This is a genomic window from Bacteroidales bacterium, assembly GCA_031276035.1.
In the GTDB taxonomy this organism is placed as follows: Bacteria; Bacteroidota; Bacteroidia; order Bacteroidales; family BM520; genus RGIG7150.
In genome coordinates, this window is record JAISNV010000015.1 from 1 (window position 1) to 55,224 (window position 55,224).

Sequence of the window (55,224 nt, forward strand, 5' to 3'; positions counted from 1 at the left end):
ACAGCCCTTTTGGTCTATTAAATACTGGGTGTAACGGCCACTGCTTGTATACACCTGGCCATTCCAGTTATAAACACCACACGATATATCGTCTATCTCTATATCGTAACTGTCGTAAATACTAAGCTTTAAATACACTGTACTATCACAACCATTCGCTGCAGTAAATACCTGACTATAAACCCCTGTCACATCATACACTACACCATTCCATGTATGAGATACACAGGTTGATACATTAATCTCATGAATCGGTTGTTCTAATATTGTTAGGTTTAATGTAATTGTACTATCACAACCATATTGATTTGTAAAGGTATTCGTATATGTACCACTGGTGGTTAATAACACATCACCCCAAGGATATGAACCGCATGCACTTACGGTTCTCGTATCAAAGTATTCATCAAAAACAGTAAGATGCAATGTTAAAATACTGTCGCAACCATGTACAGATGTTAAGGGTAACGTATAAGTACCCGTCTGGTTATATAGTTGGCCATTCCACATATAAGGTCCACAAGATTGGCGAGTTTGGTCTATTTCATACTTAGGATAAATTGTAAGATGCATTGTGACTATACTATCGCACCCATCTTTATTTGTTAAGGTTTGAACATGAGCGCCGGAAGTGGTATATGTTTGTCCATTCCATATATATTGTTCGCACCCATTAGCCGTGAATGAACTTGGCGGCGAAGGAGACGATATTCTAAATGTATAGGATGTGAGAGTAGAATCCAATGTATTATAATTATTTAACCATCTCACCCACATATCTACTGTATATGTTCCAATATTAGAATAAGTATGTGTAACTTGATTACCGGTAGTGGCAGTACCATCACCCATATTCCATTTAACATCTACATAAGAATAAGCCACTTCCGCACGGAAGTTTATGGTTTGGCCAGAACAATAAACCGTATTAGGAGGTAACGTCTCTACATGTATATCATTAACATACATACTTTGATTTAAATCGAGCATACTGGCTCCTACCGAATAAGCATAACCTTTTACATAACCCAATCCATAAACATGGGCAGTAATTCCTCGATCACTAGTAAGAGTATGAGATCCGTGTGTAAGAGGCACACGAGCAAACCAATAATCTGAAGTACCATTAACAGGACTAAAATAACTACTGATATTAACTCCGTTAAGTGTGACAGATGATACATCATTTGTATTTGATATGACATTAACATAATGATCAACGATGTTCTGAATATCGTATGTCCCAAAAGTAATATTTTTAATAATCTGTTCTGTTGGAGATATCCAAACCATTGAAGGATCGCCTAAGTAATTCCATGGATCATTTGGCTCATATTGACCTGTCTTCTGATATAAACAGACCGCACAAGGATTGGACGTTTCTACAAAGCAAGAACCTTCTGTTGAAGTAATATCAAAAGAATATGTCTCGCGAGCATTTATTGTAGTAACCACAGCTCCATTCTTTTTAATTTGAGTATTATCCATTGATGCAGTTATCCTTACATAATCCCGCAAAACTATTGCCGAAGAAGTTATGGCAAAATTCTTTCCCCAGTATTTAGGAGCAACTGCCTGTTCAAAAATATGGTCATAACCATTGTCTGCTTCAACAGGAATAGTTGTTATAACATTTCCCATAAAAACAGCAATTTTTTTACCATCCTGGGCTTTAATATGTGAACCCGAAAAATCGCCGGATGTATTACTTGTTGCAGAAATAACCTGATAAACTTTACCCTTCTGAAGAGTAACAGAAAATGTAACATTTGCAGGTTTGCCATTTGCAGTAGCTACCTTAGGTGTAATTTCAACAGTAGTGTTATTTTCAGTTGCAATTATAGAAAAAACAGATTTATTACTACCCGGGCAAGATATAACATCATTATAAGTTGGAACATAATTCTGAACTATATATTCATCTTCTAATGTTTCAAGAGGTAATACAAATGATGCATCAAAAGAATTTGTTGCTTCATTAGCGGCATATACCGAAATAGTATCTGTTGCCGAAATAAATAGCCCTGTATTCATTATCACTTCAGACAACTCGTTATAAGCCTGAGTAGCAGGTATATCTACAGAAGTCAAACCACCGGCAGTTACATTAAAGTTAACACTATAAGTCGTATTCGGATTCGTAATTGTTCCTGAACAATTCTTCTTTGAGGAAATTTTTAAAGAAATATTTTCTCCTCCACCATAATTACATCCACGATAGCCATTCTTCATAAAAGTTACCCAAAACTGCTTTCCTTCCGTAGATGGTGCCTGAGCATAAATATTTATAATCGTGAATAAAAATAAAAAAATTGATAAGATATATTTTTTTCTCATTATATGTAATGATAAGGTTATTAATGACTGCAAAGTTAAAATTATATTTGTAAAAAACAAATTTTTAAAGCAAAAAAGTCTAAAAGAGAAAATAAATTATAGAGTAAAAGTAAAAGATTAAAGACTAATGATTTATTAAAAAAACCATTAAAGTTAATTAATATTTGAATTTAATAGGGTGATGTTTTTTAATATAAATTTAGGATAAGAATCATTTTTTTGATTTACTCCATAATTGGAATGTATTTACTAAATTCTGCCATAAGACATATGCGGCCGGAGCTATGGAAGATATCGGATTTAAAAATGTTTGTGCCATCCATATAGCCAAAATAGTATTTTTTTGTCCCATATACTGTGAACAAGCCTGTTCATCATTAAACTTTTTCCCAATAAAACGTCCAAACCAAAATTGAAATAAACATAAAAATAAAGAAGTTATTATTAGCAACGCAACAACTAAATAATTATTAGAATCTTGCGATAAAATAAACTTCATTGTACTCCCCATCACAATTGTTGCGGAAATTATCCAAATATAATACGATATACTGCTTAACTTCTTTAATTTATTACTGAAATTCGGTAATAACTTTTTAATTACAATAACTAAAAGAAGCGGTAAAATCAATAAAGGAAATATTTTCATTAAAATAGTTCCCACTGATGTCCAGAATGGTAAAACCACAGGTACATCCATCATTGAGAAATAAATAGGCGCGACTATTGAAATTACTATGTTAATTAATAGGCTATAGGATGTTACAGATGCTACATTTGCTCCCAACATTGAAGAAATTACAACCGCTGCCACAGCTGTCGGAGCTAAAATACAGATCATCATTCCTTGCGCCAGCACTTCGTCATATTGCTTTACAAGATAATAGACACCGATACTTACGCTGATCTGAAATAAGGCCAAAAAGAAATGTTCTTTACGCGGTTTAATATCTTTTAAATTAATAGAACAGAAAGTAAAAAAAAGCATGAAAAACAAAAGAACAGGAGTAATATTGTTAAACCGAGAAAAGAAATCATAAAACAAAAAACCAAGTATAATGGCAATTATCAGCAGAAAAGTTTTAAGATTTTGTTTCATATAGGAAAAGTAAAATTTATCGGTATAACTCTGAACAAGTGCTACATTACCAAACAATCTATTTTTAATTTTGGCTGATTTAGTACTTTATAGCATCGATTTTAGAAGTGATATACCCCTATTTATAAAAATTCTTTTTTTAACTTTCAACCAATTATTGTGTTGTTCCGCCAATAATATCCAAAAGTTCATTTGTAATTACTTGTTGACGCGATTTATTGTATTGAACCTTTAAGGTTTGTAACAAATCATCGGCATTATCTGTGGCAATCTGCATTGCAACAGTACGTGCGGAATATTCGGCAGCAATTGAATCAAGTATTATTGTATATAATTTTAATCTTATAACTTTCGGGACAAGCAAATCCATTAATTCCTGACGATTGGGTTCAACAATATAATTCACTTCATATTCAATCTTATCATGATGCCTTCTCTCGGCTTCATTCATATATGCAATTTCTCTATCAAGGTTAAAAGGCAAATAAGTTTCGCGGGTAAGCGCCTGAGTACTGGTTGTTTTGAAATGCTGATATATAAATTCTATTTTATCAAATTCTCCATAAATAAACTTTTGCGACAAAAAATCAGCGAAGTCGGCAATGCTGTTATAATCAGGTTTATTTACAAATTTATCTAAATTTTTATCATAAACATTAGGCAATCTTTTAGCATATTCAGTGACTTTTTTACCGATGGGAATTACAAGAATATTCTCAGCACCAAGATATGAATAATCCTCAATCGTTTTTTCAAGCAATTTGATAACACTTGCATTGAACGCACCGCACAAGGAAGTATTTGAAGATACCGCAATAATAGCCACTTTTTTTACTTCTCTCTCATTTGAAAAAGGAATAAAATGTTTAACATCGTTACGCCTTTCATATTCAAGGAAATTGTTGAGTATTTCATTCAATTTATGTTGATATGGGTAAAACTCATTTATAGCCCTCTGAGCTTTATGAAGTTTGGCTGAAGACACCATCTTCATAGCTGATGTGATTTGTCGGGTAGAGTTTACCGATTGTATTCTTGATTTTACTTCTTTTAGTGAGGCCATTTTATTTTACTAATAGACTTTGACAAACATCTGCAGCAACTTTTTCAATGATTGAAATTACTTCATTATTTATTATTCCTTGTTTTAATACATCAAGAACATTCGATTGATGCATCGATTCCAAATTAATAAGAAACTGTTTTTCAAATTCCTGTACTTTATCGAGAGGAATATCTGCCAGCAGACCGTTGGTTCCGCAATAAAGTACGGCAATCTGTTTTTCAACCGGCATTGTATTATGCAAATGCTGAACAAGCAATTGCGTGTTTTTTCTACCTTTATCAATAGTCATAGTTGTAACCGCATCCATTTCGCTGCCGAACTTTGCAAAGGCTTCCAACTCTCTATATTGTGCCTGATCGATTTTAAGAGTACCTGCAATTTTTTTCATTGCCTTGATTTGCGCATTACCACCTACACGAGAAACCGAAATACCAACGTTTATCGCCGGTCTGTTACCTTGGTTGAACAAGTTCGTATCCAAGAAAATCTGTCCGTCTGTAATAGAAATAACATTTGTAGGAATATAAGCCGATACGTCGCCGGCTTGCGTTTCAATTATCGGAAGAGCCGTAAGTGATCCGCCGCCCTTTACCTTTCCTACAAGAGACTCAGGCAAATCATTCATATTCAATGCAACTTCATCTTGAGCAATAATTTTAGCAGCACGCTCAAGCAAACGAGAGTGTAAATAAAAGATATCTCCCGGATAAGCTTCGCGACCGGAAGGACGGCGCAGAATGAGCGAAACTTCACGGTAAGCAACCGCCTGTTTTGACAAATCATCATATATAACCAAAGCGTGCCTTCCCGTATCCCTGAAATACTCCCCTATCGCAGCGCCTGCAAACGGAGCAAAATACTGCATAGCAGCCGGATCGGAAGCCGTAGCGGCAACAACGATAGTATAATCCATTGCACCGTACTCACGCAAAGTATTTACAATACTGGCCACTGTCGAACCTTTTTGTCCGATAGCAACATAAATACAATACACGGGATCACCTTCTTCAAAATTTCTTTTTTGATTTATTATAGTATCAATGGCAATGCTGGTTTTTCCGGTTTGCCTGTCGCCGATAATAAGCTCTCTCTGACCTTTACCTATGGGAATCATTGCGTCAATAGCTTTTATACCTGTCTGTAAAGGTTCATTTACCGGTTGTCTAAAAATAACACCGGGAGCTTTTCTTTCGAGGGGCATTCTGAGCTTATCTCCCATTACAGGACCTCTGCCGTCAACGGCTTCTCCGAGAGGATTAATAACTCTTCCAAGCAAAGCATCGCTCACTTCAATAGAAGCAATCTTCCCCGTTCTCTTAACTATATAACCTTCCTCAATTTTATCGGTTGCACCTAAAAGAACGGCACCGACGCTATCCTCATCGAGGTTCATCACTATAGCTTTGATACCATTATCAAATTCAAGCAACTCATTAGCTTCGGCATTCTTCAATCCGTAAATTCTTGCAACGCCGTCACTAACTTGCAAAACAACTCCAATCTCGGCGTATTGTATTTTAGCATCAATACCTTCGAGTTGCATTTTTAGTATTTGAGATACTTCGCTTGCTTTTATTTTATCTGACATAATTTAATTTTTATACGATTCGTCTGTTTTTTTCGACTAATTCTTTGTTAATTAATTTAATTTGACCGGCAACACTTGCATCAAGCAGTATACTGTCATATTCAATAATAAATCCGCCAATAATACTTTCATCAATTACATAATGGAACTCAACAGTGCCATCCCGTCCTCTAAGCATAATCTTTTTCAGTTTTTCTATTGATTCATTATTCCAAGGTACAACGGTTGTCAATTTTCCATAAAAGATATTATTACATTCTCTGTACATATCTCTAAATCTGAGAGCCATAAGATGAATATTTGCTTCTCTTTTGTTTTGAATGATAAGATACACAAATCGTAAAAAAGCATCGCAAACATCTCTGCCGGCAGCCGTAATGATGAGATTTTTTTTATCTTCTGAACTGACGACAGGATTTTCAAGCGCTTTTGTTATACGCGGAAAATTGGTAAGACTTCTGCCAAGTACCTTCATCGAATGATAAACCTCTTCATCCATACCAACCTCTTTCGAATATTCGAGAAGTGCTTTTGCGTATCGAGCCGTAATCAAACTTGTATCCATTTTTATTAATTTTTCAAAGGACTTATTTCATCAAGCATTTTTTCAATAACACTAATTTGTTTATGTTCATCTTTTAACTCGCTACGAATTACTTTTTCAGCTATTTCAACAGAAAGTTCGGCAACTTGCAATCGAATTTCATTGAGAATATTTTCTCTTTCAATTTGCATTTGGCCTCTGGCATCTTCTACTATTTTGTTTGCTTCCGAAAGCGCTTTTTGTTTTGCATCATAGATAATTTTCTCTCTGGAATTGGTTGCTTCTTTTAAAATGCGCGCTTGTTCTTCGCGTGAATTTTCAATAAGCAACTGCATTTCAGACTTCAAATTTTCCATTTGTTTGTTAGCTTCCTTAGCCGACTTTAATGATTCGTCAATAAAGTTAGCTCTTTTATCAGCCATTTTTGTAATTATAGGCCATCCCCATTTAGCAAGAATGAAGAAAACAATACCGAATGCTACAAGCATCCATATTACTAAACCGGTTTCCGGCAATAATAATGACATGGCTTATTATAGAGCTAACAAACAAACAACAATAGCAAACAATGTTGCACCTTCAATAAACGCTGCAACAACAATCATAGACATACGAATATCATTAGCGGCTTGCGGCTGGCGTGATATCGCATCTAATGCGCTTGTACCTATTTTTCCAATACCATAAGCAGCACCAATTACTGCTATTGCTGCACTTAATGTAGCTAATCCGGTAGAAAGTCCGGAAGCAGCTTCTAATAAAATTGATAGTAAACTCATAATTTTTTTAATTTTTAAATATTATTTATTTTTTTAATTTTTAATGATGATGCGGTTGAACTTGAGCCAACCCAATAAACACCGCCGAAAGCAATGTAAACACATAAGCCTGAACGTATGCAACAAGCAATTCAAGAAAATTCATAAATACCATAAACAAAACCGATACGAATGTTAAACTTGAATTTATAACCGTACCTAAGCTGGCGGTTATAAAAACTAAACAGCATAATCCGATAATAATTGCATGTCCTGCTAAAATATTAGCAAACAAACGTATCATAAGAGCAAACGGTTTTGTAAACATACCGAAAATTTCTATCAACGGCATAATTGGCGCCGGCGCTTTTAACCATATAGGCACATCCGGCCAAAGAATTTCTTTCCAATATTCCTTCGTTCCGAAAATATTCACCATAAAAAAAGTGAACATCGCCAAAGTAAAAGTAATTGCAATATTTCCCGTCAAATTCGCACCGCCGGGAAAAATCGGCACCAAACCTAAAATATTACTTATAAAAATGAAGAAAAAGGCCGTAAGCAAATACGGGGCAAATTTTCTATAATTAGGACCGATACAACTTTTAACTACATTTTCATTAATATCATTGATCAACAAATCAATTGCACCGGCAAATCCTCGCGGGGCAATATAATCGTCTTGCTTTTTATACCACTTCGCAACTGTTAGAACGCACAATAACAATATTGTTACGGTAACAAACAATCCTACAACATTTTTAGTAATTGAAACATCAAAAGGACGATATTCTTCTCCTCCATCAAGAATTTCAACAATTTTACCGGAATATTTTCCATCATGGTGTCCGTAAGTAAAACCTTTATAACTATTGTTATTGTGATGTAACTTCGAAGACATGAAAACATTGAATCCGGAATGTTTGCTGTAAACAATTACAGGTAAAGGAATAGCAATATCTTTCTCTCCTATTGTAATTATATGCCATTCATATGAATCTCCAGTATGATGAAATATTAATTCGCTGACGTTTAGCTTTTCTTTATCATCATTCGTATCACTTGCAAAGCATGCGAACGAAACAATAAACATAAGCAAAAGCAATATCGTTTTAAGTATTTTATTCATTTTCTAACTCTTAGAAATTTTCATAAACAACCAACTTTCAAGAATAAGGTAAATTACGTAAAATAACATAAATACCATAACAAAAGCTATGTTGTTGACATTAACTACTTTTAAATAAATGATAACAAACACAAGGCATAAAACAAATTTTACCGCCCTTATGATAGCATAAGTTTTTATATCTATTACCGACTTTTTCTTTTTTAATATTAGCAAAACTATATAACTTACTAAAAGAATAAATACATAAAAAGCCGGAATTAAGGGATATAGATTAAAATAATATTGAGGCATAAGATAATGCAACCAACAGAAGCCTAATATGCCTAATGTTACTAAAATTACTGTACTTAATATTAACTTTGCTTTCATTATCAATTATTTCTATAATTCAACACAAACAGAAACAACATCTTTTCTAACCTCAACAAACCCGCTTGAAATCAGCAATTCAACATCTTTGCCGTTAACAGTATATCTGACCAAACCGTTTTCAAGTATGGATATAAGCGGCGTATGTGAATCAAGTATTACAAAAGGTTTATTGTTTTTACCCGGCACTAATACCGAATCCGCATTACCGTCGTAAATAGTTTTTTCCGGTGAAAGAATTTTTAATTTCATGTTTAGATTCTTGTAAGAATTGTTTATTTTTCTTTACTTGATTTTCCCACTTGCTGTAATAATGCTTCACCTTTTTTAATAGCATCTTCGATAGTACCTACATTAAGGAAAGCCATTTCAGGCAAATGATCAACTTCACCTTCCAAGATTTTTTTGAAACCGATTATAGTATCTTCAATACTTACCATTACTCCGGGCAATCCTGTAAATTGTTCGGCAACATTAAAAGGTTGTGATAAAAATCTTTGAACTTTACGTGCTCTATTCACGGTAAGTCTGTCTTCTTCAGATAATTCTTCCATACCAAGAATAGATATAATATCTTGAAGTTCCCTTTGTCTTTGAAGTATTTGCACCACTTTTTGAGCGGTTGAATAATGTTCTTCGCCCACAACAATAGGATCCAAAATTCTTGAAGAAGATTCAAGCGGATCAACAGCAGGATATATTCCTAACTCAGAAACTTTTCTGCTGAGTACGGTACTTGCATCAAGGTGTGCAAAAGTTGTTGCAGGTGCCGGATCGGTAAGGTCGTCGGCAGGAACATAAACAGCTTGTATCGAAGTGATTGAGCCATTCTTTGTTGAAGCGATTCTCTCCTGCATTGCACCCATTTCCGTTGCCAAAGTAGGTTGATATCCAACGGCCGACGGCATACGTCCGAGCAAAGCCGATACTTCCGAGCCGGCTTGAGTGAAACGAAATATATTATCAATAAAGAAAAGTATATCATGTCCACCGCCTTCCATGTCACGGAAAGATTCCGCAACAGTAAGTCCTGACAGAGCAACTGAGGAACGTGCGCCCGGAGGCTCATTCATTTGTCCGAAAATTAATGTCGCCTGAGATTTGGCAACTTCATTATAATCGACCTTCGATAAATCCCAATTACCTTCTTCCATACTTTTCATGAATTCCTCGCCGTATTTGATAACACCGGATTCAAGCATTTCCCGGAGCAAATCGTTTCCTTCGCGGGTACGTTCACCAACTCCAGTAAACACGGAATAACCGTTATAACCCTTTGCTATATTATTGATAAGCTCCATGATAATAATTGTTTTTCCTACACCAGCACCGCCGAAAAGACCTATCTTACCGCCTTTACAATACGGAACAAGAAGATCAATAACCTTAATTCCGGTATACAGAACCTCTTCGATAGTAGTTAAATCTTCGAATTTCGGCGGATCTCTATGGATCGGGTAAGCTCCGGTCTTTTTAGATAAAGTTTGTAAACCGTCGATAGCATTTCCGGTAACATTCATCAATCTACCTTTGATTTGGTCGCCTGTCGGCATGGTCATAGGAGTTCCGGCAGAAACAACTTCCATTCCTCTACGCAATCCGTCTGTAGAATCCATAGCAACGGTTCTGACTGTATTTTCACCTATATGCTGCTGTACTTCAACAACAAGAATATTCCCGTTATCAAATTTTATTTCCAGCGCATCATAGATTTTCGGAAGAAATTCTTTCTCTTCAAGATTATCGAATTTAACATCGACAACCGGACCTATAACCTGAGATATTTGACCTATTAATTTGGACATAATATACAATTTCGGGTAGTAAACCCAATTTATTAATAATTATTTTTTATTTTTCATTTTTTTGAAGCAATCGCAAATTTTCGTTGCATCATCATTGGTTTTAATTATTGTTTCCGTAATATGTTCGAAAACATACGGAATATATTTTTCAAGTCTTAAAGCTGCAAAACTGCCATCATCGGCAATTAGAGCAATAACACGCAAACCTGAACTATCTTTGGTATCGTATTTACCGATATTTGAATAATTACCTCTTTCTAATTCGGAAGTCAGATTAAAGACATCTTTATCTTCAAAATAAAGACAAACTTTTTCAACTTTGCTGCCTGTAGCTTTTGTAACCCAACGTTTTTTGCCGGTAAACATTAAGACAATTGCAAAAATTGCGATGCAAACGCCTATCGCTAATAAAACAGAGGAGCCTGTATTCTCCAATTTTAAGGAGAATGATAAAACAATCATAACTATCGCTATAACTAATATTACAGAAGCAATAATCATCAATTTTACATTTGCTTTTTTTATTAAATAGTCTTTTGACAAATCAAAGATATTGTCGTTTGTTGTAGAATCCATAAAAATTAATTTTAAATTAAATAAATAATCAGTAAAGACATATTGCCTTCACATCAAAGTTAATTAAGTAAGTGTGAAAATAATAATTTTGAATGAGATCAAATCTCAAGTAAGGATTCTACAAAACAGAAAAATATAACAAAGAACGTGTTTGGAATTTAAAGCGGCAAAACTAAGATCAAATCTTGACAATCCTGCCAATTTAGCAATAAATTCGTCATAATCGACATTAAGATTATAAGATTTATCTTGTTGGTTCTTGCGCGCAAAAATATAATTCTGATTGAAATTTGTTTGGAGGTTGAAATTCGGTGAATTATCAACGCAAGAGAATGTCAGTAAATAATCATCTAATAAGTCTTCATAATTATCTTTAGAATTATCATAGATAGTTCCAAGCTCAGAACTAGAGTTGAAGTCACCGCTATATTTACTTTCATTTTTATCAAAAATATTGGTTAATGAGAATATAAATACAGCAAACAGTAATGCCGATAATAGTTTTTTTAATTTCATCTCGCAAAAAACTCTGCAAATATAATATTAAATATGTATAAGGCTAACATTTTTTTTGAAAATTTATTGTAAGTTATCAAAATAATTTTTTCAAGAATGATTTTATTATCTATTAATAATACTAAATACTCTACATATTAAACTATTAAAACAACCGCTTTATTCAAAAATCAAATTTTGATATTTTAAATAAAATTATTCATTGTAAAATGAAAATATTACTCCAGCATAAAATGCAGTCTATTCTGCAAATTCACTTCCGCCATACCGCCGTCAATATCCAAATAAAGTAAATTCATTTGAGGATATATTTTTTTGACCCGTCGTGCAATCCCCTTTGCAACAACATGATTAGCAATACATCCGAAAGGCTGTACGCAAACAACATTATTAATTCCCTGTCGGGCATAACATGCAGTTTCTGCCGCAATACACCAACCTTCTCCAAATTGATTAGATAAATCTAAAATTTCCGAAGCATATTCGGCACGCATAAAGACAGACTCATTCGAATGGTAAAAACGGAAATTCCGCATAATCTTATCAAAAGTATTAATGCGCATATTCATATATTTTAACATCAAAGGATTAAAAGCCTGCTTCAACATACTATTTCTATTAACACCATTAATCACGTTCGTTTGAGAATTAACGAAATACTGCATAAAGAAATCAATAAACGGAGGCGACACAACAATCATATTTTTCGAACGTAACCAATCGGTAATATATGCTTGTCCGTAATTGTTGTATTTCACATAAATTTCTCCAATTAGTCCGACCTTAGAAAATTTCTTTTGATTTACATCCAATGAATTGAAATCGGCAACAGCCTGCTCTAACAATTTGGGAAAGCGCTTTCCGTCATTATCAAGAACTGCCTCTACACCTTTATTGATATAAAGATCAAAAAGTTGTTGCGACTCTCCCTTATTTTTCTCTCTTACAACAGTTAAACTATACAATTGTTGTAAGGCATCAGCATATAATAAAGTCTTAATTAGAATATCAATTATTTTGGCAATCGGAATTTTGAAAGCCTTCTGATCATTTTGATATACTCCGGTTCCTACAACAATAACGGGAATATCAGAAAATCCGGCATTCTGCAATCCAAGTTTAATTTGAGCAAGATAATTCGTTGCCCTGCATTGTCCGCCGGTTTGTGTAATTGCAACAACAATATTATTCAAATCATATTTTCCCGATTGTAAAGCAGCAATAATATCACCCAAGACTAAAGTCGAAGGATAGCAAACCTCATTATTACCGTATTTTAATCCAAGTTCTGCAGAATATTTATTTGTTTTCGGAAGGTTAATCAATTCATATCCGGCCAGTTCAGCAATAGGAGGAATAAACGGAGATAGAAAATCCGAGAACCAAGGCGCTAAAATTGTTTTTTTCTTATCTTCCTTAGTATATGCAACGCCATAACCTTTATATATATCCGTATTTTTATTTTCCGATGTAATATTGGCCGCTTTTAAGGATTCAATTAATGAACGTAAGCGTAACCTGATTGAACCCGGACTTGCAATTTCATCAATACGAATAATCGTATGATTTTTTCCTGCTTGTTTTAATATCTTAGTTACTTCTTCCATAAAGAAAGAATCAGGGCCGCAACCGAAAGAGTTTAATTGGATTAACTGCACATTCTGAGGAAGTTTTGCCGTTTCCATTGCCGCATGCACTACTCTATTCGGATACGACCATTGTGAGATAATATTAAGATTGTTAAAGCCGCTCTTTTCATCCGTAATAAACACATCATCCGTAAAAACTTCTATTCCGAGATCCGATAAAATTTGTCCTACTTTCTGATGAATCAAAGGATCGGCATGATAAGGGCGAGCCGCAACAACAAAAACCCATTTTCCGGCTTTCACGGCTTTTTCAAAAACCGTTCTTTGTTCTTCACGCAACTTAACTTTAAGAGTTTCTCTTTCCCGCATTGCTTTCTCAAACGCATTTTCAAAAACATTCTTATCAACATTAAATTGAGATAAGTAATCGAAACAAACTTTTTTTAGAGCCTTAAAATTACTGAAAGTTATGACAGGTTTATCAAATGGAATCCCGAACTTTTCTTCAGGATCCATTGCGCTGAAAATAACGTCTGGATAACCGCTCACAACAGGACAATTAAAGGAATTATTCGAATTATCGAATTCTTTTTCTTCCTTAATTACCATCGGATAAAAAATTCTATCTACTTTTTGTTCTGCCAGCAAATGAATATGTCCGTGTACAACTTTTGCGGGAAAGCAAATATTATCGGACATCACACTGCCGACTCCTTTCTGATACATTTCAAAAGTTGATTCGGGAGAAAGAACCGGTTCTATACCGCATTCATTCAACAGAGTATGCCAAAAAGGGTAATTTTCGAACATATTTAAAACACGCGGAATACCTATTTTTATTTTCGAATGATTTGATGAGTGATTTTCACGTTCGAATAAGATTTTATTTTTCAGATCGAAACCATTAAATCCCTTTGCCTCTGCGGATTTTTTATTAAAGAAAATTTTCTCACATTTGTTACCCGCAAAACTAACATTTCCGTTAGTAAATTTAAATCTCAGAACAGAACATTTATTTGTACAACCATTACATTGGGTTTCTTTAGTTTCAATAGAATCCATGTCGGGAAGAAGCTCCAAACCTAAGAAAGAAGTTTCTTTTTTATTTTGCTGCCACATTTTACGGGCATATAAAGCGGCTCCAAGCGCCCCCATCAACTCAGGATAGTCTGTTGAACTAACATTCTTTTCAGATAATAATTCCAACGCTCTGTAAACCGCATCATTTCGAAAAGTTCCGCCTTGTACTACAATATTATCTCCCAACTCATTAAGATTTGAAATTTTGAGTACTTTAAACAAACAATTCTTTACAACTGAATATGCTAACCCGGCAGCAATATCACCGAGCTCCGCATTTTGTCGCGAGGCTTGCTTTACTTTGGAGTTCATAAAGACAGTACAACGCGAACCCAAGTCACTCGGATATTTTGCCAAACAAGCGGATGATGAAAATTCTTTCATATCCATATTCATCGTAGCCGCAAAATTCTGTAGAAATGAGCCGCAACCAGAGGAACAAGCTTCATTAAGTTCAATATTCGAAATAACGCCCTTATTCGTAAAAATAGATTTAATATCCTGACCGCCAATATCAAGAACAAAAGAAACATTAGGATCAACATATTGTGCTCCCGATAAGTGCGCCATTGTTTCAACAATGGCGTAGTCTAAGTTTAATGCCGACTTAATGAGATCTTCACCATAACCGGTAGCAGCAGACGACAATAGATTTATTCTTATATTCTTTTCTTTTGTTTTTTGATAAAAATCATTTAATCCTTCTAAAACTTTCTTCAGAGGATTTCCTTCATTGGCATCATAATAAGAATAAATAATATTCTCATTTTCATCCATTGCCAAAATTTTCGTAGTAGTTGAACCCGAATCAATTCCAAGAAAGCAATTTAAATTCTTATCATTCTCAAGCGGAGCTATTTTTAATTTTTTGATATTACGATTTACTTTCCAAGTCGAATAATCTTTTTCGTTTTCAAATAAAACCGGAAGAGTATCTTTCTGGGAATTATCATTAATATTCAGTTTTTCAATCAATTCATTAAGATTGAAAGATTTTGATTCATATTCATCATAAAACACACAACCTAAAGCAGAGAAATATTCGCTATTCTCAGGCACAATCAAATCATTATCATCTATTTGTAGTAAGTTTTTTAAAGCTTTGCGTAAAGCGGGAATAAAGGTTAGCGGCCCGCCGATACATAAGATTTTTGCCTGAAGATCATGACCTTTTGCAAGAGATGTAATACTTTGTAAAGCGACAGTATGAAAGATAGACATTGAGATATCTTCTACAGGGACGTTACGACAAATAAGATTTTGAACATCTGTTTTTGCAAACACACCACATCTTGAAGCAATTACGTATAACTTTTCAAATTGCAAAGCTTTGTTGCCCATTTCCTCAACTGAAATATTAAGCAAATCCGCCATTTGATCTATAAAGGCACCCGTACCGCCGGCACAACTACCATTCATTCGGATATCAGGATGATTTTCATTATCAAAAAATACAATTTTAGCATCTTCGCCACCCAAATCTATTAAAGTACTAACATCTGGATACAATTTTTTTGTAACTGCTACCGAAGCAATAACTTCTTGAATAAAAGGAATTCCAACTCGTTCCGAAACGCCCATTCCGGCAGAACCTGTGATAGCTATTGAATAATCAATATCTGAAAAACTTGTTGAAATTTTCTTTAATTCTTCCGACAACACTTTATTAATATTCGCCTTGTGTCTTTTATAAACCTTGTATACAACATCATTTACAGAGTTGACAACAACAATTTTTAAAGTTGTGGAACCAATATCGATTCCTATTTTATATGTCATATCTTTATTACTCATTATTAAAAGATTATCCTTAGTTTATTTAGTTTTTACCGCATTTATAACAAAATCAATAATAAACCTTTTATGATTATCTAACATTTCATAGTATTCCGCCGGTTTTTTGCCGGTAACTTGTGTGATTAATCCACCCAACATAAATGGAAAAACACAAAGAGAAAGAATGCTCAACAAAAGATTTTCGACCGGAACTTCTTTAATATTTCCTTTCTTGATTTCTTCACTAATACGTTCTCTCAATGTTTCAATGATTTCAGGAGGATTTCTTTTGCTTATTATTTCCATAATATGTTCCGGATGTTGATTAATTTCATTCAGTACAAATATTGGAAGCTGATTATATTGCATCAACATATCATAATAAGATGTTACCCAAGAATCTAACAATTCATAAAAAGGAAGATCGGAATGAATGATACCGAATATTTTATTAAGTAAAATATTGACGGATTCATCAAATATAATTTCGAACAGATTTTGTTTCGAATTAAAATAATAATTCACCATTGCCACATTCACACCGGCTTCAGATGCGATATCGCGAATGCTGGTTCCCGTATATCCTCTTTCGATAAACAGTTTACGAGCTACATTCAGAATGCGAGTTTTAACTTCAATTTCCATTTTATCTAATTTAATCACGAATTAAACGATCGTTTAATAAAAATATTTTGCAAATATAAATATTTATCTTTTTTTATGTTCGATGAATGTATATTTATTATTTAGATTGATAATTTACGTACGTTCCGCTAAACAAAAAACCTACCCTGACCGAATTAGGAAACGGCACTTAAATTTTCATTATGGCGAAATAAAATTTCGCCGCATAAAAATAATTTTGTCAAATATATTCATCACAATGATTAATTTGGCAGTTACAACATTTTCCTCATTATTATCCGATTACCTGAAAAAAGTTTTCAAGTTAAATGAAGATATTGTAACTATAGTGCCGTTAATAAATCAAGAAAAAACGATACCTTCCAATAAAATTCATATTTTTTTGACGAATATTGAGCGGGAAACCGGTAGCGGAATAAAATTCGGGCAACAAAAATCAGGTAATTATTATAAATCGGGAGGTCCTTCGTGGCAGTTGAATCTTTATCTTATGATTGCCGCGGTTTTTAATGAAAAACAATACGAAGAATCATTGACAATAATGTCGGGAGTTACTATGTTTCTGCAATCAAATAACTCATTTCTTATTACGAATACCGTTACAAACATTAATGTAGAGCCTGTTAATCTTTCATTCAGTGAGTTATCCAATTTGTGGAGTATTTGCGGAAATATGTATTACCCTTCATTGTTATGTAAATTGAGAACTCTCAATATTGATAGTGAAGAAATAAAACATTTCGGACGGATTATCAAACAAAAAGATGTAGTTGCCGATAAAAAGAATAAAATTCCGGAAGGATATACAGAAAAGAACAGGAACAAAGAAGAAAAGAAATAAATAGCTGAAGATTATGAGTAGCTCTGAAAGATATAAACTGTGGATAACAATAAGCATTGCGCATGAATATTATGCCGGAACATATTGCCCTGTTAACTTAGAACCTTTATCGGAAACACAACTCATTTTAAAAAAACACAATATGCTGTTTATTAGACAAAAATCAACGCAATGGGACTTGTTTATTGAAAATATGTTTGATCCGGGTGATTTGTTACTCAATGAGTATAAACTTATTTTCGGACTATATCCGCAATCTGAAAAGTTTTATTATTTATCCCAAGAATCCGCTACCGAAAACGATGCATTTTCCCTAGAAGAAGCTCCTATGTCAAAAGCTTGGAGAAATGTTGAATTGGATTTGCAACATATTATAAATAATAAATTACAAAAGATAGATATACATATAACAAGTCCCGAAAAATATTATGAATATATTTGTATTCAGAAATACCATAATTCAAATACAGAGTTAAAATTGACGGATGAACGAAATCTCGTGGAGTTCAATAAAGAAGAATTTCAGCCTATTGCAGATATTCAAAATGCAATACGGTTTGTATCAACAGAAAAAATAAAACTAATAGAAACTAACAATAATAAAATACAATTATGGGAAATCAGAGATAGCGGAGAGAGATTAATAAGTAATTTTATCCCTATCCCGCGAGTTGACGAAAAATCTCTAATCAGTCCGCAAGATACAATAACAACATATTTCTATTTTTAATAAATTAAATTTACATTTTATGGCAGTAATGAAAACACCCGGGGTTTATATCGTTGAAAAAAACGCTTTCCCCAATTCAGTAGTAGAAGTAGCGACTGCGGTTCCGGCTTTTATCGGTTATACCGAAAAGGCTGAAAAAAACAACAAGTCGCTACTGAATAAACCCACACGGATTACATCCATGGCAGAATACAGAACTTATTTCGGAGACGCACCGTTGCCAAAATTCGAAATAAAACAGGTTGATAACCCGGAAGGTAATAAGGTTTCCGTAAATAATAAAAACTACGGCATTAATCGTACGGATAAATTTACTTTCTATTACAACATGCTTCTATTTTTTTCCAACGGCGGCGGTCCATGCTACATAGTTTCGGTTGGTGAATACTCGGATGACGGAATAAAAAAAGCCGATTTGCTTAACGGAATTAAACCGTTAATTAAGGAACTGGAACCAACTATGGTGGTTATTCCAGAGCTTGTAAATCTCGAAAAAGCTTCGGAATGTTATGAAGTGCAACAGGAAATGCTCAATCATTGCGGAAACGTAATGCAAAACCGTTTCGCCGTATTTGACATTTTCGACGGGTACAAAGACATCGGAGAAGGCATTATAAGTAATTTCAGAGAAGGTATCGGAAGTAATTTTCTAAATTACGGGGCAGCGTATTATCCCTGGATAAATACAACAATAGTGGCTGAAAACGACGTGAATTATACTAACATAAATGATTTCAACAATTTTGCAGGTTTATTACGTGATCAACTTAATGATGAAATACCCGGCGATGATCCCAAAAAGATTGAGATCGGGAAATTTATAGACACTCTTTCGGAAAAAAGTGAAGAAGAAATCCCCTCAGATATTGAGAATTTTCTAAAAGAATGCTTTAAAGGTGTCTTTGATACAGTGTTGGATAATCCGATAAAGGGAATATCAGAACTTGAAGAAAGCAAACTGAAAAATTTATTAAAGAAAACCAGAGATGAATCTACTGATGAGGTTTCAAATAAATTCACCGACGAAATAATTGATTTATTATGCACAGGTATTAAGAGTAATGGTTCTTTAACTGATGTGGAACAATTATCCAAAGAAGTTTTCAAGACATTAGAAGCACCTGCATTTTCAGAGGATGATTTAAAAATATTTCTGGAAGAAACCATCAAGTATTACGTTATAGACAATTTTGAAAAGTATCCTGATAAAGATCTGAAAGAATCTTTAAAAACACAAATTGATTCTTCTGAAGAGACACTAAATGAACTATTTTCAGCAGTTAAAAGTAAATTTTCCGAAGAAGTATTAAAAAGCGACTCCATAGAAGAAGCCGATATTCTATCCGAAAAAGTTTTTAAGGCAATGTTAAAAGAAGAAACTAAATCCGCTTCTATCCTGAATGTGAGTATTGAAAAAGAAAAAGCAATGGCTCATAAAGTTTTGTTTCAAACGAGTACTTTATATAAAGAAAGCATAAAAGAGATGACACGAATGCTTAACAGGTTGCCGGTTTCTGCGGCAATGGCAGGAATTTATACAATGGTTGATAATACTAAAGGTGTATGGAAAGCTCCGGCTAATGTAAGTATTGCAGCTGCCGAAAGTCCTACCGTTAATATTTGTCATGAAGAACAAGAAGACCTGAACGTTCCGGTAAACGGAAAAGCTGTCAATGCCATTCGTTTCTTTACAGGAGAAGGCATAAAAGTATGGGGCGCAAGAACATTAGACGGAAATTCTCTCGATTGGAGATATATCAATGTTCGTCGCACCATGATAATGTTGGAAGAATCGGTTAAAAACGCTGCAAAAGCATACGTTTTCGATCCTAATGACGCAAATACGTGGGTAAATATGAAAAGTATGATAGGAAATTTTCTAAATGGAATATGGAAACGCGGCGGTTTAGCCGGAGCAAGTCCGGATGATGCCTATAGTGTTTACGTAGGATTAGGCGAAACCATGACATCGGAAGATATTCTGGAAGGAATCTTAAGAGTAACCGTTTTAGTAGCTATCACCCGTCCGGCGGAATTCATTGAAATCACATTCCAACAACAAATGCAGAAGAGTTAATTCAGATGAAAATTGAAAATTGAAAGGTAAAAGGTGGAATGTAAAAGATACCAACTCTCACCTTTCAACCCTCACTTTTCAAATAAAATAAAATAATAATAATTCATGGAAGACGAGAATTAAAGCAAAGGAAAAAACACTTTCGCTTTTCAATTCTCACCTTTCAACTAAAACAAAAATACTATGGCAGGAGAAAAGCAAGATAATGTATGGCCCTTACCTAAATTTTACTTTACGGTTGAAGTGGCTGATTTATCCGAAGCAACCTTTCAGGAAGTTTCAGGATTAGATATAGAAGCTCAAATAATTGAGTACAGACACGGAAATAGTCCGGATTTTTCAACAATTAAGATGCCGGGAATAAAAAAATACGGCAATGTTACTTTGAAAAAAGGGGTATTTGTTAAGGATAACAAATTCTGGGATTGGTTTAACAAAATCAAAATGAATACTATAGAAAGACAACCCGTTACAATAAAATTATTAGATGAAGCGGGGAGCCCCACTATGGTATGGACATTAAAAAATGCATGGCCGACCAAAATTACCGGAACAGATATGAAATCGGACGGAAATGAAGTAGCAGTTGAAACTTTGGAAATAGCTCATGAAGGATTAACAATTGCAAATGGCTAATTTATTTAGCCCATATTATGACGACGCAAATTTCTTGCCGGTATCTTTTTACTTTAGTGTACTTTTTGTAGAATTATTAGAAGAAGTTGCATTTAAGGAAGTTTCCGGACTAAATTCTGAAATGGAGGTTGAAACTATTAAGGAAGGCGGATTGAATGACTATGAACATAAATTACCTAAACAAATTAAACATTCGAACCTTATTCTGAAAAGAGCCTCAATGCCTTTAACAAGTGCCGTACAGATATGGATAAAAACATGCTTGGAGAGCGATTTCTCACAACCTTTCTTTAGAGTTTGTATGCAGATTTCTCTGTTAAACGAGTATGGAATTCCGGCAAGAAATTGGTTATGTGCTAATGCGTTACCTGTAAAATGGGAGTTAGGAAGTTTTGACTCTCAAAAAAACGAAATAATGATTGAAACATTGGAGTTTGCTTATCAAAGCTTAACCAGAATATTATAATGGCAATAATAATCAAAGAAATAGTAATAAAAACAACTATAGATAAACAGAATAAGGAAACTATATCCTATGAGTTTATAAACGACCTGAAACGTTTGCTGTTAAAAGAATTAAGGCAAGAGAAAACACTATATAAAACCAATAAAAAAGAAAGATAATGTTTGGCGAAATAGTAAAAATGAAAATAATTGTTTTGGAAAACGGGAGTCCGACAAGAAATGAATTCACACTTAAAATCAATCCTTCTTCTTTAAGTTACAGTAAAGGTATTTCTTACAATAAAGATAATAAAATGAATTCTTCCAAAAATGTTGAGAAATACTCGAATCATAACTCCGAATCATTAAATTTTGATTTTATTTTGGATTCTACCGGTATTGTTTATAGTAAAACGGAGACAATAAAAGATACTATTGATAAGTTCGAAAAAGTTGTTTATAAATATGTAGGCTCGGAACATGAACCTAATGAGGTTCAGATATGTTGGGGCACAACTATCTTTAATTGTCATTTAACAAGTGTTAAATATGATCATAGTTTGTTCGGCCCGTCGGGAGAATCACTGCGTGTGAAAGTATCCGTTACATTTACCAATGCTACTACACGAAAAGAAGAAATTACGGAAGCTAACAGCAATTCTCCCGATTTATCTCATTGCGTAACATTAAAAGCAGGTGAAAGCATAGCATTTTGGTGTAATAAAATATACGGCGATTTTTCTTATTGCAAGGACATAGCTGAATTTAACGGATTATCAAACTTCAGAAATATTAAATCAGGTACAAAATTAATGTTCCCAAAACTATTACGGCATGGCTGATTCAACCAATAAAAATACTGACGGAGTTCTAAGAATTTCTGTTTTTAGTGATGGAAATGCTATCTCCAATAGTGTTTTCGGGCTGATTTCAGTATATGTGTACAAAGCCGTCAATAAAATAGGTAAAGCAACACTCACTTTTGAAGCGGGCGATATGCCTAATACCAATATCCCTGAAAGTGAAGATAATACTTTTGCTATCGGAAAGAAAATCCGTATCGAAGCCGGATATGCCGAAGATGAAAATCCGATTTTCGAAGGAATAGTAATAACGCATAAGGTTGTGCTGGGTAGTAATGAAAACTCACATTTGGAGATTGAATGCCGGGATTACGCTTATCCGACAACTTTGACACGGAAAAATAATGTTTTCGCAAAGAAAAAAGATAATGAAGCCATTCAAACTATTTTGGGAAATTATGCCGATTTATCTCCTTCATTGGATACAACAAATACACAATACAACGATTTGGTTCAATATTATTGTTCCGATTGGGATTTTGTTTTATCTCGCGCTGATGCAAACGGACTTGTTATTGTTACCGACGGTAAAGATATTCGAGTTAAAAAGCCGAATTTATCGGCAAATCCGAAATTGAAAGTTACTTACGGAATTGATCTTATTGAATTTCATGGAGAGTTGTCGGCATCGGATCAACTATCCGAATTTAAAGCTATTGCCTGGGATTCTTCAACACAAAAAACAATCTCTACAGATGGAAAAAAACCTTCATTAAATCAACAAGGAACAGATAGTATAGATAGCTTATCTAAAGCTGTCGGAAATGAGAACATGATTCTTCAAACCTGCATTTGTGAGGAGAAATCAGCTTTACAAGCCTGGGCTGATTCTCAAAGATTAAAAGCCGGACTTTCCAAAATTTTGGGTTATTGCAAGTTTCAAGGAAATGCAAAAGCATTGCATGGTGATGTGATTGAACTTGACGGATTTGGAAAACGTTTTAACGGTAATGCATATATAGGTTATGTGGAGCATGAAGTAAAAGACGGTGACTGGGTGACAACTGCGGGTTTAGGTTTAGCATTCGATAATATCACCGAGAGGAATGATGTTGTTGCGCCTCCGGCTTCAGGATTTATGCCGGGTGTACGCGGATTGCACATCGGAAAAGTTACCAAATTGGACGAAGACCCGGCCAAAGCAAACAGGATACAAATAGAGTTTTCTATTTTGGGTTGCGAGACAAAAACAATATGGGCTCGATTATCAAATTTCTGGGCGAGTAATAATTACGGTGCTTTCTTTATTCCTGATATCGGTGATGAAGTAATTCTCGGTTTCTTCAATGAAGATCCTTGCCAACCTGTTATCTTAGGAAGTTTATACAGCAGCAAACAAAAGCCCGTTGATGAATTGACGGCGGATAATAAGATCCGGTCAATAACCACAAAGTCAAACATGCGAATTGAGTTTGAAGAAGAGAAGAAAATTATAACTATTAAAACTCCCGGAAAAAACACTGTTATAATTAGTGATGAAGATAAAGGTATTCAGTTAACTGATCAGAATAATAATAAAATTATCATGAACGACAGTGGAATTACAATTGAATCGGCAAAAGATCTTACATTAAAATCAAAGTCAAATATTACAATTGATGCCGGAGCAAAATTAGACGCAAAAGCAAAAAGCGACCTTCAACTCAAAGGTATGAATGTTAAAACAAACGCGGATATGGAACTTTCGTTGAAAGGAAATGCAAAAGCCGAACTTAACGCTTCCGGGCAAACAATTGTAAAAGGAGCAATGGTGATGATTAATTAGGTGAAAGATGAAAGATGAAAGATGAAAGGTGAAAGATGAAAGGTGAAAGGTGAGAAAGTGGATTTGTTTTAAATTGATAAAATCAATAATACATAAATAATTGACAGTAATTAATTCTAAAAAACTAATAAACAAAATGAAAAAGAAGAAAAATAGATATAATTTATTAAAAACACAAGGTTATAGAAATAACCGAAACCTTCCGCCTTTAACCTTTCAATTTTCATCTGAATCATGAATGCGGCAAGAATAACAGATATGCATACTTGCCCTATGCAAACACCGGCGTTTCCATCGCCGATTCCGCATGTTGGCGGACCTGTTATTGGTCCCGGGGCGCCGACCGTTTTAATTGGAGGATTACCTGCCGCCGTAATGGGCGACAACTGTGTTTGTGTAGGCCCGCCGGATACTATCTTAAAAGGTTCGTCAACAGTAATGATTGGCGGAAAACCCGCTGCAAGAATGGGAGATACATGTGCTCATGGCGGTTCTATTGTTATTGGGTGCCCTACGGTAATGATTGGGGGGTAGAATTAGGTGAGAGGTGAAAGGTGAAAGGTGAAAGGTGAAAGAGGAAGAGATAGATATATGAAGATAAAAATAGCATTAACATAGAATAATAACAAAATTTAATACGATTATGAAATCAAATCACCAGATCAAATCAGATGAAAGCACCTCTACCCTTTCACCTCTACCCATTCACCTTTCACCTAACTCTACCCCTTCACCTTTAAATTCTCAATTCCTCGGTATCGGGTGGGCATTTCCGCCTGCATTTATAAAGAATACCGGAGTAGAAACAGTTAGTTACGAAGAAGATATTCGCCAAAGTTTGGCAATACTCTTCACCACTATTCCGGGAGAACGGATTTCAGATATGGAATATGGCTCACATATACATAGATGGGCTTTTGAGAAAATGGATTTATCTACCAAAACATTAATAAACGAAAGTATCAGAAAGTCCATACTTTATTTTGAACCGAGAATCACTTTGGAAAAAGTGGAAGTGGAAATAAAAGATCCGCTTGAAGGAATTTTGTGGATAAATATGGAATACACTGTTAGATTAACTAACACAAGGAGTAATATGGTATATCCCTTCTATTTCCAGGAAGGAACGAATTTATGAGAATGGGAAATTGAAAGGTGAGAATTGAAAGATAAAAATTGAAAATTATAATAATTATGAAAGTTCAAGTAAAGCAACCGGAGAAAGTATCACATGTGATACAAGGTAAAACAAAAGCCAGTCGGCAAACTCCATTAGAGCAAATTTTGCAACGTTATTCAGGTGAGAGTGGAAAGGTGAAAGTTTGCAACAACAAGAAAACTCTCTTTCACCTTTCAATTTTCACCTTTCACCTTTCACCTTTCACCTTTCACCTTTAAATTCTATATGACTATCATGAAAAAAATGAACTAATATGAACGAAAAAACTTTCACCTCTCTAAGTCAGAAAGATAGAAAAGACAGAATCGGAAATGCAAAAAAGATTAACGTTATTGATAATAGCGTAGAATCTCTTTTGCATCAAGCGGAGGAGATTGCAGGATTCGTAAGGTATTTCAATTTTTCAAATAAAGCAGACGGATATTTTAATCAATTTCTCCAAGATTTACATGAGATAAGATTAAACGGTATTAAGAACCTTACTCTAAACGGTAAACTGGAACCGTCGCAGGCACTATTATTTACATTCATTCGACATCTGCATGAAATCGGACAAGATTTCAATCAACGCTTCCATAATTATATATGGTGGTATCTAAATCATTACTTAAATCCAAAACCCTTATCCATTGGTAATCATAAAGTTTGTTTGCTATTCAATAAAAACATCAGCAACAATATAATTCTTGAAAAAGGCACCGGTTTTATTTTAAAAGACTCCAATAACAAAGAGTTCATCTACAAACTGACGGAAAACACTTCCATCAAAAACATTTCAATAAAAAATTTTTTCTCGTTGCATTTCCGTAAGCAAAAAGATATTTATCCCGCATCTTATCTGAATTACGTTACATCGCTAATGGTTAGCGATCTAAAGAAAAACTCCTCAAATAACGGAATGATGTTCTCCGCAGATGAAAAATCAAAACATGCGAAAAAGTTGGGATATATGCTGTCGTCTCCCTCACTGCTGTTAAGAGAAGGAAAACGGCATGTAAAAATTAGGTTTGATTTTGAAAACTCAATTGACATACATTCTATAATTAATCAACTAAATGATAATATCATTTCCGAAAATAAACCATCACTCGAAGGCATCAAGTACTTATTCTCTAATAATATTTTTTTCCTGAGTATCAGCACACTACTCGGATGGGAAAAGATTGATAATTATATTATTAAAACGGAAGATAAATATTTTACAATTGAATTCTTACTTCCGGTAGATTTTCCGGCAACTTCATTCTGCGAAGAGAGTACACACAAATTTAATTCAAAACATCCGTCGTTAAGATTTATTCTAAATGCAGATGCATGGCTTTATGCCTATTCATGGACGAAAAATATTTTACTTAAAGAAGTAGTTATTGATACGCAAGTTAGTGAAATCAACAATCTGTTAATTTATAACGATTTAGGGCAGATAGACAACTCTAAACCATTTTGTCCTTTCGGTGTAAACACAGAAAAAGGAGCATGGTTTACAGTAGGAAATTACGAAATGGCATTAAAAAATACCATCTCGGTAGATTTAAAAATCGAATGGAGTCAATTACCTTGCGAGAATAGCGGATTACATGACTATTACAAAGCGTACAACAAAGGCATCAACAATGCATCATTTAAGATAAAATCCAGATATCTATCAGATTATCATTGGAGAGACGATAAGACCTTTTACTTATTTTCAAGTGAAGCACAACAAGAAAACAACACTTCATCTCCCAATACATACCCATCAAACTCAAGCAAATTAAAAGATATTTCCGTTGAAAAAATGCCGCAAATTAAAATTGATGAAGAAAATTACGAATACAATATTCATACTCAATCGGGCTTTATCAACTTTGTACTTACAGAACCTGAAATAGGATTCGGCGAAAAATATTACAGAAACCTATTTGCAGACTATATAATTAACTCTACTCATAAAAAGAAGAAGAAGTTACCATCTCCCAATCCCCCTATAAATCCGCAAGTTGAAAGAATAACAATGTCTTATAAAACTTGCGATAAGATTGATTTCAGGAAAAAAGACGACAATTGCAATGATTCGGACTTTTATCATATTTCGCCTCTGGGTTACAATCTTATATACCCATCCGATGAAATTGACAAAGTACCGTTGATATACTCTTTAGAAACTGATGCCAACATCTTAATACAGCTTGAAGGATTGAAAGAAGTAAAAAGCTTGAATTTGTATTTCGAATTTATGCCTGCCGATAAAGAAATTACATTGGAAAATATCCCTGATATAAAATGGTATTTCGGAAACGGCTATCAATGGCAAGAAGTTCCTGACGGCAATGTAATTGAAGACAAAACCGGAAAATTATTAGCAAGCGGAATCGTAAAAATTAATATTCCTGCAAACATCAATGCTTCTCTTTTTGACCATAGCGGAAGAATTTGGTTAAGAATAGGCATTATAAAAAATGAAAATTTAATCACTTGGCTGAAGAATGTATATACCGATATTAGTGAAGCGGAGTTAAAAATAGACGAAGATGTATTAAAAAACAATGAGCCGCTTCAATTTACCGGCGAACTTGAGTTTGAACAAAAAATACCTGGTATTGAAAGCGTTGTACCTATTGCATTCTACGGAGGACGCCAAAAGGAAACCCAGGAAGAAATGCTTATGCGCATATCGGAATATATCAGTCATCGCGGAAAAGCTATTACAACAAGAGACATTGAACGCATCACTTTGCAGGAATTTCCCGATATCGGCAAAGCTAAATGCTTATCGAATTATAATTCCAAATCCGATGAAAAAGGAGTAACTACATTAGTAGTTATTCCCAATAATACAAATAATGAAAAAGTTCCGAACTATAAACCATTAGCTAATTCACGACAGATTTTAAAAATCGAATATTTCCTTAATTCGCGAAAATCTGCATATTGCAAAAAAATTGACGTCATCAACCCTATCTATGAAAAAGTTATAATACGTTGCAAAATCAAATTCACAGAGAAAACATCAACTGCCGCCTGTTGTACTAAACTTAAGGAAATTTTAAATGACATTATTGCCCCGTGGCAATCAAAACATCAATTACCTTATTTTAATTACAATTTAAACATTGTTGACATCCGAGGTATAATTATTAATCAAGACTTTGTAAATAAAATAAGTCACCTTTCCGTAATTCATTTAACACATACGAAGGATGATTTCTATAAAATTTATGAATATGACAAAAAAGGTAATGATAATAATATAATTAAACCGACAAAACCTTATGCTATCTTTATTCCGGCAAAAGAACATATAATAATTAATATTGATTCCTGTACGGAATCTTCCGAGCAATTCGGGATAAACGAAATGGAGATAAACGAGAATTTCATAATATCAGGGAGAGATTTTGAAGATGAAAATTGAAAGGGTAAAAGGTGAGAGATATAAATTAGTTAATTTAATAATATGGAAAAAGTAATCCGAATTTACATAAAAGAAAATATTCATAAAAAAGTAAAACTTGCCATCATGAATCAAATATTATTTGAAAATATCTTTCATCCTTCCCCTTTCAATTTTAACATCTCACCTTTCACCTTTCACCTTTCACCTTTAACATCTCACCTCTTCTTTAAAGTTTTTACCGTACTTGCCAACAATTTTATTAATTCACTGCATTTTTCATGCAATAAAACAAATTCGTTTTCAGGTATAAAAGAGCTATCTTTCAATAGCATAAGCCAATATTCCGTTTCATTAGCTTCTTTAAGGGCAATATTCATCTTATTTAAAAAATCTGCCCTCGATTGTGCATGCTCAGCCTCTTTTATTAAAGCTCCGATTGCAGTACCACTTCTTAAAACTTGTTTTGACAATACAAACTCTCTCTTTTCATTAGTCAATGACTTGTACAGTTTGATAATATCCAAAGCAAAAGCATATGATTTGGGTGCGGTAATATTATTCATGTGTAATAGATTAATTGTTTATATATGTTATACCATTGCAAAAATAATAAATAAGTTCAAAACTCCCCCACACCTTTCCCCTTTCAATTTTCACCTTTCACCTTTCACCTTTCAATCTTCACCTTTCACCTCATAAATTATGTCAAAGAAAACCCGGCAAACGTTAAAAGAAAGTTTCAAACAGGGCAAAAAGCCCAGCGAACAAGATTTTGAAAACCTGATAGATTCTACAATGAATATTCTTGACGACGGATTCCGCAAAAGTCCCGAATCAGGCATGGGCTTAGCGCCATTATCGGAAAAAGGAACCGTATTGTCTGTTTTTTGGAAAACTACAGACGACAATCCACAATGGGAAATCGCCATCGAGCAAACAGAGGGAAATCTCGAAATCAGAAAAAGGGAAGATGAAGGTTACATTCCTGTCTTAGTTTTAAGAACAGATGGAAATATTATTTACGGACAAAAAGATAAAAAAGCTGTTTTTGCAGGAGGGGTTTCAATGCCGGTTAGAGAAGGGATTTATGCCGAATCTGTTCCGGCCGATGGCAAGTGGCATGATATAACAGTTAATCTTGATGCTTGCCAGGCGTTGGAAGTTGTTGCCGTTACAGGAAAAAAGAATTCGCTAAAACATGCCGTTCTGATGGCTCATGCAACAAGTTGCTTTGGGAATCATTCAAAAATAAAAAAAATAAGCTCGCATTACGGTCGATACGGACACAGGATTTGCATCCGCTGGAAAAAAAGCGGTCACAATAAATGTAAACTACAGTTAAAAACCAAATTTCCTTACCGCGAAGACATACAAATTCAATGTCATATAACTTCACTATTAAGTAAAAACATACTTTTATAAATGAAAGACAACTACATACACCGTCGTGAGAAAGAAGATAATCTCTTTTCGAGGCTTCAGGAGGAAACAATTAAAGAACTTCAGGAGCTTAGCGGTAATGTGTGGACGGATTATAATCTGCACGATCCCGGAGTTACTATTGCCGAAATACTGAATTATGCATTATATGAGCTTCAGTACCTATTGCAATTCCCTTTTGAAACCTACTTGGCATCCGATGGAAAAATCGACTTTGAAAAACTCGGACTCTTTTCAAAGTATATTCTAACAGAGGATTCTATTGTTACCGTAAAAGATTATGAGAATCTGATTAGAAAAAATATTGATGGTATAATGAATTGTTCGGTAACTTTAAACGAAAAGAATAAATATATGATAACCGTAGAGTTAGATAATGATACGGACTATGATAAAACGATAAATAAAATAACCGAACTTTACCATTCCCATCGAAATTTATGTGAGACATTAGAAAAAGTTGATGTAGGGAAAATAAATATTTCGCGCGGAAACAGAAGCGCCGCCAGCTCTTCTCCGCAATTTAACACAGAGGCAATGCCGTTCAATATTAAAAATAATTTCCCGAATGAATACTATTCCGTTCAAAATAACTTTCCTGATACTTACGGCTTAAATGAAAAAGGAATGTCTGCAGGAATTACCGATGAACACGAGGCAAAAATCATGCAGTTGAAAGCTTATATGCTGATTTATGATCATTTACTGGCACACACACTGCATCAAGCAATTAATGCAAACAGAATACTTGAATTATCCGGCGAAACAGTTCCGGCTTACAAACCGGGATTTAAAATCAGTAAAATAAAAGAATTAACAGATGATAATAAATTTCAAAATAATAAATTGCAGAGTAAAGATTTTCTGGCCTTGCAGAAATCGCACTACTTAGATTTTTTGGATGTAATCTATGGTGAAGATACCAAATCTTTTTTTCCTGACGAAGATAATATAACCGAACAAAACAGGAAACGTATAGAACTGATAAAGAAACTTACTCTATTAAACGCAAACAGAAACCGCTCATTCAATATCTTAGATAAAGACATTGACAATAACTCTCCTATTCAACGGATAATTTCAGCAATTTTCGGATATAATAATAACGGAAAAGAATCAATTGCCGAATTGTTATCGAAATATAAACTCAGATTAATAAATGACACTGAGTTCTTTCGCGATTACGACTACTTGGACACACGCCATATTATAGAATATATGGAAAGTAAATCTTTTGATTATAAGATAGAGGAAGTTCCCGAAGAAAAAATTGTTTTTGAAGAGTATATGTTTAACGACTTAGAAAGTAACTTGAATTTTTTTTGGTATAATATTCTATTTGAAAGCTTTTTATATTACGGCAATTCTATCGGCAACTACAGAATAATAAACAATCCCGAAACAAATTCATACCTTCTCACTTTCGGTATTCCCAATAACAAGAGATGGACTAATCTCGGCTTTTCCGCCGATAAATCACTTTTAATCCGTTTGGCAAACCAACTTCAGAGTTTTTTTAATCTCTTGATAAACAGTCCGGGAAAAACAGTTTATTTGATTGAGCATATTTTATTAAATCTTGATGATGAGGAATATAACAAACTTACCATCGTGATTCCCGACCGGGGCGAAAATGATAAAATCAAAGAAAAATACGAATCTTTTATCAGTGACCGACTTCCTGCATACTTAGATATACATATAGTCTGGTTATCATTCGAAAAGCTTTATCATTTTGAAGAGAATTATTTTTTGTGGCGAAAGGCAATGGCGGATAAAGATACGGATAAGGCGAGGGAATATGCGGAGGAGGTGAGAGGTGAGAGGTGAGAGGTGAAAATTGAAAATTGAAAGTTAAAAATTATAATAATTATGAAAGTTAAAGTAAAGCAACCTGAGAAAGTATCGCAGGTAATACAAAGCAAAACAAAAGCTGCTAATCAAGCTCCGATAGAGCGGATTTTGCAACGCTATTCTTCTTTAGGGGAAAGTGGAAAGGTGAGAGGGGAAAGTGTTGTACAAAGGGAAGTTATTCCAAATGAGGATGAGTTGTTGCAAGGAAAGTTTGAATCAGTTGAAAGGGGAAAGGGGAAAGGTGAAAGTGCTGTGCAGCGAGAGATTATTCCGGATGAAGATGGATTGTTGGAATCAGGTGAAAACGGAAAGGTGAAAGGTGAAAGTGCTGTGCAGCGAGAGATTATTCCGGATGAAGATGAATTGTTGGAATCAGGTGAAAACGGAAAGGTGAAAGGTGAAAGTGCTGTGCAGCGAGAGATTATTCCGGATGAAGATGGATTGTTGAAATTAGGTGAAAACGGAAAGGTGAGAGGGGAAAGAGAGTTTTTTTCACCTTTCACCTCTCACATTTCACCTAAAGAATCCATTTCACCTTTCACCTCTCCCCTTTCACCTTTCACCTCTCCCCTTTCACCTAATAAAACCGGCCTTCCCGACAAGCTAAAATCCGGAATAGAAAACCTTTCCGGTTACAGCATGGATGATGTGCGAGTGCATTACAACTCTCCCAAACCCGCCCAACTACAAGCTTTAGCATACACGCAAGGCACCAATATACACGTTGCACCCGGACAAGAAAAGCATCTCCCCCACGAAGCCTGGCACGTGGTACAACAAATGCAAGGCCGCGTACAACCAACCATGCAGCTGCAAGGAGTGAATGTGAATGATAATGAGGGGTTGGAAAGAGAGGCGGATGTAATGGGGGAAAAGGTAGTGTTACAAAAAGTAAAAATATCAAGAAGCAATATTTCATTCCATAATAATAATTCAGCAGTTACTCAATTTTTTACCATAAATCCTGAAGAAACAGATAAAACATACCAATCTATAAGACAAGATTTAATAACACAATTACATGGGGATTATTTTGACCTAATAAATAAAGAAGAAAATATCAATAAATTACTCCCTATTCTATTTCCTGGTGCTGAAGAAAGAACCGAAAAACAGAAACAATATATAGAATCAAGTGATTATGAAAACATAGATGGTTATAATACATACCTGACAAAAACTCTTGAAAGGATAAAGACTGGAGCAGAACAATTATATGAATCGATAGGTTATTGGAGAAATCAAATAAGTAAAAACCAGGTTTCTTTCATAAACAATTTATCGAAACATGAAGCGAGTGTTGATAAAATTGTTTTAACAGGTAGTGATTTGCATGATAAGGGGCTTGGTGCGGTTTTTGTAACATATAAATATGGTTATTTTTTTTGGAAATATACAAAAGAAGTTGTTATTAAACCTGAGAATCGCGAAATAGAAGAGAGTCTATTGTCTTCTAGACAAGATAGCTTAGCAAATAAGTTTAATGAATATCAATGGGAAATTAATGGAGATTTAGTAGAAGATGGCAAAATACAAACAATCAATATGCTATCGACTAAAGAATATGGAACAATCGTAGAAAAAATTTCTGGCAACCAAATTAAGGACAGTTTAGGAGCTCCTGAAAAAACGGAAATAACTGACAATTTAGACTTGTTATCTATCATAAAGTCCATTGTATTTGCATGCATTGCTGGGATAAGTGATTTGCATTACGAGAATATTTTATGGAGAGATGGTATGCCGTATCTTATAGATGCGGATAATGCTTTAGTATCAAGTTTAATATTTAATGAAAAGAGTACGCAACAACAAAAAGGCTTCCCCAAAGATTTAGGGTCAATCAAAATTATCAGTATAACACCAAATATATTGAAAGATATTCGACAAGCATTTAAAAATAAGCATGGTCGAGTCGTTCCTATTAATACAACCACACAGCAAGGATATCGAAATGCCTATTTTAGAGTTACAGATAAAAATAAACAACTCTTTTTTAGCGGATATAAAGATAATTTGTTGAAGGGATTAAAGCGTCAAACCGATGGAGGTAATTCTCTCATTAATGAAGAAGCATGGGAGAAGGAGAAAGCAGAAATATCTAAAGATTTTATGTCTGGACAGATCCCATTTTATAAATACTGGTATTCAGAGGGTATAGTAAAACATAATTTTAAAGATATTTATCAAGGAAAAACATTAGATAATTTGATAAATAAAATGAAAGAAAAAGCTATTTAGTCCTATTATAAATGAACACCATCACCTCCATCCAACTCCTCTTCCATATGCAAAACGAAGATTTTGCACGCAATCTCTATGGACGTTGGGATAGTTTTTTTGCCAATAACGTTGAACGAATAATTGATGAAGTACTTCTTCAGGGGAAAGGTGAAAGTGGAAAGGTGAAAGATGATGAAGAAAAACTTTCACCTCTCAACTCTCACCTTTCACCTAAAGAAAGCCTTTTAATTGAAAGATTAGAGTTGGACTTAGGAAGTATTTTGGAAGAAGAGTTCGATGAACAGTTTCCTATTCGTTTTAAAGAAAAACTAAAAGAAGCATTGATTCAGTGGAAAGGTGAAAGTGGAAAGGTGAAAGATGATGAAGGAAACCTTTCACCTTTCAATTCTCACCTTTCACCTAAAAAAGACCTTTCGCTTTTCACCTTTCATCTTTCAATTCTAAAACATTTCCTCCTCCGCGGAACTCTACCCTGGAATGCTACCGATGAGCATAAAGATATAAACCGCTTATTTTTAAAGGTATTACGAGAAAGTTCAAAAGAGTTGAAAAAGTTTCTGCAAACCTACGGACATTATACTTCCTTGCAGGAACGACTTGTTTTTCAGTTGAAAGATCCGCAGTTGGAAAAGGGAGTGCATTTGCTGGAACCGGGTTCCGGGGAATTTATTATCAGCTATTTAAAGTTTCTGCAGGTGAAACATAAAGAAACCGAGCAAGCCGGAATTACACAAGGCGATTTTCGTAATACGGTTTGGTTTGTGGTTTATTCTTATTTGCTTACCAATAGAAGTTCTTATTTCGACAAGAAAAGTTTTGTTACGCAAATGCTACTGCAATTGGCAGGAAAATATAACCTTAATTATAACACTTTATTGCAATTAATGACTTCGGAATTGGAACAATTCGCAAAAAAACTGACTATTCCTCACGAGCTTTTTCAGATATTGAGTCAACTGCAAAAAGAATTTACCGAAAAACAATATCAGGAATCCTCGATTAATGCGGCAAAGTTTTACAAAACAATTTACCATTCATTACAAAAAGACATCCGTAAAAACATTCCTCAAAACAGCCGCGAAGCCTTATTTTCAATTCTTTCAAAAGCAGGAAGTTGTAGGGCGTTTCTGCAACAACTCAGCGAAAATGAAATCATCGCTTTAGTTCCGGTAGTAGTGCCGGATAAGAGCGATTTTGTGATAGCTACGGCAAAATCACTTGACTCCATAACGGACAAAAAATCACATTCAACTTTCAATTCTCAATTCTCAACTCAAAAACTTCAGGGAAAAGCCGGAGGCGAATTCCGATTATTGAAATGGCAGATTATTTTTCCATTGCTATTGGAAAATAAAGGTTCGTCTTTTAACAGGAAATATTTTGTACAACAGATATTTTCAAAAGTTGCGGCAAGGTATAACGTAGATATTCTATTATTACTTGGTTTTTTCAATAAAGAATCGGAAATCGAGAAATTAGATAAGGAACTGAAAAATATTATTAGTCGGCTTTTTGATGAATTACAAGAAAAACAATCGAATAAAGGCACAGGACAATACTTTGATTTATTTGAATTAATCCGTAAGGCTGTAAACAAAAACATAAAACTTACATCGGAACAAATAAAACTAATTCGTATTCAATTGTCGGATAATAATCTTTGCAGAAAAATCATTTCACAATTCGGCGAAACGGAACTGACGAAACTTTTTATCTTATTTTATCCGAAGGTTTCGAAGGAAGTTCTGACATTTCTGAAAAATCTGGATAGCATTTTCAGGGATAAAAACCTTCTAAACAAAAGCGGTTCCGGGTTCAACAAGCAAAAATGGAATATACTGTTATCACAACCGGAAAGTAATTATTTCAATTTCAACAAAATTGTATATTCCATTTTAGAGGAAGCGGAAGCACTTTATGAAATTAGTCGTTTTGAATTATTGCTCGCATTTTTAGATGAGAAAACAGTTTATAATTTATCTTACAATACAAAGAAAGTCATAGAGGAATTATACCGTAAAGAAAAACAACAATGGATTAAACTTATCATAGAATCTACAACTGAAGAGGATAAACAACAATTAATACAAAAATTTGCCTCTCAGGAATCGCCTTTCATAAAATCCTACCTGCAAACAATGGATGATTGTTTTACCGGAAATAAAACCTTTGCTAATAACTTTTCTATCATAAAATGGCGTATTATTTTCAACGTATTTATCGGTTCTCGAAAGATACAATTTAACAAACGGCACTTTATCCGATATTCATTGCAGGAAATTGCCGCCCATTACGGATTGTCATTACAGGAAATTTTAAAGTATTGTATGGAAAATTTCAAACGGAATCAGGCAAAAGAAACACAGGAAATAATCCGAATTATTACAGAATTAGCTCAGGAAAACACCAGAAAGGATGTTTCTTTTCAACAAGTTGAGCCTGAATTTACAATTAATCTGAAAGAACAACTGAAAGTTTACGGTAAAAAAGAAGAAGTATTGCTAGAAAAGTTAGAGCAACAAACAAAATACATTGAATATATCCGGAATATTCTCGGAATTACCCTTCAATTACGCGATTATATTACCAACGAACTTAAATTAACATTCGACAATTTGAAATTATTACAGATTATTTTAGGTTTATCCGGGTCGTACGCCGCATTGAGTCGGGTTGATATATTGGAAAGAATATTAAGAAATGTTTCTTTGCAATTACCTTATAAACATAAACAGTTGCTTTGGAATAAATTGATAGAATTAAGTAGGAACAATAAATTGCTGATGCAAGTTATAAAACGACAAAATGGTTTTACGGATAATTCCGAAATGAAAAATAAGAATAATCAAGAGAATCAAATTCTTATTAAAGAAGAATTAAAACTTAAGGAGATGGAAAAAATGATGAACGACCAAACAGACTCTGTTTTTGTAAACAATGCCGGAATGGTATTATTGTCTCCGTTTATTCAGCGGTTATTCACAATGTTGGAATTTACCGAAGAAAACAAATTCAAAAACAAGGAAGCACAAATAAAAGCTATTTATCTGCTTCAATACGCTGTATTCGGAAAAACAAATTTTCCGGAACATGAGTTAATGCTTAATAAAATTCTTATGGGATTGAAAATTTCGGAAACGGTTCCCCTAAATACGGAACTGTCACTGTATGAACAGGAAACCATAGACTCTATGCTTAAATCCGTATTGCAACATTGGGATAAACTGAAAAACACCGGTATTGAAGGTTTCAGGGAATCCTTTCTGCAACGTGAAGGAAAATCAGAAGAAAAAGAAGATGCTTACATTCTCACGGTCGGAGACAAACCGTATGATATGCTTTTAGATTCAATTCCATGGAATTTTAGATTGATTAAATTCCCCTGGATGGAAAAGCGGATGGAAGTGAAGTGGAGGTGATTAGATATTAGATATTAGATATGAGTTATGAGAGATGAGTGGTTAAAATTGATATTTTATGAAAACACAAGTAAAACAACGGGAAAGTGTATCGCATGTGATACAAAGTAAAACAAGAGCCGGCAGGCAGGCTCCGACAGAGCAGATTTTGCAAAGTTATTCAATTGAAAGTGGAAAGGGGAAAGGGGAAAGTTTGCAACAACAAGAAAACTCTCTTTCACCTTTCACCTCTCACCCTTCACCTGAAAAATCCCTTTCACCTAACAAAACTGGTCTGCCAGATAAGCTGAAAACAGGAATAGAAAATCTTTCCGGTTACAGTATGGATGATGTAAAGGTGCATTACAATTCCCCTAAACCCGCACAACTTCAAGCCTTAGCCTATACACAAGGCACCGATATTCATGTTGCTCCCGGACAGGAGAAACACCTTCCTCACGAAGCCTGGCATGTGGTACAACAAATGCAAGGACGGGTACAACCTACAATGCAATTGCAGGGAGTGAATGTTAACGATAATGAAGGGTTGGAGAAGGAAGCGGATGTGATGGGTGGAAAATATCAGTTATCAAATTCTTTACAAAGCCCAGCTCATTTAATTTTTTTTAATAAATCAACATCTTCTATATTACAAAGAAAATTGGGTTTTGAATACGAAATCGGAAGTATTAAAATACAACGTTGGAACCTCTTTACAGGATGGTATAATCCTCCAAAAGGGATAGTAATTAGTAATCGAAATGGATATAGTATTACTACGGACGAATATCAAGATCAAGCAGATTTAGAGATTATAATTAATCCCATAAATGAAGAAAATCAAGAAGAAAGAAATAATTTAATTACTAATGTAATTCCTGATATTACTAATGTTCTTACTTCTATAATTAACACTTCTAATGGAGATTGGGTTAAAGCAAATGATATTCCTGCTTTGAACGGGTGGAAATGGAATCGATTTTTAGCTGAATATAACTTAGCTGGAACACTTGGACAATTACAAATGACAGGTGGTATTTCAATGAATAGACTTTTTAATTTTATTTCTGGACAACTAGGAACTAATTATGTAGCAACTCTCAATAATCATGATTTAGAAGAAAGTATAACTATAGTTGTATTAACTGATTATGTGGAAAATCCAATAGCAACAGAATCTTTAGGCCAAATTAATGCAATTAACCATTTTGATGGCCTTGCTCTTCCATTAAAACAACAATTAGCGGCTATTATAGCCCTAATCACTAGAATTCCATATGCCTTATATACAAACATGAATGTAGCTCCATATCCTAAAGGAGCTGCGGGCAACTTTCTGGCAAGAACTGATTTTTCTAAATTAATGATGCTTTTACCGAATGAAGTAAAAGAATTAATAACTCCTGAACGGATAACAACATTGGTATTAGCAACAATTAATCACCTTTTAGCTGATGCAGATGATATTCCAGATTTAAATGAAGAATCCCGTGTTATTCCTATAGGATATCTGTTTTCAGGCCAAGATTTGGGTTATGACTTGACTATCCATGATTGGATACATGCAATTACTCCTACTAACGTAGGTATTCAAGGACAAGATTTACTAACGAAGAACCATTATCCTGGGACGGCTCAACAAAAAACATGGTTAGAATCTTTAGGAGGATATGGAAATAAAGTTGATGAGGAAAATAAACCTATCTTTGAATTTAGAACTCTAGACCCTCATAAGATTATTAAAGTAAACAATCTTGCCATACAAATACAAAAATTAATTAATTATTTCAATTTTAATCAATAAATTTCATTGAATCAATCATTTATTTAGATTATGTCTAAGTCGGCTTTATTAAAGTTTAAACTATTGAAAAACTAAATAAAAATTGACCGCACTTACATCAAATTCGGAGGCTGGCGAGAAGCTTTTCACTGCGGTATTCTTTCTGCCGGATTAAATGAGAATACACGGAAAATCATTTCTCACTCTCCCAAACGTTCTTTGACATCTTACTTTTTCTTCGGCAGACGTACAAAGTCCACAACGCCGAGTCGTCTTAAGAAAGCCCGCGACATTCGGAATGTAAGGCGGCTCACTTCAATGGAAGCGCTGCGAATCTTGCTTTCGTCCTGTTCCCGCCGACTTTTGGCGGTAAGCGAAAAGGTTCCGAAATCATTGAAACAAACACTGTTGCCGTTGCGCAGTTCTTTAATAGTTTGCTCAATAAGCATATCAGCAACCAAGCGTGCTTCAAATTTCGAAATGGTCGTATGCTGTGCGGCCTGCTCCGCAAGTTCGTCCAAAAACACAGTCCGGTTGTTCATTATACGAGGATATAAACCCGTTTTCTTTTTGCCTTCAGGATTCATATTATCCTGTAAGTCATCCATACGATAATAAATAGACATAATCAATAAAACAGATAAAGAGTTAAACAATAAACAAATGACAATTAACCGTAATAGCCGGTTATATTAAACAAAACACAAAGCTACAATAAATTTATATACTGTACAATATATTTATATTATATCGTACAGTATATTATCAATGTGTTGTACGATATAATATAAATATACAGCTTTGCTTTTGACTTAATGTAAGTTACCGATCTATTTAAAGAAATATAGAAAGCACTAAAAATATAGAGTAAATAATTCCGTGCTAAACTTAGAAAGAAGATATAAAATAAACAACATGCAAGAACACATAACCTATTTTAATACGTTGCTTCATACTGCCTTTGCCTATTACTTAGGCAGCAGTTACGAAATTACCGAGATAATACCTCCCAAAAGCAACCGGCTGAGTATGCTTTGGGAAGAAGGACAAACAGTTTCTCCGGAAGAGCAAATTGTAATTCTTTTGGCTCTTATGCCTCATATCAGTCCCGAAACATTAGATTTATTCTTTATACAGCACAAAGAGCTCGACCGTCATTATACGGAATTCGGCGGATGGAAGGGAACATCGCACGGCGGATTTCTGCCTACGGGTCAAACAGCGGCATTTTTGCTAACTGTATTAGCAAAAATAAGTGAAAACGGAAAGTTGAAAGGTGAAAGTTTGCAACAACAAGAAAACTCTCTTTCGCCTTTCAACTCTCCCCTTCCAATTTTAAACTTATTCGGCAAAGAGCATTGGTTTTATAAAAAAAACATCCTCCGTCTGGAAGGTCAAGGTGAAGGCGAGCCTTTTCTGAGTGGGAAATTGGTAGTTTCGGATGAGATTCTGGCAAAAGTCCATGGACAAGAATACGAACCCGAATATAACTCAAACTTTCCGGCAAAGAAGATTACTACGCTTTTGGAGTGGGATGATTTGGTGCTGCCCTATAATCTGAGGGAAGAATTGGATGATATTATCTGTTGGATAGAACATCAACAAGAAATTAGAGAGAAATGGGGGCTAAATAAAATTGTCAAACAAGGTTATCGTTGTTTATTATACGGTCAGCCCGGGACAGGTAAAACACTTACAGCTACCCTACTCGGCAAACAAAATAATATGGATGTCTATCGCGTGGATTTGTCGATGATTGTTTCCAAATATATAGGCGAAACCGAAAAGAACTTAGCCAAAATTTTTGATAAAGCCGAACATCAGAACTGGATACTCTTTTTCGATGAAGCGGATGCATTGTTCGGCCAACGTACCGACACCCAATCTTCCAACGACCGTCATGCCAATCAGGAGGTGGCTTATTTATTACAGCGTATTGAGGATTTTCCGGGAATTGTGATTCTTGCAACCAATCTGAAAGAAAATATTGATGAAGCCTTTTTCCGTCGCTTTCAGTCGTCTCTATATTTTCCTATCCCGGACGAACGCTTGAGGTATAAGCTTTGGCGAAATATGCTTCCAAAGGAATGGTTGCCAGAAGATTCGGAATCGTTTATCCGCCATGCAGCATCTTATAAATTATCAGGGGGAAGTATGGTAAACGCAATACAAAATTGCGCCATAAAACTACATGGGAAGAATTCGCCGGTATTAACCGAAGAAATTCTAAAGCAGGCTTTGTTAAGAGAACAGCAAAAGGAAGGAAAGGTGATAAGTGATGAGAGATGAGTTATAAATGTAGAGAATCGGAATTTTATTTCTATTGATTATTATTCTGTTGGTTGTACGTAATATTTTCTGTTTTTACAGTAAATCCGTAATCAATTCGGATTCGTACTTTTTTCTCTTGTACAAATTTCTCCCGACGGAAGGAATATTTATTACTTCTATATTTAAAAATCAATAAGAAAAAATTGTCCCTAAATATTTTTTGTACTTATATTATTTTGTATTTTAGGTAGAAAAGAGCAATACACATCGTAGTCATCATCAGGAATTTTATTTTTCAGAAATATTCTAAGATTATCCAAAACATTATATTCATTTTCAGTTATACATATTGAAAGAAAAAAACTTGGAGGGGTTTCGTAATAAAAATATGCTTTCTTATAATTATCGTATTCTATGGGAAAGTAACAACCGACGAAAGGATCTTCTTTTAATGCACACATATCCAATTGAATTGTTCTTTGTGTTACATTAAATCCGAGTTCATCAATACATCGTTCAACAATATCTTTTGTTTTTACAAAATCATGTTTCCTCAACAAAGAATCTATCAATCGATAGCGAGCCAAAGCAAATTTGTTTTGAGACATATATGAAACACATTATTGTATTTTTAATAAATAGTAAATTTTCGCAGCAACAGATTAAAATTTATCATATAAAATTGTATGATTGTGATAAAATATAAAATAATTAGCAAAGCTATAAAATTTATAGTAATATACAGCCTAAAGTCAAGGGTTATCGTTCTCCTTTACTGTACGGCAAATTTCTGATAAGTGGCTATTTGCTATTCTTGGGAACAAATAATCTTTATTTTTGTGTTTTCCATCGGAGAAAATTCGCCAAACCAAGTATTGGAAATTCGGAATTTATAGCTCGGAATTCTCATATTTCTCCCAAATATCGGGGCGTAATTCTTTGGTCTTCTTGATTGATTCTTCCATTCGCCATTTCTCTATTTCGGCATCATTACCGGAAAGAATAATATCCGGTACTTTCATTCCGTCATAAACAGACGGACGCGTATATATAGGAGGAGAGAGTAATCCGTCTTGAAATGAATCTGTTAACGCACTTGTTTCATCATTTAGTACGTCGGGTATTAATCTTATGATAGCATCCGCAATGACCATAGAAGCTAATTCTCCTCCGGTAATTACATAATCCCCAATGGATAATTCCATTGTGAAATATTTATCCCGTAACCTTTGATCAATCCCTTTATAATGTCCGCATAAGATTATTATATTTCCTTTTAATGAGATATAATTCGCTGTCTTCTGATCAAATAGCTTTCCATCCGGAGTGGTATAAATTATCTCATCATATTTTCGTTCCGAAATTAACTTTTCTATTAAATCGGCAATTGGTTGAATCATCATGACCATTCCGGCTCCCGGTCCGTATGCATAATCATCAACTCTTTTGTGCTTATTTATTGTGTAATCGCGGATATTATGAATATGTATTTCCACAAGATTATTTTCCTGCGCCCTTTTAATTATCGACTGATTGAAAGGTCCGTTAAACATTTCCGGAAATATGGTAAGAATATCTATTCTCATATTATGATTTTAATTTGGGCAAAGATAAAAAAATCCTTAGACTTAGAAAGTGGATATTAAACTTAGAAAGTTTAATGAATCTTTACTAAACGGCACAATTTAATATTCTTTGCAATATATTATAAATGTTTAATTAAAATTTATTGTTATGAATAATTCAAATAGTTGGTTTAATCTGCACCAGCCTATGTTAGAAAATCAAATTTATCATATTTTTAATCAAGGTAACAATGGGGAAGTAATTTTTAAAAATAAGGAGAATAAAAATTATTTTAAAAGTAAATTATACAAATATATTAGTCCTTTCGCTGATGTTCTTGCTGAATGTTTGATGAGTGATCATTATCACTTGTTAATAAGGATAAAACCATATAAAGAAGTTGCGGAACATGTACATAAAGTAAAGGGATTATATCAAGTTATAAAACGCCACAAAGCTATCGGTAAGCGAAATGAAATCAGTATTATAATTAGTGAAATGTTACGTAGATGTTTTATGTCATATGCTAAAGCTTTCAATAAAATGTACAATAGATTAGGAAGTCTTTTCAGGAAAAATTTCAGAAGAAAATTAATAACATCTGAAAAATATTTGAAGAATATTTGGATATACATTCATAAGAATCCGCAGAAACATAAATATATAGAAGATTATAGAAAAAGTAAATCAAGTAGTTATTCAAATTACCTACACAGTAATATCAAAAATTTATACATCAAAATGATTTTCAATAAAATATTTATTAATATAGATTTATATATAAAAAATCATGAACAATATATACAAAGTAATGATGATGATATTGTTATAATAGAGTGACAAATATTTTGTGTTTGATGTAGTTTAGGAATGTTTATTTATAATAAAAATTACTACTTTTGCAACTGGTTATTTTAAAAGTAGATAAATCATATTTACTTCTTATATAATTAATTAAATAAAATAATTATAATGAAACAATTAATTGAATGCGTTCCTAATTTTAGTGAAGGTAATGATATGACAATCATTGCCAAAATTACTGATGTTATAAAAGCTGTTGACGGTGTAAAATTATTAGATGTTGATCCGGGGAAAGCAACGAATCGTACGGTTGTTACCTTTGTAGGCGAACCAGAAGCGGTTTGTGATGCGGCTTTTAAAGCAATCAAACTCGCCGGCGAACTAATAGACATGAGTAAGCATCATGGCGAACATCCCCGTTTCGGTGCAACAGATGTTTGTCCGCTCGTTCCTATTTCTAATATAACTATGGAAGAAACAGTTAACTATGCCAGAAAATTAGCAAAAAGGGTTGGTGAAGAACTTGAGATACCGGTTTATTGTTATGAATTTGCAGCTCAAGAAGAAAAACGTAGAAATTTAGCGAATTGCAGAGCCGGAGAATATGAAGGATTGAAAGAGAAACTTTCTAATCCGGCATGGAAACCGGATTTCGGACAGAATTCTTTTACTGATAAGGTTGCAAAGACCGGTGCAACTGCAATAGGTGCCAGAAACTTTCTTGTTGCATATAATATAAATTTAAATACAACATCTGTAAGAAGAGCGAATGCCATCGCATTTGATGTCAGAGAGAAAGGAAGAGAAAAACGTGAAGGAGATTCATTAACAGGCAAAATTGTAAAAGATGAGAACGGCAATAAAGTATATATTCCAGGCACTTTAAAATCTGTTAAAGCAATAGGTTGGTATATCGAAGAATATGGAATCGCTCAAATTTCAATGAACTTAACTGATATCACAATTACCTCTGTGCATGAAGCTTTTGAAGAAGTTAGTAAAAAAGCCGATATAAGAGGCATCAGAGTTACAGGTTCCGAATTAGTCGGCCTGATACCGCTTCAAGCTATGCTTGATGCCGGAAAATATTTTCTAAAAAAACAACAACGCTCTATAGGTATCTCGGATGATGAAATAATTAAGATAGCGATTAAATCTTTAGGACTTGATGAACTTTATAAATTTGATCCGAAAAAGAAAATTATTGAGTATCTGCTTGAGGAAGACGCTTCTAAAAAGCTTATTGATATGAATCTAAAAGCTTTTGCCGAGGAAACTGCAAGTGAATCTCCTGCGCCAGGTGGCGGCTCAATTTCCGCTTATATGGGTGCTTTAGGAGTAGCTCTCGGTACTATGGTTGCAAACTTGTCGGCACACAAACGCGGCTGGGACGACAGATGGGAAGAGTTTTCAAAATGGGCTGAAAAAGGGAAATTTTATCAAGACCAATTAATTAAGATGGTCGACGAAGACACAAACGCTTTTAATAAAATTATGGATGCATTTTCACTTCCCAAGTCTAATGAGAATGAGAAAATGATTCGAACAAAGGCTATTCAAGAAGCTACAAAGTATGCTATTGAAGTGCCATTGAAAGTTATGGAACTTTGTTGTGATTCAATGGAAGTGATGAAAGCTATGGCAGAAACAGGAAATCCTAATTCTATTTCAGATGCCGGTGTCGGTACTTTGGCTGCAAGAGCCGGAGTGCGCGGCGCATATTTAAATGTAAAAATCAATGCCGCTTCTTATGACGATAAAGCTTTTATTGAAGAAACTCTTGAAAAAGCACGTATTATTAATGAGACAGCTGAGATAAAAGAAATAGAGATTATAAAAATTGTAGATAAAACTTTATAGCTTTAATGTAAAATTATATCAATGAATTGTATTAGGAGGTTATCTTTTAGATAACCTTTTTTTGTGGGTTTATATTTATATATTTTGAGAATATTCATAGTCCGGTTCAATAATTTGGAATTAATTATTCTTTCTAAGTTTAGAAGTATCTCTCAAAATATAAACATTAACAAAAATCATTTGAAAAATACTTATGTTTAATATTTAATTATAAGTCGTTAATTTCATATTATAAACCGACACAACAAACTAATGAACAGTAAAATAAAATAAAATAGAAATATTTTTTCAAAAAAGTTGCTGTTTTTGTAAAAAGTATTATCTTTGCACGTCCTTAATGATAGGTAGCCGGATCGGTAGTTCAGTTTGGTTAGAATACATGCCTGTCACGCATGGGGTCGCGGGTTCGAGTCCCGTCCGGTCCGCTGAATTAAATTTAACAAATTACAGCTAAAACCTACAAATTTATTTTGTAGGTTTTTTTATTCCCTTTGAACAGAGCTAAAAGTTATAAATTATACAAAAAACCCACATCATCTGTAACCTAAACAAATGTATATAATAGACCAAAAATTATATGCTTTCTAATTAATGATAAAACTTAGAAAGCTGTATGTTCAAATCCTTAATTCTTATTATTCTTTCCAACCAAAAGGATGTTCAGCAATAGGCAGTTTTGCCAATGGATGATAATCATCTTTTAAGCCGACCGGGACGGAATTACGTATATTATAAACAATATTCAATGAAGTACGCGCATCATCAAGCCCAAAGCCTTCACCCGCAATTATTTTTTTATAACTCAATGTATGTAAATCTTCGAAACCTTTACTAAACTCAAACTCATTGCCATTAATATTAATGACACGATAAGTCCTCAAATTATTTTCCAATGCAGACTTAGGAAGTGTATCTGCATTTATACTTAGAAAGTAACGAACCCGCGCTTTTTTAAATTCCAGATAACCTGCTACTCTATCATGAGTACTTACATGAACAACATTAGACTCAACATCACCAAAAATCCATGCCAACATATCATAAAAATGAATACCAATATTTGTAGCAACGCCTCCACTCTTATGCACATCCCCTTTCCAACCAGCATAATACCAATAACCACGCGAAGTTATATAAGTTAATTCGACATCATATTTTTTATTCTCACTACTTTCTAAAACCTTATTTCGTAAAGCAATAATTGAAGGATGAAGCCGTAATTGTAAAATTGTATTAATTCTTCTACCGGTATTCTGCTCAACTTCTTTCAACACATCAATATTCCAAGGATTCAAGACAATAGGTTTTTCACAAATTACATCTGCGCCTAAACGAAGACCATAACGAATATGAGCATCATGTAAATAATTCGGAGTACATATTGATACATAATCTATTTTATCACCTTTGCCGATATATTTAGTACAATGCCTGTCAAACAACTCTTGTTCGGTAAAAAAAGATGCTTTAGGAAAGTAAGAATCAATTATACCTACACTTTCCGATTTATCGTATGCGGCAACAAGCTCATTATTTGTTTCCTTTATTGCATTCATATGTCGCGGAGCAACATAGCCGGCAGCACCTATCAAAGCAAATTTTTTCTTCATACTTTCAGATTTTTGCAAATGTAAGAAATTTCATAATAAATTACTTGTAAGTAAAATCATGAAATTTTCGTTTGTTTTTTCTTTTTTATTTTATAAACGATGTAATAAATCATCAATGATGTAATTAAGCCTAATATAAGCCCTACGCCATCTGCGATTATATCATTGAAACTAAAAGTTCTATATTTAAGAAAATGTTGAACAAATTCCATTATTATGCCAACTAATAAGCCAATAAATATCCAAATCCATTTGTTTATCTTTTTAAATGCGAACATAAAAAAAGCCCAAGGAAAAAACATTAAAGCATGAATAATATAGTCGGCACGAATCGGTAAACGCGTAGCTATTTTTATTTTTGACAGATTGCTTACCGGAATCACAAGTAAAGTTATTATTGATACTATATAAATAGTAAACAATATTATATAAATATTCTTTTTTAGAAAATTCTTCACTTATTTTTAGATTAGGTTTTCTTATACCTTTTGTACATTTTCGAACAATTACTGCAATAGTAATCGTCATTAAGCATAGTACCACATTCGCATACCCAGGCAATTTGTTTTGCCGGAACCCCGGCTACCAGCGCATGAGCCTTTACATCTCTTGTAACTACTGCTCCTGCAGCTACCATAGCGTTTTCACCAATGGTATTACCACAGACAATTGTTGCATTTGCACCTATAGTAGCACCTCTTTTAACAAGGGTTTTTGCATATTTTTTATCGACAGGAAATAAAGAACGCGGAGTTAACACATTGGTAAAAACACAAGAAGGCCCGCAGAAGACATTCTCCTCTAATTCAACACCTTCGTAAACAGAAACATTATTTTGAATTTTTACATTATTTCCGATCTTTACATTATTTCCAATATTAACATTTTGTCCTAAAACACAATTATCTCCTATTTCGGCTCCTTTTTGAATATGACAAAAGTGCCAAATTTTAGTATCTTTTCCAATTTTCACATCCTCATCTATGTAGCTTGACTCGTGAACATAAAAATCTTCTTTCATATCATTATTAACTTAATTAATATTTGGAATTTCTGCAATCAAATCAAAATAATCTGCATCGGTAATTAAAACATCGTAAAACTCACCAATTTCCAGATTATTTTCGGAAAAAACTATCACCTCATTATCTACTTCAGGAGAATCAAATTCGGTACGGCCAATATAATAATCATTTTCCTTCGAATCAATAATAACTTTCATAATGCTACCTATTTTTTCTTGATTCTTCTTTAAAGAAATATCTTGTTGAACTTCGAGTAGCCTATCTTTTCGTAACTGCTTCACTTCATCCGGTACATCGTCGAGCATATCCGCAGCAGCAGTTCCTTCTTCACTTGAAAATGTAAAAACCCCTACTCTATCAAATTGCGATTCTTTTACAAACTCAACCAATTCTTCAAATTCTTCTTCAGTTTCTCCCGGAAAACCTACAATAAAAGCAGTTCGAATTGCAATATCGGGAACAATTTCCTTAATTCTTTTCACCAAAGCAATTGTTTCTTCTTTATTAATATTCCTCTTCATCCTCTTAAGAATCGGAGAACTGATATGTTGTAAAGGAATATCTAAATATTTACATACATTAAGGAACTCATTGAAAATCTTTATAAAATCCTCGTTAATTTCATTGGGATGCGCATAATGCAATCTTATCCAAGAAAATCCTAATCCGGAAATCTTTTGAACAAGATTTCGTAACTCTATAGATTTATATAAATCTAATCCATAATATGTGAGGTCTTGAGAAATAAGTATTAATTCCTTAACACCTTTATCCACCAAAAATTTAGCTTCAGATAAAATATCTTCTTTGGTTCTTGAAATATGTTTACCTCTGATAAGCGGAATAGCACAAAAGGCACATTTTTTATTACAGCCTTCAGCAATTTTAAGATAAGCATAATGATTCGGGGTTAAAACCAATCTTAAAACTTTGTCATCAGCAAAGTTTTTACTTTCATTTACTATAGACTTAGAAAGTGTTTCTATGTTATTTACTCCGAACCAACCATCAACTTCAGGAATGGCTTCTTGTAACTCTTTTTTATTACGTTCAACCAAACAACCGAAAACATATAATTTACTAAGTTTATAACGTTTGTCATTTTTAATTCGGACACAATCTAAAATTGTATCTACAGATTCCTCCTTCGCATCAAGAATAAATCCGCAAGTATTAATAATAGCTATATCGGCTTTATCTATTGATTCAAAAGTAACTTGTAAGCCATAGTTATCAAGTATTCCGGCAAGTTTTTCAGAATCAACTACATTTTTAGAACAACCCAATGTTATTACTGATACTTTCATGATTTCAAATCCAATTTAAAATTTATTTCACTTTCTAAGTTTAATATCTTAAAACCAATTATCACTTTCTAAGTTTAGCAAAATCGTTTTTTCTAAGCTTAAACCTCTTTATCTTTGTTAATCTTTTTCTTTCAATTCTTTTATATCTACTTTCTAAGTCTATAGTAAATTTAAAATTGTCAAAAAACCTTTTTAATTTTCATCTAATTCCAGATCTACAAATTCAAATGCAACTTTATGCTTACCATCAACCGGATGGTAAGATTTTGCAACGACTTTCCATTGTTCAAAATCAATTTTGGGAAAATAAGTATCGGCTTCAGGAGAATCTTCTACAAAAGTTAAATATAATTTATTAGCTAAAGGAAGAAATTGGCGATAAATCGAAGCGCCTCCCATGATAAATACTTCATTATCATCAGCGGTTAACTTCAAGACATCATCAATGGAATAAGCCATTTCACAAGCTTCAAACTTTTCATCATGATTATCTGTTATCACGATATTCCTTCTATTCGGCAAAGCACCTTTCGGAAGTGAAAGAAAAGTATTTCTTCCCATAACAACAGTATGTCCTGTAGTAAGATGTTTAAATCTTTTCATATCATCCGGCAGAGACCATAAAAGCTGATTCTTATAACCAATGGCGTAATTATCTTTTGCAATGGCAACAACTATTGATATATTATGCATACTTTCTAAGTTTATTTAAAAAAACAAGATGTTCGGAAGCTATAAACTTCCAAACATCTTGGTAAAAACATATATTATTTTTTAATAACCGAAAATTTCTTCTAATTGAAGTTCTTGTACCGTGCCATATTTTTTCAATTCTCCAAAATTAATTGTAGATTTATCACCAATAATCATATATTTGTATGATTTGCCGGCAACATAACTATTGAAGAATTTTTCAAATTCGCTTATCGGCATATTTTTTACTTTTTCATAAGTATCTTTACGGTAATCATAATCGATTCCTAATCTTTTAAGGCTTAACCAATTGAAGAAAATATTGGATTTTACTATTCTCTCCGTATTAATCCTTTTAACAATAGCATCTTTGGATAATTCATACTGAGTTTCAGATAATGGCATCTTATTCATAAGATCCGTCATAGCATCCGCAGCGGTTTTTAATTTATCCGATTGTGTACCGACAAAACAATATATTGAATTAAAATCGTCTTTTTTATTCGGTGAGTTTATTGATGCCATAGAAGAATAAGCAAGTGAACGGGCTTCTCTGATTTCCTGGAAAACAATTGAAGATAATCCGCCGCCATAGTATTCGCCGAATAATGTCATATAAGGAAAATCGGCAACATTAAATTTATCGGCTCTGCTAACCATCAGTAAATTCGATTGAACCATTTTATAGTTTACAAAAAAGATTTCATCTTTATTGATATCGAGTTTATCAAATCTTTTTTCGGCAGGAAATTTCTTTAATTGATTATTTACAGTATGTTTGGTTTTTATATTCTTCTGTACTTCCGGTTGATTTTTAGGTCCGTAATAAAATACTAAATGTTCATAATTTGTAAGATCCTTGATTATATCAACGAGTTCATTAGGATCAATATTTCTTAATTCGGCTTCAGAAATTAAATAAGTTGACGGATTATTCGGACCATACATACCATAACTACGCATTGCGCGCCATAAAATATTACTAGGATCCAATTTATCGTTTTCACGTCTCTTAATCAAACCGTCAACATAATTATTATAAGCTTCCTGATCAACCTTTGCATGTTTTAAAATATGTTCCAACAATTCAATTGCTTCATTAAACTTATCTTCCATACCGGAAATATAAACGTAACTCATATCATTTCCGGGAACAACGGAAAATCTCAAAGCGAGTTTATACAATTCTTGTTGCAATTGTTCTGCAGTATATTTATCAGTTCCTAAATATTGCAAATAATCAATTGCTATAGGAATTTTAAGATCATTAAATTTACCGGCTTCGAAAATATAATAAAGCTGGAAAATTCTATTAGTAGTATTTTTTGTATAATAGAAATCTAATCCGTCTTGTAATTTTTCGCCGTCAATTGCAGTATTATAATCAATAAATACCGGTTTTATATCATTAACTTCAATTGCTGAAATTTCTTTAAAAAATTCCGATTGAGCATCTCTGTTTATAGGTATTGTTGAAATTTCCGGTTTTTCAACACGAACAATGCCGGTTGGTTCACCTGTTCTTTTATATCCAACAATATAATTATTTTTATAATTTTTATTAACGAAATCAACTATCTGTTTTTTCGTAACTTGCGCAAATCTTTCATCATCTCGGAAAACATCAACATAATCTTTATCCATTATAAACTGGCCGATGAATCCGTATGTTCTCGCCATGTTATACTCGTCCTGCGACATCTTGGAGTAACGCGCATTGTTTACTGCTGCTTCAAGCACCCAATCTTCGAAATCACCTTTCTTTATTTTATCAAGCTGTTCGAAAAGAAGATCTTTCGCTTCATCCAAAGTTTGTCCGTCACGAGGCTGTGCATCAAAGTAATGAACAATATAATCTTTAAGAGCCCAATCATATGAAGATGCATCAAGAACTTTTTGCTGTTGATTAAGGTTTATATCAATTAATCCGCATTTTCCATTTGTTAGAATTTTATTGACAGCACTAATGATTATATCATTATCACCTTCATTTTCAAATCTAAACACTATTGATATTGATTCTGATTCTGGACCGGACACTTCGATAACAATGGGTTCGGTGATCGGTTCTTCTTTAATAATTTGTTTTTCTGGAAGTTCTCTTTTTTCGAGTTGACCGAAATGTTTGCTTACAAGTTTTATGGTTTCGTCAAGATTAATATCTCCTGAAAGCGCAACCGCCATATTATTAGGGACATAAAATGTTTGATGAAAAGTTACAATATCTTTCATTGACGGAAATTTCAAATGTTCGGGATAACCGATAACGTCTCTGCCGTAAGGATGATTTGGAAACAAAGCTTCCATCATTATTGTATTCATACGTGAATTGTCCATATCCTGATACATATTAAATTCTTCATAGACAGTTTCGAGTTCGGTATGAAACAACCTTAGAACAATATTTTGGAAACGATCAACTTCAACCATCATCCATTTTTCAAGTTCATTAGTAGGAATTTCATTGATATAGACAGTCATTTCATAAGAAGTTCCGGCATTAGTATTAGAAGCGCCCAAACTAGTAACCATTTTATCATATTCGCTTGGAATTGCATATCCTGCAGCTAAAACGGAAAGGCTATCAATTTGTTTGTATAACATTGCCTGTTCATTCGGATCAGTAGAATTTCTACGAATTTCAAAAAGTTCGGATATTCTATCTAACAAAGCACTTTCTTCTTCCCAATTTGTTGTTCCGAGACGATTAGTTCCTTTAAACATCATGTGCTCAAAATAGTGAGCCAAACCGGTTGAATTCAAATCTTCTGAGGTTGAGCCGGCTTTAACACCGATTAATGTAGAAACACGAGGTTCAACTTCATTTCTCGACAAAAAGACTGTAAGTCCGTTGTCAAGTTTATAAATTCTCGATTGAGTAGGATCATTGGTAACATACTCGTAAGTATAACCGTTAGAATCGACAGCAGTTTTAACTTCATAAGCGGATTTTTTTCCGCAAGAAACAAGAATAACTACTAATAAAACGAATGAAAAAATTCTAGTAAGTTTCATATAATTAATTTTAAAATTTATATTAATTCGGGGAATTTTGGAATATTGCCAGTTTCATAAACACCGGAATCTAACTTAGCTTTTACTTTTCCAAAAGCATTTAAAGTGTACTCAACATCTTCTAAAGTATGAGCTGCTGTTGGGATTAATCGAAAGATAATTTCGCCTTTCGGAATAACAGGATAAACAACAATTGAACAGAAAATATTGTAATGTTCTCTTAATTCCAGAGCTAAATTAGTTGCCTCTGAAACACTTCCGTTAAGAAAAACTGGGGTAACGCATGATTGAGTTCTTCCAAGATTAAATCCTCTTTCTCTTAATCCCGATTGTAATGCGTTAACAATCTTCCATAAGTTTTCCTTTAATTCCGGCATATTACGAACCATTTCAAGTCGTTTCAGTGCTCCTATAGTCATAGGCATAGGCAAAGATTTGGCGTATATTTGTGACCTCATATTGTATTTTAGAAAATCGATGATATATTTATCTGCAGCAACAAAAGCGCCGATTCCGGCAAAAGATTTTGCAAAAGTACCGAAATAAACATCTATTTGATCTTGAACGCCATAATGTTCTCCTGTACCTGCACCTGTTGCGCCCATAGTACCTAAACCATGCGCATCATCAACCAAAAGTCTGAAATTATATTTTTTCTTTAATTCGGCAACGCCTTTTAAATTACCGACGGCACCCGACATTCCGAAAACACCTTCGGTTATAACAAGAACACCGCCGCCTTGTTCATCAGCTAAACGAGTTGCATTAATCAAACGTTTTTCTAAGCTTTCCATGTCATTATGCGCATAACTAAAACGTTTAGAATTTGTCATACGCATTCCGTCAATAATACAAGCATGTGCTTCCGCATCGTAAACAATAACATCACGACCACGTTTATCACACAGGCAATCAATAATTGAAGTCATTCCCTGGTAACCGAAATTCAAAAGGTATGCCGCTTCTTTTTGCTCAAATGCAGCAAGTTCATTTTCGAGTTGAATATGATATTTTGTTTGTCCAGACATTGCTCTGGCACCCATCGGATAAGCCATTCCATATTTCTCACACGCTTCGGCATCCGCTTTTCTAACTTCCGGATGATTAGCTAAACCTAAATAATTATTAATACTCCATACCAGGCGTTCCTTACCGTTAAACATCATACGGGGACCAAGTTCACCCTCTAATTGAGGAAAAATAAAATAGCCTTCTGCCATTTTTTGATATTGTCCTAACGGACCAGCATCTTTTGAAAATTTGTCAAATAAATCCATATATAATTATTTTTTACAATCTGCAAAGATAGCTTTTTTAAATTAAGAATTATGGGTTAAAAATTAAGATTTTTTGAAATAAAATTTATTATTAAAACGAATGTATTACTTCGTATTTATAAATAAGATAAAAAGCTGTTTTAGATAATAATATACAATCAATGCTTCACTTACTCACTAACAACAAACTTCCTAATGAACTTCTTTTCATTATTCCGGATAACCAAAATATAAATACCCCGCGATAAACCAGATACATTATACTTATACCGATAGACCCGTTCG

At 33.8% G+C, this 55,224-nt stretch carries 46 protein-coding genes and 1 tRNA gene; 20 read left to right on the top strand and 27 right to left on the bottom strand.

Annotated features, from left to right (window positions below):
* The 15 genes from LBP67_03760 to LBP67_03830 form a co-directional block, all read right to left on the bottom strand.
* Positions 1-2,337 (bottom strand): PKD domain-containing protein (locus tag LBP67_03760; protein MDR2084092.1); only part of this gene is annotated, 2,337 nt, incomplete at its 3' end.
* Positions 2,338-2,548: 211 nt separating this feature from the next.
* Positions 2,549-3,436 (bottom strand): transporter, encoded by an 888-nt coding sequence (locus LBP67_03765; GenBank protein MDR2084093.1) that lies wholly within the window; start codon positions 3,434-3,436, stop codon positions 2,549-2,551.
* Positions 3,437-3,590: 154 nt separating this feature from the next.
* The gene (gene atpG, locus LBP67_03770) at positions 3,591-4,499 is read right to left on the bottom strand and encodes an ATP synthase F1 subunit gamma (GenBank protein ID MDR2084094.1); all 909 of its coding nucleotides are present in this window, start codon (positions 4,497-4,499) and stop codon (positions 3,591-3,593) included.
* A 1-nt stretch (position 4,500) separates the two neighbouring features.
* The gene (gene atpA / locus LBP67_03775; GenBank protein MDR2084095.1) at positions 4,501-6,090 is read right to left on the bottom strand and encodes a F0F1 ATP synthase subunit alpha; all 1,590 of its coding nucleotides are present in this window, start codon (positions 6,088-6,090) and stop codon (positions 4,501-4,503) included.
* 10 nt (positions 6,091-6,100) lie between these two features.
* The gene (locus tag LBP67_03780) at positions 6,101-6,655 is read right to left on the bottom strand and encodes a F0F1 ATP synthase subunit delta (protein ID MDR2084096.1); all 555 of its coding nucleotides are present in this window, start codon (positions 6,653-6,655) and stop codon (positions 6,101-6,103) included.
* A 5-nt stretch (positions 6,656-6,660) separates the two neighbouring features.
* On the bottom strand, positions 6,661-7,161 hold the full coding sequence (gene atpF, locus LBP67_03785; protein MDR2084097.1) for a F0F1 ATP synthase subunit B: 501 nt from the start codon (positions 7,159-7,161) through the stop codon (positions 6,661-6,663).
* 6 nt (positions 7,162-7,167) lie between these two features.
* A complete protein-coding gene (gene atpE / locus LBP67_03790; GenBank protein MDR2084098.1) occupies positions 7,168-7,413 on the bottom strand; it encodes an ATP synthase F0 subunit C in 246 nt (81 codons plus the stop codon).
* A gap of 40 nt (positions 7,414-7,453) precedes the next feature.
* Positions 7,454-8,485, bottom strand: coding sequence for a F0F1 ATP synthase subunit A (atpB, locus tag LBP67_03795; protein ID MDR2084099.1), 1,032 nt, complete (start codon positions 8,483-8,485; stop codon positions 7,454-7,456).
* A 39-nt stretch (positions 8,486-8,524) separates the two neighbouring features.
* Positions 8,525-8,893 carry a hypothetical protein gene (locus LBP67_03800; GenBank protein ID MDR2084100.1) on the bottom strand — a complete coding sequence of 123 codons (369 nt, stop codon included), beginning with the start codon at positions 8,891-8,893 and terminating at the stop codon, positions 8,525-8,527.
* A gap of 12 nt (positions 8,894-8,905) precedes the next feature.
* The gene (locus LBP67_03805) at positions 8,906-9,145 is read right to left on the bottom strand and encodes a hypothetical protein (protein ID MDR2084101.1); all 240 of its coding nucleotides are present in this window, start codon (positions 9,143-9,145) and stop codon (positions 8,906-8,908) included.
* A gap of 23 nt (positions 9,146-9,168) precedes the next feature.
* Positions 9,169-10,698, bottom strand: coding sequence for a F0F1 ATP synthase subunit beta (gene atpD, locus LBP67_03810; protein ID MDR2084102.1), 1,530 nt, complete (start codon positions 10,696-10,698; stop codon positions 9,169-9,171).
* A gap of 39 nt (positions 10,699-10,737) precedes the next feature.
* The gene (locus tag LBP67_03815) at positions 10,738-11,274 is read right to left on the bottom strand and encodes a hypothetical protein (GenBank protein MDR2084103.1); all 537 of its coding nucleotides are present in this window, start codon (positions 11,272-11,274) and stop codon (positions 10,738-10,740) included.
* A gap of 105 nt (positions 11,275-11,379) precedes the next feature.
* Entirely contained in the window at positions 11,380-11,790 is a 411-nt protein-coding gene (locus tag LBP67_03820) for a hypothetical protein (protein MDR2084104.1), read from the bottom strand.
* A 218-nt stretch (positions 11,791-12,008) separates the two neighbouring features.
* Entirely contained in the window at positions 12,009-16,253 is a 4,245-nt protein-coding gene (locus tag LBP67_03825) for an acyl-CoA dehydratase activase (GenBank protein ID MDR2084105.1), read from the bottom strand.
* Between the two features lie 21 nt (positions 16,254-16,274).
* On the bottom strand, positions 16,275-16,880 hold the full coding sequence (locus LBP67_03830) for a TetR/AcrR family transcriptional regulator (GenBank protein MDR2084106.1): 606 nt from the start codon (positions 16,878-16,880) through the stop codon (positions 16,275-16,277).
* 238 nt (positions 16,881-17,118) lie between these two features.
* Here LBP67_03830 and LBP67_03835 point away from each other — a divergent pair, with 238 nt between their 5' ends.
* From LBP67_03835 to LBP67_03885, 11 genes are all read left to right on the top strand, one after another.
* Positions 17,119-17,721, top strand: coding sequence for a DUF4255 domain-containing protein (locus LBP67_03835; protein MDR2084107.1), 603 nt, complete (start codon positions 17,119-17,121; stop codon positions 17,719-17,721).
* A 13-nt stretch (positions 17,722-17,734) separates the two neighbouring features.
* Complete coding sequence (locus LBP67_03840) at positions 17,735-18,451, top strand: hypothetical protein (GenBank protein ID MDR2084108.1); 717 nt, start codon at positions 17,735-17,737, stop codon at positions 18,449-18,451.
* Between the two features lie 19 nt (positions 18,452-18,470).
* Positions 18,471-20,528: a hypothetical protein gene (locus tag LBP67_03845; protein ID MDR2084109.1), complete on the top strand. Its 2,058-nt coding sequence runs from the start codon at positions 18,471-18,473 to the stop codon at positions 20,526-20,528.
* A gap of 183 nt (positions 20,529-20,711) precedes the next feature.
* Positions 20,712-21,164, top strand: coding sequence for a phage tail protein (locus LBP67_03850; protein ID MDR2084110.1), 453 nt, complete (start codon positions 20,712-20,714; stop codon positions 21,162-21,164).
* Positions 21,157-21,630 carry a phage tail protein gene (locus LBP67_03855; GenBank protein MDR2084111.1) on the top strand — a complete coding sequence of 158 codons (474 nt, stop codon included), beginning with the start codon at positions 21,157-21,159 and terminating at the stop codon, positions 21,628-21,630. Before LBP67_03850 ends, LBP67_03855 begins: the two co-directional genes overlap by 8 nt.
* Positions 21,630-21,788 (top strand): hypothetical protein, encoded by a 159-nt coding sequence (locus tag LBP67_03860; protein ID MDR2084112.1) that lies wholly within the window; start codon positions 21,630-21,632, stop codon positions 21,786-21,788. Before LBP67_03855 ends, LBP67_03860 begins: the two co-directional genes overlap by 1 nt.
* A complete protein-coding gene (locus tag LBP67_03865) occupies positions 21,788-22,450 on the top strand; it encodes a hypothetical protein (GenBank protein MDR2084113.1) in 663 nt (220 codons plus the stop codon). Before LBP67_03860 ends, LBP67_03865 begins: the two co-directional genes overlap by 1 nt.
* The gene (gene vgrG / locus LBP67_03870) at positions 22,443-24,236 is read left to right on the top strand and encodes a type VI secretion system tip protein VgrG (GenBank protein MDR2084114.1); all 1,794 of its coding nucleotides are present in this window, start codon (positions 22,443-22,445) and stop codon (positions 24,234-24,236) included. The genes LBP67_03865 and vgrG overlap by 8 nt, the downstream gene beginning before the upstream one ends.
* Positions 24,237-24,470: 234 nt before the next feature.
* Positions 24,471-24,770 (top strand): PAAR domain-containing protein, encoded by a 300-nt coding sequence (locus LBP67_03875; GenBank protein ID MDR2084115.1) that lies wholly within the window; start codon positions 24,471-24,473, stop codon positions 24,768-24,770.
* Between the two features lie 109 nt (positions 24,771-24,879).
* Complete coding sequence (locus LBP67_03880) at positions 24,880-25,374, top strand: GPW/gp25 family protein (protein MDR2084116.1); 495 nt, start codon at positions 24,880-24,882, stop codon at positions 25,372-25,374.
* A 295-nt stretch (positions 25,375-25,669) separates the two neighbouring features.
* Entirely contained in the window at positions 25,670-28,810 is a 3,141-nt protein-coding gene (locus LBP67_03885; GenBank protein MDR2084117.1) for a baseplate J/gp47 family protein, read from the top strand.
* A gap of 197 nt (positions 28,811-29,007) precedes the next feature.
* Here the strand turns inward: LBP67_03885 and LBP67_03890 are convergent, their stop codons facing one another.
* On the bottom strand, positions 29,008-29,355 hold the full coding sequence (locus LBP67_03890) for a four helix bundle protein (GenBank protein ID MDR2084118.1): 348 nt from the start codon (positions 29,353-29,355) through the stop codon (positions 29,008-29,010).
* A 139-nt stretch (positions 29,356-29,494) separates the two neighbouring features.
* On the opposite strand from LBP67_03890, the gene LBP67_03895 reads away from it, so the two are divergent.
* The 5 genes from LBP67_03895 to LBP67_03915 are packed head-to-tail and all read left to right on the top strand — an operon-like array spanning position 29,495 to position 39,532.
* Positions 29,495-30,214 (top strand): hypothetical protein, encoded by a 720-nt coding sequence (locus LBP67_03895; protein MDR2084119.1) that lies wholly within the window; start codon positions 29,495-29,497, stop codon positions 30,212-30,214.
* Positions 30,215-32,062 carry a hypothetical protein gene (locus LBP67_03900; protein MDR2084120.1) on the top strand — a complete coding sequence of 616 codons (1,848 nt, stop codon included), beginning with the start codon at positions 30,215-30,217 and terminating at the stop codon, positions 32,060-32,062.
* A 42-nt stretch (positions 32,063-32,104) separates the two neighbouring features.
* Positions 32,105-34,327, top strand: a complete 2,223-nt coding sequence (locus LBP67_03905; protein MDR2084121.1) for a class I adenylate cyclase — start codon at positions 32,105-32,107, stop codon at positions 34,325-34,327.
* 47 nt (positions 34,328-34,374) lie between these two features.
* On the top strand, positions 34,375-37,749 hold the full coding sequence (locus LBP67_03910) for a hypothetical protein (protein ID MDR2084122.1): 3,375 nt from the start codon (positions 34,375-34,377) through the stop codon (positions 37,747-37,749).
* A gap of 58 nt (positions 37,750-37,807) precedes the next feature.
* Positions 37,808-39,532, top strand: a complete 1,725-nt coding sequence (locus LBP67_03915) for a DUF4157 domain-containing protein (GenBank protein ID MDR2084123.1) — start codon at positions 37,808-37,810, stop codon at positions 39,530-39,532.
* Between the two features lie 206 nt (positions 39,533-39,738).
* On the opposite strand, the gene LBP67_03920 is transcribed toward LBP67_03915, so the two are convergent.
* Positions 39,739-40,137 (bottom strand): HU family DNA-binding protein, encoded by a 399-nt coding sequence (locus LBP67_03920; protein MDR2084124.1) that lies wholly within the window; start codon positions 40,135-40,137, stop codon positions 39,739-39,741.
* A gap of 289 nt (positions 40,138-40,426) precedes the next feature.
* On the opposite strand from LBP67_03920, the gene LBP67_03925 reads away from it, so the two are divergent.
* Positions 40,427-41,800, top strand: coding sequence for an ATP-binding protein (locus LBP67_03925; protein MDR2084125.1), 1,374 nt, complete (start codon positions 40,427-40,429; stop codon positions 41,798-41,800).
* Between the two features lie 191 nt (positions 41,801-41,991).
* Here the strand turns inward: LBP67_03925 and LBP67_03930 are convergent, their stop codons facing one another.
* On the bottom strand, positions 41,992-42,390 hold the full coding sequence (locus LBP67_03930; protein ID MDR2084126.1) for a hypothetical protein: 399 nt from the start codon (positions 42,388-42,390) through the stop codon (positions 41,992-41,994).
* Between the two features lie 282 nt (positions 42,391-42,672).
* Positions 42,673-43,368 carry a tRNA (guanosine(37)-N1)-methyltransferase TrmD gene (gene trmD, locus LBP67_03935; protein ID MDR2084127.1) on the bottom strand — a complete coding sequence of 232 codons (696 nt, stop codon included), beginning with the start codon at positions 43,366-43,368 and terminating at the stop codon, positions 42,673-42,675.
* 148 nt (positions 43,369-43,516) lie between these two features.
* Here trmD and LBP67_03940 point away from each other — a divergent pair, with 148 nt between their 5' ends.
* The 3 genes from LBP67_03940 (at position 43,517) to LBP67_03950 (ending at position 46,437) form a co-directional block, all read left to right on the top strand.
* The gene (locus tag LBP67_03940; GenBank protein ID MDR2084128.1) at positions 43,517-44,188 is read left to right on the top strand and encodes a transposase; all 672 of its coding nucleotides are present in this window, start codon (positions 43,517-43,519) and stop codon (positions 44,186-44,188) included.
* Between the two features lie 132 nt (positions 44,189-44,320).
* Positions 44,321-46,012 (top strand): glutamate formimidoyltransferase, encoded by a 1,692-nt coding sequence (ftcD, locus tag LBP67_03945; protein MDR2084129.1) that lies wholly within the window; start codon positions 44,321-44,323, stop codon positions 46,010-46,012.
* A gap of 350 nt (positions 46,013-46,362) precedes the next feature.
* A tRNA-Asp gene (locus LBP67_03950) sits at positions 46,363-46,437 on the top strand.
* A 210-nt stretch (positions 46,438-46,647) separates the two neighbouring features.
* On the opposite strand, the gene LBP67_03955 is transcribed toward LBP67_03950, so the two are convergent.
* The 8 genes from LBP67_03955 to LBP67_03990 form a co-directional block, all read right to left on the bottom strand.
* The gene (locus tag LBP67_03955; protein MDR2084130.1) at positions 46,648-47,622 is read right to left on the bottom strand and encodes a Gfo/Idh/MocA family oxidoreductase; all 975 of its coding nucleotides are present in this window, start codon (positions 47,620-47,622) and stop codon (positions 46,648-46,650) included.
* 56 nt (positions 47,623-47,678) lie between these two features.
* Positions 47,679-48,080, bottom strand: a complete 402-nt coding sequence (locus LBP67_03960) for a VanZ family protein (protein MDR2084131.1) — start codon at positions 48,078-48,080, stop codon at positions 47,679-47,681.
* An 11-nt stretch (positions 48,081-48,091) separates the two neighbouring features.
* Positions 48,092-48,643, bottom strand: a complete 552-nt coding sequence (locus LBP67_03965) for an acetyltransferase (GenBank protein ID MDR2084132.1) — start codon at positions 48,641-48,643, stop codon at positions 48,092-48,094.
* Between the two features lie 12 nt (positions 48,644-48,655).
* The gene (gene rimO / locus LBP67_03970) at positions 48,656-49,954 is read right to left on the bottom strand and encodes a 30S ribosomal protein S12 methylthiotransferase RimO (GenBank protein MDR2084133.1); all 1,299 of its coding nucleotides are present in this window, start codon (positions 49,952-49,954) and stop codon (positions 48,656-48,658) included.
* Positions 49,955-50,146: 192 nt separating this feature from the next.
* The gene (locus tag LBP67_03975) at positions 50,147-50,647 is read right to left on the bottom strand and encodes a dihydrofolate reductase (GenBank protein MDR2084134.1); all 501 of its coding nucleotides are present in this window, start codon (positions 50,645-50,647) and stop codon (positions 50,147-50,149) included.
* Between the two features lie 81 nt (positions 50,648-50,728).
* The gene (locus LBP67_03980) at positions 50,729-53,662 is read right to left on the bottom strand and encodes an insulinase family protein (protein MDR2084135.1); all 2,934 of its coding nucleotides are present in this window, start codon (positions 53,660-53,662) and stop codon (positions 50,729-50,731) included.
* Positions 53,663-53,679: 17 nt separating this feature from the next.
* Positions 53,680-54,939 (bottom strand): aminotransferase class I/II-fold pyridoxal phosphate-dependent enzyme, encoded by a 1,260-nt coding sequence (locus LBP67_03985; GenBank protein ID MDR2084136.1) that lies wholly within the window; start codon positions 54,937-54,939, stop codon positions 53,680-53,682.
* Between the two features lie 170 nt (positions 54,940-55,109).
* Positions 55,110-55,175 carry a hypothetical protein gene (locus LBP67_03990; GenBank protein ID MDR2084137.1) on the bottom strand — a complete coding sequence of 22 codons (66 nt, stop codon included), beginning with the start codon at positions 55,173-55,175 and terminating at the stop codon, positions 55,110-55,112.
* Between the last annotated feature and the right edge of the window lie 49 nt (positions 55,176-55,224).

Excerpts from the sequence above, each read along its gene's own strand:
- LBP67_03805 (MDR2084101.1), bottom strand. The coding sequence starts at position 9,145 with ATGAAATTAAAAATTCTTTCACCGGAAAAAACTATTTACGACGGTAAT.
- LBP67_03875 (MDR2084115.1), top strand. The coding sequence starts at position 24,471 with ATGAATGCGGCAAGAATAACAGATATGCATACTTGCCCTATGCAAACA.
- atpA (MDR2084095.1), bottom strand. The coding sequence starts at position 6,090 with ATGTCAGATAAAATAAAAGCAAGCGAAGTATCTCAAATACTAAAAATG.
- LBP67_03815 (MDR2084103.1), bottom strand. The coding sequence starts at position 11,274 with ATGGATTCTACAACAAACGACAATATCTTTGATTTGTCAAAAGACTAT.
- LBP67_03765 (MDR2084093.1), bottom strand. The coding sequence starts at position 3,436 with ATGAAACAAAATCTTAAAACTTTTCTGCTGATAATTGCCATTATACTT.
- trmD (MDR2084127.1), bottom strand. The coding sequence starts at position 43,368 with ATGAGAATAGATATTCTTACCATATTTCCGGAAATGTTTAACGGACCT.
- LBP67_03975 (MDR2084134.1), bottom strand. The coding sequence starts at position 50,647 with ATGCATAATATATCAATAGTTGTTGCCATTGCAAAAGATAATTACGCC.
- LBP67_03900 (MDR2084120.1), top strand. The coding sequence starts at position 30,215 with ATGAAAGACAACTACATACACCGTCGTGAGAAAGAAGATAATCTCTTT.
- LBP67_03925 (MDR2084125.1), top strand. The coding sequence starts at position 40,427 with ATGCAAGAACACATAACCTATTTTAATACGTTGCTTCATACTGCCTTT.
- LBP67_03865 (MDR2084113.1), top strand. The coding sequence starts at position 21,788 with ATGTTTGGCGAAATAGTAAAAATGAAAATAATTGTTTTGGAAAACGGG.
- atpG (MDR2084094.1), bottom strand. The coding sequence starts at position 4,499 with ATGGCCTCACTAAAAGAAGTAAAATCAAGAATACAATCGGTAAACTCT.
- LBP67_03860 (MDR2084112.1), top strand. The coding sequence starts at position 21,630 with ATGGCAATAATAATCAAAGAAATAGTAATAAAAACAACTATAGATAAA.
- LBP67_03980 (MDR2084135.1), bottom strand. The coding sequence starts at position 53,662 with ATGAAACTTACTAGAATTTTTTCATTCGTTTTATTAGTAGTTATTCTT.
- LBP67_03930 (MDR2084126.1), bottom strand. The coding sequence starts at position 42,390 with ATGTCTCAAAACAAATTTGCTTTGGCTCGCTATCGATTGATAGATTCT.
- LBP67_03985 (MDR2084136.1), bottom strand. The coding sequence starts at position 54,939 with ATGGATTTATTTGACAAATTTTCAAAAGATGCTGGTCCGTTAGGACAA.
- ftcD (MDR2084129.1), top strand. The coding sequence starts at position 44,321 with ATGAAACAATTAATTGAATGCGTTCCTAATTTTAGTGAAGGTAATGAT.
- LBP67_03855 (MDR2084111.1), top strand. The coding sequence starts at position 21,157 with ATGGCTAATTTATTTAGCCCATATTATGACGACGCAAATTTCTTGCCG.
- LBP67_03880 (MDR2084116.1), top strand. The coding sequence starts at position 24,880 with ATGAAATCAAATCACCAGATCAAATCAGATGAAAGCACCTCTACCCTT.
- LBP67_03840 (MDR2084108.1), top strand. The coding sequence starts at position 17,735 with ATGAGTAGCTCTGAAAGATATAAACTGTGGATAACAATAAGCATTGCG.
- LBP67_03965 (MDR2084132.1), bottom strand. The coding sequence starts at position 48,643 with ATGAAAGAAGATTTTTATGTTCACGAGTCAAGCTACATAGATGAGGAT.
- LBP67_03910 (MDR2084122.1), top strand. The coding sequence starts at position 34,375 with ATGCAAAACGAAGATTTTGCACGCAATCTCTATGGACGTTGGGATAGT.
- rimO (MDR2084133.1), bottom strand. The coding sequence starts at position 49,954 with ATGAAAGTATCAGTAATAACATTGGGTTGTTCTAAAAATGTAGTTGAT.
- atpF (MDR2084097.1), bottom strand. The coding sequence starts at position 7,161 with ATGTCATTATTATTGCCGGAAACCGGTTTAGTAATATGGATGCTTGTA.
- LBP67_03905 (MDR2084121.1), top strand. The coding sequence starts at position 32,105 with ATGAAAGTTAAAGTAAAGCAACCTGAGAAAGTATCGCAGGTAATACAA.
- LBP67_03895 (MDR2084119.1), top strand. The coding sequence starts at position 29,495 with ATGTCAAAGAAAACCCGGCAAACGTTAAAAGAAAGTTTCAAACAGGGC.
- LBP67_03915 (MDR2084123.1), top strand. The coding sequence starts at position 37,808 with ATGAAAACACAAGTAAAACAACGGGAAAGTGTATCGCATGTGATACAA.
- atpD (MDR2084102.1), bottom strand. The coding sequence starts at position 10,698 with ATGTCCAAATTAATAGGTCAAATATCTCAGGTTATAGGTCCGGTTGTC.
- LBP67_03830 (MDR2084106.1), bottom strand. The coding sequence starts at position 16,880 with ATGGAAATTGAAGTTAAAACTCGCATTCTGAATGTAGCTCGTAAACTG.
- atpE (MDR2084098.1), bottom strand. The coding sequence starts at position 7,413 with ATGAGTTTACTATCAATTTTATTAGAAGCTGCTTCCGGACTTTCTACC.
- LBP67_03885 (MDR2084117.1), top strand. The coding sequence starts at position 25,670 with ATGAACGAAAAAACTTTCACCTCTCTAAGTCAGAAAGATAGAAAAGAC.
- atpB (MDR2084099.1), bottom strand. The coding sequence starts at position 8,485 with ATGTTTATTGTTTCGTTCGCATGCTTTGCAAGTGATACGAATGATGAT.
- LBP67_03835 (MDR2084107.1), top strand. The coding sequence starts at position 17,119 with ATGATTAATTTGGCAGTTACAACATTTTCCTCATTATTATCCGATTAC.
- LBP67_03920 (MDR2084124.1), bottom strand. The coding sequence starts at position 40,137 with ATGTCTATTTATTATCGTATGGATGACTTACAGGATAATATGAATCCT.
- LBP67_03890 (MDR2084118.1), bottom strand. The coding sequence starts at position 29,355 with ATGAATAATATTACCGCACCCAAATCATATGCTTTTGCTTTGGATATT.
- LBP67_03940 (MDR2084128.1), top strand. The coding sequence starts at position 43,517 with ATGAATAATTCAAATAGTTGGTTTAATCTGCACCAGCCTATGTTAGAA.
- LBP67_03800 (MDR2084100.1), bottom strand. The coding sequence starts at position 8,893 with ATGAAAGCAAAGTTAATATTAAGTACAGTAATTTTAGTAACATTAGGC.
- LBP67_03820 (MDR2084104.1), bottom strand. The coding sequence starts at position 11,790 with ATGAAATTAAAAAAACTATTATCGGCATTACTGTTTGCTGTATTTATA.
- LBP67_03850 (MDR2084110.1), top strand. The coding sequence starts at position 20,712 with ATGGCAGGAGAAAAGCAAGATAATGTATGGCCCTTACCTAAATTTTAC.
- vgrG (MDR2084114.1), top strand. The coding sequence starts at position 22,443 with ATGGCTGATTCAACCAATAAAAATACTGACGGAGTTCTAAGAATTTCT.
- LBP67_03955 (MDR2084130.1), bottom strand. The coding sequence starts at position 47,622 with ATGAAGAAAAAATTTGCTTTGATAGGTGCTGCCGGCTATGTTGCTCCG.
- LBP67_03825 (MDR2084105.1), bottom strand. The coding sequence starts at position 16,253 with ATGAGTAATAAAGATATGACATATAAAATAGGAATCGATATTGGTTCC.
- LBP67_03780 (MDR2084096.1), bottom strand. The coding sequence starts at position 6,655 with ATGGATACAAGTTTGATTACGGCTCGATACGCAAAAGCACTTCTCGAA.
- LBP67_03845 (MDR2084109.1), top strand. The coding sequence starts at position 18,471 with ATGGCAGTAATGAAAACACCCGGGGTTTATATCGTTGAAAAAAACGCT.